Source organism: Rathayibacter sp. VKM Ac-2879 (assembly GCF_015351245.1).
Taxonomy (GTDB): domain Bacteria; phylum Actinomycetota; class Actinomycetes; order Actinomycetales; family Microbacteriaceae; genus Rathayibacter.
Genome location: NZ_JADKSO010000004.1, coordinates 1 through 54206, shown reverse-complemented (window position 1 = coordinate 54206; position 54206 = coordinate 1). Strand labels below are relative to the sequence as shown.

Here is a 54206-nt window from a genome sequence, read left to right as displayed (position 1 = left end):
TGCGTCTCGAGCGCCCACACGCCGTCGCACTCGGCGGCGAATGCGAGGCGCGTCGGCTTCTCGACGAGCGCGAGGGGACGAGGCGGGAGCCGGCTGCGCCTCAGCGCCGCAACTCCAGGGTGCAGCACTTCACGCCGCCTCCGCCGAGCAGCAGCTCCGACAGGTCGACGCCGATCGGCTCGTAGCCGCGCTCGCGCAGCTGGCGCTCGAATCCGGTCGCACGCGACGCGATGACGACGTGGAGTCCGTCCGAGAACGAGTTGAGCCCGAGCACTGCGGCGTCCTCCTCCGATACCAGGATCGCGTCGGGGTAGAGCTCACGCAGCACGCGGTTGCCCTCGTCGCTGAACGCGCTCGGGAGGTAGGCGATGTTCGTGTCGTCGAGCACCGCGATCGCCGTGTCGAGGTGGTAGAAGGACGGATTCACGAGCTCGAGGGTCACGACCTCGCGGCCGAAGAGGCGAGCGACCTCGGCGTGCGAGTCGGAGGCGGAGCGGAAGCCGGTGCCCGCGAGGATGCGCTCGCCGACGAGGAGGAAGTCGCCCTCGCCCTCGTTCACCTCCTCCGGTTCGCGCACGTCGAAGCCGGCCGAGCGGAACCACTCCATATAGGCCGGCCCTTCGGGCTGCCGCTCGGGGTAGGTGAAGGAGGCGCCGTAGGCGATGCCGTCGATGACGAAGCCGCCGTTCGCCGCGTACACCATGTCGGGCAGGCCGGCCTCGGGCTCGATCAGCTGGACGTCGAAGCCGAGTCCGACGTAGGTGTCGTACAGCGTCTGCCACTGGCGCACGGCGAGGGAGGTGTCGGTGGGGACCCGTGGATCCATCCAGGGGTTGATCCGGTAGACGACGGTGAAGTGCTCGGGGCGGCACATCAGGATCGTCTTGGCGGCGGGGGTGCGGATCGGTGCTGCGGAGAGCACGGCGGTGTCGGTCATTCGAGTCCTCCTGCGAAAGGATGCGGATGAGCGGACCGGGTCCAGTGGCTCTGTGCCCGGCGGAGGATCGCGACGGGTTGGAGCACGCTCCCCTCCAGTGTTGCACGCCGACATTGTGCGATGCCGGCCACAGGACGCACTTTTTGCGCGTCTTGAGAACCGAGACGGCGAGATTCACGCGCCCGCACCGTCGGCGACGCCGGATCGGGACCGAGGGGGCCCGGGCGTCCTCCCGTAGCCAGTGAGCGGCGCGCTCGACTCCGCCTGCCCCGACCCGGAGGATCGAGGGGTGAGCATCTCCGCCGACCCCTCCCCGAGCGCCCTGAGCGCGCGCCCCCTCCTCGTCGGGATCGAGACGGGCGGGACGAAGGTCGCCGTCGCGGTCGCCGCCCTGACCGAGCCCGAGCAGATCCTCGCGAGGACGACTCTGCCGACCCGCGCGCCCGAGCAGACGCTCGCGGCCATCGCCGACTTCGTGAGCGGCCACCCGGTCGCGGGCGAGGTCGTGGCGATCGGAGTCGCCTCCTTCGGACCGCTCGACATCGACCCCGACTCCCCCGACTATGGCCGTCTCACCTCGACGCCCAAGCCCGGCTGGTCGGGCGTCGACGTCCTCGGACCGATCTCCGCGGCGGCCCCGGGCGCGGCGACGGCCCTCGCGACCGACGTGAACGGCGCGGCTGTCGGGGAGGCGCGCTGGGGCGCCGCGAGCGGCGAGAGCGACTTCGCCTATCTCACGGTCGGCACCGGAGTCGGCGGCGGCCTGGTCTCGGGCGGCCGGCTCCTGGCGGGAAGCGGCTGGCCCGAGATCGCCCACCTGCTGCCGAGGCGCCATACGGACGACCGCTTCGCGGGCTCGTGCCCCTTTCACGGCGACTGTCTGGAGGGGCTCGTCGCGGGGCCCGCGATCGTGGCGCGCTGGGGGGTCGACGGCTCGCGGCTGCTCGCGGCGGAGGCGGAGGCGAACCTCCGCTTCAGCTCGTTCTATCTCGCTCAGCTGGTGTCGACGCTCGCCTACGTCGTGGGGGTCCGGTTGGCGATCCTCGGCGGTGGCGTCTCGAAGACGCCGGGCCTCCTGCCCGCAGTGGAGGCCGAGGTGGGGCGCCTGATGGGCGGTCCTGGCGCGACGGGAACCGGCGGAGGGCGCCTCCGCGTCGTGGCGCCGGGCCTGGGGGACGACTCGGGAGTCCTGGGCGCGCTGTCACTGGCGCAATCAGCGCTCTGATCAGCTCCTCTACCCTGGCAGGCATGAGCGAACGACCAGCAGACGCGCCGGACCTCGGGCGCGACGAGACCGCAGAGGAGCGGTCCGACCGCAACTGGAACGAGATCCTGCAAGAGCTGCGTGTGGTGCAGACCGGGACGCAACTGCTCGGAGGATTTCTGCTCACCCTCTGCTTCCAGCAGCGCTTCACGGAGCTCCATCCGGCCGGGCTCACCCTCTATCTGGTGCTCGTGCTGCTCGCCGCGTGCGTCACGGTGCTGGCGCTCGCGCCGGTGGTGGTGCATCGTCTGCTGTTCCAGCAGCGGAGGAAGGCCGAGCTCGTGCGCTTCGGCAATCGGGTGGTGGTCGTCTGCCTCGCGGCCGGCTCGCTGCTGTTCGTCGGGGTGGTGGGCTTCGTGTTCGACTTCGTGCTCGAGGCGCGCGCCGGGCTGCTCGCGGGCGGAGGCGTCCTGCTGCTGCTCGCGGTGGTCTGGATCGTGGCGCCCCGGAGTCTCCGGCGGCGGTGAAGGAGCCCGCGTGAGGGCCTGGACGCCCCTCCACAGCCGCTCGTTCTCGCGATCCTCCACAGATCCGGGGCTCACGGTCCGTGAGCCGTCACGAGCGAGCACCCTCGAGGCATGTCGTCTCTACCCCGTCCCTCCTCGTCAATGCGGTCGCGGATTCACGCGGTCGCCCAGGCTCGAGAGGTCGACGACCTCGGGCAACGGCAGCGCCTCGAGGGCGCCCTGCTCCGACAGCTCGAGCACCGCATCCACGAGGGCTCTCGAGCCCCCGATCACGGTCGAGTCGAAGTCGACCTCGGTGGCCAGGTACCACGCGCGGTCGTCAGGCCAGAGCGCGAGCGGGGTCTGCACCGTGGTCCCGGACGCGGTGGCGAAGCCGGCCTCCCGCGCCCAGCCGGGGTCGGCGAGTGTGCGCACGTCGAGCGAGAACAGCAGGCATTCGCGCCCCGGCAGCTCCAACCAGCCCGCGGCGGCGATCTCGGGATGCTCCCACCCTGTCGGTCGAGAGTCCGAGAGCCACTCAGGGTCACGGCCCCCGCGCCGCGAGAAGACGACGGTCTGCTCGCCGACGAGCGTCCCATACCCCTCCCAGAAGGCGGCGAGGCATGCCTCCGGAGTCGCGGTCGCCGCGGACAGCGGGCCGGCGAGAGCGGCGAGTTCGACGAGAGGGAGCACACCCGTCCTCGGTGCGCCGACATCGATGGGGGAGGGTCCGACCACCGAGTCCCACTGCGCGAGCGGGTGCAGCACTGTCCCCGCCCGCTCGGCGACGTCTCGCCAGCGGACCACCGGATCCTCGCTCACGGGGTGGAGCACCCGGACCGCCGCATCGAACACGGGCGGCACGATCCCGTCGAACGTGCCGAACCGCCCCAGCGCCTCGAGCACCCAGCGCCCGCGCTCCACATCGCGTTCCGCCCGAAGCGGTGCCCCTGCCCGACTGTCCATGCGCTCACAGTAGGGCGCGCCGCCCCGCCCCTGGTCTCAGCGGGGTACCGAAGCCGCCCCGGTCAGCGCGGTGTAGGCGCGCCGAGGTCCGGTCTCACCGGCGAGGGCGGCGCTCAGCGCGGTCAGGGCTGCCCGCTCCTCGCCCTCGAGCGCGAGCATCCGGCGCGCGGCGTCGGCGAGCTCCGCGGAGGTCGCGGAGTTGGGATCGAGCACGGCGGCGAATCCGGCCCGCTCGAGCGCCGCCGCGCCGGCAAACTGGTCGGTCGAGAACGGAAGGGCGACGAGCGGGACCCCCGCGGTCATCGCCTCCGTCACGCTGTTGTTGCCGCCGTGGGTGATCGCGAGCGCGGCACGGCCGAGCAGCGTCACTTGAGGGAGGAAGCCGCGCACCAACCATCCGCCGGGTATCGCTCCCAGCGTGGAGGGGTCGGTCGAGCCCGAGGCGAGGGCGACCCGCACGGGGCGTCCTCCGATCTCGACCTCGGCGAGCGCCGCGACGACCCGCGCGAGCACGTCGCCGCGCACCGAGAGAAAGCTGCCGAAGCTGACGTAGACGAGCGGGTCGGTGGAGGAGGCGAGCCAGCGCTCCACCTCGGCGTCCACCGGCTCGGCACGCACAGCGGAGCCGAGGAAGGCGTGCGGAGGCAGGAGTGCCGAGCGCGAAGGGTCGTGCAGCTCTTCGGGATAGTTGAGCAGGAGCACGTCCCCGCTCTCGGCGAACGCGTCGGTGCTGCGCGGGGCGGAGGGGTCCAGGGTCGTGAGCGCGGCGTTCCACTCGGCGGTGAACGCGTCGCGCACCTCGTCACACAGCTCGCGCAGGGCGGCGAGGTCGCCGGGTGCCGGATCGAGCGCCGCGGGCCACTCGGGCGGCACCCCGTAGACCTCGCCCGCCACCGTCAGAGCGCTCGGGTGCCCGAGGACGACATCGCCGTAGGGCACGCCGAGCGCCCGCAGGGCGACCCGCGCCGTGAACGCGAGGTGGTCGACCAGGATCGCCTCCGGCTGTACCTCGTCGAGGATCGCGCGGAGGTGTGCGGCGACTCCGGCCGGGTCCCACAGCAGGTCGGTGAGGCGTTCGCGCGCCTGATACGCGAGGGTGGGCACCATCCCTCGACGCGTCGCCTCGAAGAAGCCGCGAAGCGAGGCGCCCTCGTCGGGCGCCTGCTCCTCCGCCCTGATCGTGCCCGGGTTCGAGCCGCGGCCGAGGCGGAGCGGGACGTGCTCGAACGCGAAGGCGTCGACGATCGACCGGGTCGCGTCACCCGTCGCGACCACGACCCGCTCCCCTGCCTCGCGCCAGGCCGTTCCCAGCGTGGCGAGGGGCAGAAGGTGCGACGCGTAGTCCGGGCTGACGATCAGGAGGGTCACGACGACCCCAGGACGAGGCCCGAGAGGAGGGGCCGCTCCTGCTCGCGGGTCGCTCGCGTGTACACGGCCGAGAGGGCATGAGCCATCGCCTGGACCGTGTACCGCTCGGTGACCATAGCCCTCGCGCGTGCAGACGCGACATCTCTGAGCGTCCCGCTCGCGAGGTCGAGGGCGTCGGCCGAGGCGCGCGCGAGCGCCGTGGCATCGGAGGTGTCCACCAGAAACCCGGTCACACCCTGCTCGACATAGGTGGCCGGCCCACCCGCTCGAGGTGCGACGACGACGAGGCCCGCGGCGAGCGCCTCCAAGAGAGCGATGCCGAACTCCTCCTTGAGGCTCGCGCACACGTAGGCGCCGCCGGGGGCCGACAGCGTCGGTCGCCCGTGGCGGACGGCGCCGAGCCAGCGCGCGACCGTTCCGTTCGGACGATGGCCCGCCATGAGGAGACCGTCATGTACGACCGCCGCGATCCGGTCGAGCTGCTCGCGTTCGTCGGGTGTCGGCGCGGCCAGGTCGCCGCCCACGAGCACGAGGTTCGCCCGCGCTCGCAGGGCCGGGTCCGACGCCCAGGCCTCCGCGAGCGTCGCCATCCCCTTCACCCGGTGCAGGCGTCCGACGCTCAGCAGCACGGGCAGGTCGCGGCGCCCGTCTGGCAGCTGCGCGAGAAGACGGTCGAACGACGCCAGGTCGTCGCGTTCGTCGAGAGCCACCGGCTCGTCCGCGGCGGAGGCGCGCGCGGCCCGCTCGCCGCGCTCGACCAGGCGCACGTCGATCCCCTCCGGAACCACCGTGTGCCGCTCCGGGTGCGCCGTGATGTCGACCCCGATCAGCTCACGCATCGTCTCGGCGAGCCTCGCGCGCGGGAAGAGCACGGTGTGCGCGGCATCGGCCGCGAGGCGCTGCACGAGCCGCACCCTGAACCAGAAGTGCTCGTTCTCGTCGCGCTCGCCGAAGTCGCTCCGAGAGAGGGCGCCGGACGCGTCGAGGCCCGCGATCAGAGCATGCGGGTCGGGGGCGAGGGTGAAGACGATGGGGATCTCGAGCTCGCGCGCGACCGCCGCCGCCGCGAGCGAGCCGACGTCCGCCATGCGCAGGTGCAGCACGTCGACACGACCCGCTGCGCGAAGGACCCGGCGGATCCCGCGCTCGGCGGCGATCCTGCGCGGCCATGCCTCCGGCATCGGCGCGGGCGTTCCCACGAAGGGGACGGGAGCGAAGCCGTGGCCGGAGGCGGGGAGCTCGGAGAGGGCGCGTTCGGCCTCGTCTGCGGTCCCGCGCGAGAGAGTGAGCACGCGGTCCAGGCTCTCCTCCTCGGCCAGCGCGTCGCCGAGGCGCACGAGCAGCGTCGCGATCCCTCCGTTGTCGCCGGCACCGACGCGTGTGAGGGTGCCGTCGATGTCGGCGTGGAGGAAGAGCTGCGCGATGGTCGGTCCCGCCTCGGAGAGAGGGGCAGGACCGAGGTCGACGAGGGCGAGTCTGGCGAAGGGAGCGAGCGCGTCCCGCGCCTGGGCGAGTCGCGTGAGCAACGGCTCCGCCTCGGTGCAGGACCGCTCGCCGAGCGCCTCGACGGCCGCCGCACGAGCCGCGAGCCCCTCCGCCTCATCGGCGGCGAGCTGCAGAAGCGTCCGCTCGGCCATCGAGCCGGGAACGCGACCGAGGGTTTCGACGAAGCGGGCGCGCACCTCCCCGTCACGCTCGCCGACCAGCGCGGCCTCGAGCGCGACCGTAAGAAGGTCCGAGCTCGACGAGGCCCAGAGCAGCAGAGTCCGCTGCGCGAGCATCCCCGAGAATCCGCCCGAACGGAGCATCGCGAGCAGAGGGCCGACGGCCGCCGGCCGCGGAAGACGCCCGCCGAACGCCCACGCGGCGTGCTCGCGGAGGTAGCCGCGATCATCCGCGAGCAGCCGCAGGAGCGCGAGGTCCGCCTCCTCGTCGAAGACCTGGGCGAGCGAGTGCACCGCGGCGATCGCCGTGAGCTGGTCGGAGGCGTCGAGGGCGGCCCTCGTGAGCAGCCGCACCGCGCGCCCGCCGCCGTCGCTGACGGCAGCGATGGTCAGCTCGTCGGCCGCCCTGATGGCCTCGAGCAGGGTGGGCGCGGCGCGGACGGCGTCGAGAACGGTCTGCGTAGCCATGGTTCACCTGGTCTGTCGGAGCGGCGGGACGTGCCCAGGGCGCCGGTTCCTGCATCGAACCGTGCGGTTCGAACAGCCGCGCGCATCGGGCCGGTTTCGAGCATGCCGCGGCCGTGGCTGGGATTTCGCCTCTTGCTTGCGCGGGCGGCCCGCGGTAGAGCGGTGGGGCGCTCAGCCTCCAGTCCGGGCCGGGAGGCGTTGCACCGGTTACGCGGCCGCGATGCTCTCCTCGGACACGCCTGGAGGCCCTTGCCCTCCCTCCCAAACGCGATATATCGTGTGTTGAAGCAACTCGCGTTATATCGCGTTGAGCGTCCTCCAGACGCACCCCGCAGAGAAGGAGCAGTCCATGTCACTCGAGAAATGGCTCGTGCAGGCGGGCGAGACGAAGGTCATCGACCTCGACGTCATCCGCGCCGTGAAGATCGCCCTGGTCGGGGGTCAAGTCGACGTCATCGCCCACGACGAGCCGACCGCGCGCGTCGAGGTCCACAGCGTCGACGGACGGCCCCTGAAGGTCTCGAGGGAGGGCGACCGCCTCGAGATCGACCACATTCAACTCCGCTGGGACTCGATCATCGACGTCGTCAAGGGCCTCGGCCGCCGCGGCGATCGCGCCGATGTCAGCGTTCTCGTCCCCCGCGGCGTCGCGCTCACCTTCGACACCGTCTCGGCCGAGGGCCTCGTCTCGGGCCTGCACAGCGACGCTCGCGTCTCGACCGTCGGCGGCGACGTCGTCCTCGACGGGGTGCACGGCGACGTCGAGGTCAACACCGTCCACGGCGAGCTCTCGGTGCGCAACCACACCGGTCGCGTCACCGCCCGCACCGTCTCGGGAGACGTCACCGCGACCGGCGCGCTCACCCGCCTCACCGTCGACGGCGTCTCGGGAGACGTGCTCGTCGACGCGGAGGGGACCCCCGACGAGATCCAGGCGAACACCGTCAGCGGCGACCTCACGATCCGCATCGACGAGGGGCTCGGTGCCCGTTACCGCATCAACACGGCGACCGGCACCCTCCAGCTCGACGGCTCGATCGTGAAGGGCACGTTCGGTCGCGGCTACACCGCGACCACCGGCTCCCTCGACTCGACCTGGGTCGACATCGCAGCCAACTCGGTCTCGGGCGACGTGACCGTCGTGCGCCGCGCCACCTCCCCCGCACCCGTGGACGATCGCGCAGGCTGGGGCTCGCCCGACTCGGGCCCCGTCGACGATCAGCGTCCCAGCGACGGAGGCGCGCTGTGACCCCCGTCTTCGCGCACGGCCGCCTGCGCCTCTATCTCCTGAACCTGCTCGCCGAGGCTCCCCGCCACGGCTACGAGCTCATCCAGGCGCTCAGCGAACGCTTCGGCGGCACCTACGCGCCCAGCGCCGGAACCGTCTACCCCCGCCTGGCGAAGCTCGAAGAGGAGGGTCTCGTCACCAAGGAGGCAGATGGCCGCAAGACCGTCTATTCGATCACCGACGAGGGCCGCGCCGAGCTGGCCAGCCGCGCGGGAGACCTCGGCGACCTCGAGCAGGAACTCTCCGACTCCGTCCGCCGGCTCGCCGACGAAGTACGCCTGGGCGTGACAGCGGCGATGAAGAGCCTCCGCGCCGATCTCGCGAGCGCCGCCCGCGACTCCCGAGAACCCTCTCGTCGACCCGGCCCTTCGCCCGAGGAGACCACGGCGAACGCACAGGACGAGCCCGGCGCCGCCAGCCGTAGCGCCTCCCGCCTGGCCCTGCGCGAGGCAGAGGTGCTGCTCACCGAGTTCCGCGACGAGCTGCGGGCCGAGCTGCGCACCGCCTCCGCCCACGGAGCCGTCACCGCCGAGAGCGTGTCCGCTCTGCGCGTCGCGCTCGACCAGGCCAGAACGGCGGTCCGGTCCACCCTGGGCTGACGCCGCGGTGGCGGGGTCCCACAGGATCCCGTCACCGCCCACCGTCGCCTACTGCCGGCCGACGGCCAACGCCTCCTCCTCGACGTCGAGGAACGCCAACGCGCTCACCACCGCGGGCTCCTGATAGCGCCCCTCGGCGCGCGCCCGCAGCACAGCCTCGCGCTCGGCTTCGATCATCACCCGCCGCAGACGGTTGTAGGAGCGAGCGAGCGGCTCCACGGTCTCGTCCTCCGGAGGGTTCTCCAACGCGTCGGCGAGGAACCGCGCGTTACGCCGCAGCCGCTCGATCACCCGGTCCTCCACTCCGTCGAGCGACTCCCGATCGAGCCGCGCCAGACCAGCGGTCTGCGCCTCCGCGAGCAGCATCTGCTTCTCGACGTGCTCCTGCATCTCGTTCGGCGCGGGCAGCTTGAGCGCCCGCACCAGCCGCGGCAGAGCGAGGCCCTCGACCAGCGTCCCCGCCACGACCACGAACGCGAGGAACTGAAGGAAGGCACGTTGCGGCGTCTCCTCCGGCAGGAGGAACGCGGCCGCGAGGGTGACCACCCCGCGAATGCCGGCGAACGACACTCCGATCGCCGTCGGCCAGGTCCAGCCACGCTGCTGCAGCCGCCGCGGACCGTGCCGGAAGAGGACGGTCGTCATGCACATCCACAGCACCCGGCTGCCGATGAGCGCCGCGAGGATCGCCGCGCCGATGCCGACCGTCTGCCAGACGCCGACCCCCGAGTCTGCGGTCGCCCCGACCACCGACGACAGGCTCAGCCCGATGAAGAGGAACACCGCGTTCTCGAGGAGGAACTGGATCGTCCGCCAGTTGAGCGACTCCGCGATGCGCGCTTGCGCCGACTGGATCACGGGCGCACGGAAGCCCAGGAAGAGCCCCGCGACGACCACCGCGAGCACCCCCGAGCCGTGCAGGAGCTGCGCGGGGATGAACGCGACGTAGGGCGTGACGAGGGAGAGGCTCGTGTCGAGCACCGACGACGACACCTGCTTACGGACGATTCCGAGGACGACCGCCACGACGATCCCGACCCCTCCGCCGACAACGACCGCGAGGACGAAGTCGAGCGCGACGCGCCCGGGTGTCACCGTGCTCACGATCGCGAGCAGGGAGGCGTTGAGCGCGACGAGCGCAGTCGCGTCGTTGAGCAGGCTCTCGCCCTCGAGCACCGTGAGCATGCGGCGCGGCAGCCGGAGGCGTCCTGCGATCGCCGTGACGGCCACGGCATCCGTGGGCGCCACGATCGCGCCGAACGCTAGCGCCGCGGCGACCGTGATCGCCGGAACCACGAGCCAGGCCACCGCGCCGACGGCGAGGACGGTGAAGACCACCAGTCCGACCGAGAGCAGCAGAATGCTGTCGCCGCGGGCCCGAACGTCGAGGACGGAGGTGCGGATCGCTGCGGCGTAGAGCAGGGGCGGCAGGATGCCGAAGAGCACGACGTCGGGCTCGACCGTCACCGCGGGGATCCCCGGTACGAACGAGGCCAGCGCACCCACGGCGACCAGCGCGACGGGAGCCGACCAGCCGACCCGGCCGGACAGCCCGGTCACGAGCACGGTGACGAGAACGAACGAGACGATCCAGACGATCGCGACGACCGGTTCCTCCATCGCGCGCCTCCTCCCCGGCGCATCGCGCCTCCGGCCACCATTCTGGTGGCGTGTCGAGCCGTCGGCTCGCGAGGAACGGACGGGAGTGGGCGGAGCCTAGGGCCGCGCCTCGTGGATGTCGCGCGCCTTCGTCACCCGTGCCGGATCGACGGGATGCATCCCGAGCACGATCTTGCCTCGCGAGTGCCGCTTTTCGAGATCATCGAAGGCGTCCCGGACCTGGTCGAACGGGTAGAAACCCGAGATGAGGACCCTCAGGCGCTGCTCTCCGACGAGTCTCACGAGCTCCGCGAGGATCTCGGTGTCGCGGCGGGCGGTCTCTGCGTCCGGCCAGACGGCGCGCAACTCGATCTCCTTGCGGTCGGCGCTGGAGTGGAAGCGGCCGTCGATGATGCCCAGCTCCTCGGCGAGCCCGGGGTTCGTGCCGCCGAAGTTGTCGAGGAACACCGTCGCTCCCCGGGGCGCTGCGGCGCGGATCCGCTCGGCGAGGCCGTCCCCGTAGACGATCGGTGTGACTCCGATCTGCCGCAGATAGTCGAAGTTGCGCTCTCCGCAGGTCCCGATCACAGTCGCGCCGCGCATCATCGCGAGCTGAGTCTCGAGACCGCCGACGCCTCCCGCCGCCGCCGACACGACGACGGTGTCGCCGGGGCCGACGCGGGTGGCTTCGAGAGCGCGCCAGGCCGTCACCCCGGCGAGGAACAGTGCGCCGCCGACCTCCCAGCTCACCGAGGGCGGCTTGGGGACGAGGTTCTCGCGCGGCACGACGATGTGGGTCGCGTGCGAGCCGACGAGCGCGTGGCCCACGACCTCGCTGCGCACCGCGAGATCGTGGACCCCCTCGCCCCGCCCGACGACGAGGCCGGAGAAGTCGGTCCCCTGGCGCATCGGGAAGGTGGCTGAGTGCGCGGAGTCGAACAGGCCCTGGCGGATGAACGCCTCCATATGGTTGACCGCCGCCGCGAGAACCTCGACGAGGACCTCGCCGGGGCCCGGGCTGGGCCGGTCGATCTCGACGATCTCGAGGACCTCCGCGCCTCCGAAACGGGAGTACTGGACGGCGCGGCTGGTGTGTGGGCTCAGGCGGGACATGCCCCATCCTCCGCCCGCATGCGCGAGAACCCGTGACCCTCGAAGGGGGGCGTGCGGAGTCAGTCGGCCCGCTCGGGGCAATACAGCTGAGTACGAGGGCCGGAGCGGTCGATCACGTGCTCGGACATCGCACGGGAGCACAGGGGGCAGGCCTGCCCGGCGGGTGCCTCCGGTTCGGGTTGGTCGTACGGCCCGAGAGGAGGCGGTCCGATCCACGGGAACAAGCGCGCGTTGAAGCGCTGGTAGAGCGAGTCGGTCTTTTTCCGCGTCATATCCTTAGTGTACTAACGATCAGCGCACGATGAGAGGATGCCACCGTGGAACCCGACCCGCTCGCCCTGCAGAACCAGGTCTGCTTCTCGCTCGCGGTCGCCGCACGCACGGTCATCGGCCTCTACCGTCCCGTGCTCGAGCCGCTCGGTCTCACCCACCCGCAGTACCTCGTGATGCTCGCGCTCTGGGAGCGCAGCCCGCGCTCGCTCGCGGACCTCGGCTCCGCCCTCCGCCTCGAGCCCGCCACCCTCAGCCCGCTCGTCAAGCGCCTGGAGGCGAGCGGCCACGTCACCCGCGCTCGGAGCGTCGACGACGAGCGCCGCCTCGACGTCGACCTGACCCCGTCGGGCGCCGCGCTGCGCGAGCAGGCGTTGCTCGTGCCCGCACAGATCGTGGAGCGCCTCGACGTGCCGCTCGAGGAGCTGAGCGCCCTCCGCGACAGTCTCACGAGACTGATCGGGGCCGCGGCACGGCCCTGATCCTGCGCTCGGCGTGCACCGCGGAGGTCACGGACCGCATGCGGGGCCTCGCCATCGGAGACGTTCACGGCCTCCCCCACGACCCCACTCCAAGGGGTTTCCGCTCTGATCCCGCGCCTCGCCCCCTCCGACGCCCATCCTCGGCCTCCGGGGAAATCCCCGGTCACAGCGCGGGTCCAGCGGCCGTTCGGGCGACGCTCGGACGGTTGGCCCCTCCCCGCCCACGGAGTAGTGTCGTCGCTCGTGACACACGAGGCCGGTCCGACCGACGCGGAGGAATTGCCCAGCGACCCCACCGAGCTGCGCACCGCAAAGCACTTCTTCATCGGCGAGCCGCTGCCCAGCGACAAGCTCGAGGGGCAGCTCCTGCAGAAGCGCCTCGCTCTGCCGATCTTCGCGAGCGACCCGCTCTCCTCCGTCGCGTACGCGCCGCAGGAGCTGCTGATGATCCTCCTGCTCGGCGGCCTGTCGTTCCTCACCTTCGCGCCCTGGGTCGCCGCGTGCGTGGTCATCCTTCTCGTGGTGGTGGTTCTCAGCTACCGCCAGCTCATCCGCGCCTACCCCTCGGGCGGCGGCGACTACGAGGTCGCGCGCACGAACCTGGGCGAGACCGCGGGCCTCACCGTCGCCTCCGCCCTGCTCGTCGACTACGTGCTGACGGTCGCCGTGTCGGTCGCCTCGGGAGTCGACAACATCATCTCCGCGCTGCCCGAGCTGGCACCGCTCCGGGTCGAACTCGCGATCCTCTTCGTCGTCCTCCTCGCCGCGGTGAACCTCCGCGGGGTCTCGGAGTCGAGCAGGGCGTTCGCCGTGCCGACCTACCTCTTCGTGGCGAGCGTGTTCGTCATGGTCGTGGTGGGCCTCGCGCGCACCGCCTTCGGCGACACACCCGTCGCGGAGTCGGCCGGCTTCACAGTGCAGGGCGAGCAGCTCACGCAGGCGGCCGTGGTGCTCCTCCTGCTGCGTTCCTTCGCGAGCGGCTGCGCGGCGCTCACCGGAGTGGAGGCGATCTCGAACGGCGTCCCCGCCTTCCGAGTGCCCAAGGTGAAGAACGCGCAGCGCACCCTCGTGGCAATGGGCGCGATCGCGATCACACTCTTCGTCGGCCTCGTCGCACTCGCTCTGCTCTCGAACGTGCACTATGCCGAGAACGCCTGCCACCTGGTCGGCTTCGCGAACTGCGAGACGACTCCGCAGCGCTCGGTGATCGCGCAGGTGGCCGCTGCGACCTTCGGCAACAACTCCGTCCTGTTCTTCATCATCCAGGCGGCGACTGCGGCGGTGCTGCTCCTCGCCGCGAACACCGCGTTCAACGGCTTCCCGTTGCTGGGCTCCGTGCTCGCCCGCGACGGCTACGCGCCGAAGTCGCTCAACACCCGCGGCGACCGCCTGATCTACTCCAACGGCGTGATCATCCTCGCGCTCGTCGCCGCGATCATCCTGCTCGTCTACCAGGCCTCGCTGACGAGCCTCGTGCAGCTCTACATCATCGGCGTCTTCGTCTCGTTCACCCTCGGTCAGTCGGGGATGGTCAAGCACTGGGTGCGGATGATCCGCAACGGCGAGGGCTCGCGCACCGTCTACACGAGCCTCGGGATCAATCTCTTCGGCGCAACCCTGACCTTCGCGGTGCTCGTGGTCGTGACGATCACCAAGTTCACCCACGGCGCGTGGCTCGTCTACCTGGTGATGCCGATCCTCGGGATCCTGATGGCGGGGGTGTATCGCTACTACCGCGATGTCGAGAAGGAGATCGAGGTCGACCCGACCACGACGTTCGGCGCCAACGGCGACCATGCGATCGTGCTCGTGGGTCGCATGAACAAGCCCACCCTGAAAGCGCTCGACTATGCGATCGCCGCGCGGCACGAGACGTTGGAGGCGGTGCACTCCTCCATCGACGACGCGCAGACCGCGCAGCTCAAGGCCGACTGGGCACGGATGGACATCGAGGTGCCGCTGCGCTGCGTCGCCTCTCCCTACCGCGACATCTCGTATCCGCTGATCAAGTACATCAAGGCACACCGCCTCGAGCACGGTTCCGAGATCACGACCGTCTACATGCCGCAATACATCGTGGGCCACTGGTGGGAGGCGTTCCTCCACAATCACAAGTCGCGCCGGATCCGCCAGAAGCTGCTACTGGTGCACGGCGTCACGGTCGCCCTGGTGCCGTGGCTGCTCGACTCCTCCGAGCTGATCTACGGTCGTCGCTCGCGCCCGATCCCGGGCCAGTCGCGCCGAGGAGAGCCGATCCGCCCGGTGACCCGTCGGCCGATCCCTCCTGCAGCCGTGCTGCCCAAGGGCGCCGCCGGCGAGGGAGCCCCGCGCGTGCACGGGCAGCGTCCGGTCGCTCCCGCACGCACGCGCTCGAAGCGGCGCTGACCCTCGCGGCGCCGACGGCGACGCCTTCGCGTGCTCGACGGAGCGGCGGACGGCGGACACGGGTAGAGGGCCCGCGGCCAGAGCCGCGAGCCCTCGATTTCCCCTTGTGCCTTTCCCCAAAGGCGGCCCGCCCCAACGGGCCTCCTCGACAGTAGAGCCGGGCTCTGCATCGGCACATCCTCCTCGCGACGGATGCCACTCACTCTTCCGGCGGGGCCGGCCGGGAGCCGCGGGAGGCCGACGGCGCTTCCTGCTCCGCCGAGGGCATCCCCGAGAGCCGCCAGAGCACGGCGACAGCCACGATCGCCCCCGCGGTCGATTCGACGGCCACTCCGGCCGCCGCGACCAGGTGCGGGTGGTACGCGGTGTCGAGATGCTCCGGCTCCGATCCTGCGAGGATCACTCCGGCTGGCACGACCATCGCGAGCAGGATCGTGGTCCACGCCGCGACGCGCATCCGCCCCCGCCGATCGGCCGTCACGGGCCGGGGTCGCCGCGAGACATACCAGACGAGCGCGGCGATTCCCAGGCCGAGGAGGCCTACGAGCGCGCTCCCGTACTGGAGCCACAGGTAGCCCGGCAGCGAGCCGACCTCGCGCCGCAGGAACGGGATCGCCGCGACGAACGGTCCCCGCGAGTAGGTGAAGCCGTCCCACAGCACGTGGGTCGCCGCACCGATCATCACGCCGACGGAGGCGCGGAGCGTCGTCACGGTGACCGCGCGCCAGCCGCTCGGCGGGGTGGGGGCCGGACGGAGGCGTGCCCGCACGAACGCCGGCGCGAAGTCGCGCCAGGCCGGTGCCACCAGTGCCCGCCAGAGCAAGAATCCACCGAGGCCCAGCAGCAGGTCGATTGTCACGATGCCCAGCAGGCTGTGGGTCAGGGAGGCGACCGCGCCGAGCGACACGGCGACCGCATCGGGGACCACGGCGCCCAGAGCGACGGCGGAGGCGGGGATGCGTCCGTTCCGGAACGCCAGCGCAACGACAGCGTGGCTCGGCATGAACGGCATAAGTGCACGGTATCCCGCGCATCGCGCTCGGAACGTGGAGACGGAAAACAGCGGCGCAATCTGTCGGGTCGCTCACCGAGCACTCTCCGTGAGTGCTGCCGCGGCGGAGCGCAAGGCCGCGCGCAGCCGGGGCGCGAATGGTAGGACTGGGGCATGAGCAACGACATCCGAGACCTCGCCGAGGGCGAGAGCTACCTCGCCTTCTTCCAGGGCGGCCCGTTCGACGGCCAGACCGAGAACCGCGTCAGCACCGAGGGAGGGTACGAGAAGGAGGTGGACGTCTACGCCGCCGTCGACGGCCAGGAGACGCACCTCGTCTATGCCGCGGTGGCCGCGAAGGAGGTCGGCGAGGCGGTCCACGTGACCTACTCGATCGACACGCCCGACTCCGACCCGATCGACGACCCGGAGGACCGTGGCGGCGGGTTCCAGTAGCCGACGCTTCGTCGACGCCGTCCTCGGCACGCTCGATCCTCGATCGGAGCATGTCGGGGGCGGCGTCTCCGTCTGAGGGCGCCATCTCTACGCGCCAGACGCGCCAGTCCACGGTAATCAGGTATAACGAGTTTAATCTGATGCTTCCTCAAATGGCCGCGGAGCTCGCTCCGCCCTCCTCCGCCGGGAGCGTCAGTGTCCTCTCCGTCCCACCCCACCTCGTTCCGACTCGCGCCGCCTCGACTCACCGCCACCCGACCGGAGCGCTCATGCCTCCGGTGACGCTGCTGCGCGATGCCCCCGCCCTCGGCTGGCTCCGGGCCAGAGGCATCGGCGTCGACTCCGGTCCGCACTTCGATCTCGTGGGCCAGGAGGCGCTGCTGCCCGGCGCGAGAGTCCGCCGGCTCTGGCATACCCCTGCGACGCTGCAGCATCCCGCCACGAGCGAGCACGCGCCGGGCGCGCTCGTCGCGCTCGTGCCGCTCGAGGGGGCCTTCACGATCGCGAGCGGAGGCGATGCCGCGATCGTCGGTCGCGGTCGCGTCGCAGTCCTCCCAGGAGGCGCGCCCGTCGCGATCACCACCGGCGCGCCCGCCTCCCGACTCGAGCTGCTCGTCCGACCGGCCGGGCTCGACTCCGCGCTCCCGAGCAGGCTCCTCGTGTGCTCGTCCGCGGCGGTACCGGTCCTCTCCGCGACCCTCAACGCTCTCCTCGAGGCGAAGATCGAGCCCGGCGACCCGGCGCGCGTGGGCCTGTCCGCGGCCCTCGGGGGGCTGCTCCGTGCCGTGCTCGGCGAGGCTGTCCGGGGCTGAGCCGGCGAGGAGGCGACGGCCGGCCGCAACCCCGATCCGCTCCCGGGCCCCGGCGTCGTGCCGTCAGGAGAGCCTCGTGAGCACTGCCCGCGCGATCCGGCGCCCCGAGCGGTTGGCGCCGATCGTCGAGGCGGTCGGCCCGTACCCCGCGAAGAACACCCGCGGATCCGAGACCGAGGCGCCGTCGACGACCGCGACGCCTCCTTCGCGCTCACGCAACCCGAGGGGCGCGAGGTGGCGAAGCTCGGGCCGGAACCCCGTCGCCCAGATGATCGTGTCGGCGCGGGTGAAGGAGCCGTCGGGCCAGCGCACCCCATGCTCCTCGATCGACGAGAACATCCCCCTCTCGCGCAGCACCCCTCGCTCGATCCCCGCGACGACCCTTCGCGTGCGCTGCACGCCGGTGCCGCCCACGATGCTCGGGAGGGCACGGCCGGCGCGAGCCGCGCGATCCTGCTCGGCCACCGCCTCCGCCGCCGACTCGAGGGCGAGCTGCTCGCCATCGTGGTAGACGACGGGACGCCGCGTCGCCCAGGTCACCGTGCGCGCGACCTTCTCGAGCTCGAGGAGGAACCCGATCGCCGAGGTGCCGCCTCCCACCACGACCACGTGCTGATCGGCCAGATCGGCCGCCCGCACATACTCGGTGGTGTCGAGGTGCCGCCCCGCGAACCGGTCTCGGCCGGGAGAGGAGGGCACGAACGGCGAGCCCCAGGTCCCGGTCGCGTTCACGAGGATCCGCGCGTGTTCCGTGCCCCGCTCGGTCTCGACGACGAGAGGCGCCGAGAGGTCGCCCGGAGTCGCGCTCGTGACCCGCTTGACCGCCTCGGGGCGCCGCACAGCGAGACCGAACGCCTCCTCGTAGCGGCCGTAGTACTCCGAGACCACGTCGCGTGCGGGGCGGGCACGGTCCGCGGAGGCGAAGGAGAGGCCGATCCTGTCCATACCCGGAAGGTCGTGGACGCGGTGGGCGGAGCCCAGCCGCAGCGCCTCCCAGCGGAACTGCCACGCGCCTCCCGGTCGCGGCGAGCGATCGAGGACGATCACGTCGGAACCCGGCTCGAGACCGAGACGGCGCAGATAGTAGGCGACGGAGAGCCCCGCCTGACCGGCGCCGACGACCACGACCGGACGCAGTTCGAGCGCACTGTTCACGGTGCTCCTGACACGGTCGCGGAACGGCGGTCTCCCGCCTCGGTGAGGCCAGGGGTGGCGGGTGCCCCGTCTGCTAAACTACCGGCTAGATTTCATCTTTCCCTGTCTGCTCTTTATCCCCAGCCGGCTCACCGCCCGTCTGGCCTGTCATCGTGAGGGGGTCACCCATGGGGCGCGGCCGTCAGAAGGCAAAGAACACCAAAATCGCTCGTGAGCTGAAGTCATTCAGCCCGGCGGTCGATTACAGTGCGCTCGAGCGCGAGCTCAGCCACCCGGACGAGCCGGACTACTCGAAGTGGATCGACGCCGACGACGAGGGCGACGACACCGACCTCCTCGAGGAGCCGCACCAAAAGCGTGCGTGACTCGCCGTCGCCAGCGGGGTCGCTCGGTTCGAGCGACCCCGCTGCGCGTGCCGAGACGGGCGACCCGTCGGCCGTCCGGCAGCTCTCGACCAGGGTCGCCTACGAGACGCCGTGGATCCGGGTGCACGAAGACGAGGTGCTCTGGCCGGGCGGCGTCACCGACGTCTACTCCTTCGTCGAGCGTGACGACTACGCGCTTGTGCTCCCCCGGGAGGGCGAGGGGTTCTGGCTCGTCGAGCAGTACCGCTACCCCGTGCGTCGTCGCGCCTGGGAGTTCCCGGCCGGCAGCTGGCCCCACGGCGCGGCCGGCGGAGACGCCGTCGCCCTCGCGCGCGCCGAACTGCGCGAGGAGACGGGTGTGCGAGCAGGACGCCTCCAGCACCTCGGCCGCCTGGACGAGGCATACGGCTTCGTCGCGCAGGCGGTCGACGTGTTCCTCGCCGAGGATCTCGAGCACGGCGAGCATGAGCGGGAGGAGACCGAGCGGGACATGGTGCAACGCTGGTTCTCGGACCGCGAGGTGACCGAGCTCGTGCGCACCGGCGCGATGGTCGGGACCTCCTCCGTCGCGGCGCTCGCGCTGTTCTGGATGCATCGCGGAGTGCGCTGACCTCGCGCCGATCACGTGCGCGGGGAGACGCGCGCCCGACCGCTCAGCCCGCGTACGACCCGACCAGACGCACCGCGCCTCCGTCGACGCCCTTGGCGCCCTGCTCGAAGCCCTCGAACGAGCGCTCGCCCGTCGACACTCGCCCGGCACGCCACGAGGGCACCCCGGAGCGTTCCAGGCGCGCGATCACCCCGTCGGCTGCGTCGGCCGCCACGACCGCGAACATCCCGATGCCGAGGTTCCAGGTGCCTTCGGTGCTCTCCAGTGACGCTCCCGACATCGCGGCGAGGGCGCGGAACACCTCCGACGGGCTCCAGCTCGAACGCTCGACCTCGACCCAGGAGCCGCGGGGGAGGACGCGCGCGAGGTTCGCCGCGATACCGCCTCCGGTGACATGGCTGATCGAGTGGACGGCGGGGCCGAGCTCGGGGTCGCCGAGCACGTCGAGCACCGGTCGGGTGTAGAGCCGGGTGGGCTCGAGCAGCACTTCGCCGACGACCCCGCCCAGCTCGACGGAATGCTCGGTGAAGCCGATCCTCTGCTCGGCCAGGATGTGGCGCACGAGCGAGTAGCCGTTCGAGTGCAGCCCGGAGGAGGCCATCGCGACCACGGCGTCTCCGTCGCGCACGCGGTCGGCCCCGCGCACCTCGTCGGCCTCGACGGCCCCCACGGCGGCTCCTGCGACGTCGTAGTCGTCGGCCCCGAGCAGGCCGGGATGCTCGGCGGTCTCGCCGCCGACGAGCGCGGTGCCGGTCGCGGAGCACGCCCGCGCGATACCGGCGACGATGTCGGCGATGCGCGCGGGCACGACCTTGCCGCACGCGATGTAGTCGGTCATGAAGAGGGGGCGGGCGCCGACCACGACGATGTCGTCGACGACCATGCCGACGAGGTCCTGGCCGATGGTGTCGTGCTTGTCGATCGCCTGAGCGAGGGCGACCTTGGTGCCGACACCGTCGGTCGAGGTCGCGAGCAGCGGAGCACGGAAGCCGTGGAGGAACGAAACGTCGTAGAGGCCAGCGAACCCCCCGACTCCGCCGAGCACATGGCGGTCGTGCGTCGCCGACACCGCCGACTTCATCAGCTCGACCGCGAGATCCCCCGCCGCCGTGTCGACTCCTGCGCGGGCATAGCTGCTCGTCTCATCATTCACGCGACGACCCTACCGACTGCCCACGCCCCCCGTCTCGCGACAGCTCGCGAGAGGCGCCTCAGCAGGCAGATCGGAGGCGGCGCCCGATCTCGACCGCCTCACGGCATCTCCTGAGCCCCCTGCGGCATCGTCGATGCATGACCCTCACGCCGGCGCGCGCCGCCGACTCCGACGAGCTGCGCCGTTTCCTCCGGGCGGCCGACCTCACGCTCGCCGGCCTCGACGACCCGTCGGTGCGCCTCTGGATCGAGCGCGACCCCGCCGGCGAGATCGTGGGCAGCACCGGCTACGAAAGCAGCGGTCGCCACGTGCTGATCCGCAGCGTCGCGGTGGCGGCAGGCCGACGAGCCTCCGGTGCCGGCTCACGCCTCGCCCGGTTCGCGATACAGGACGCGTCAGCGCGCGGAGCCGAGCGCGCCTGGCTGTTCTCGAGACGCTCCGGCCCTTTCTGGCGCACGCTGGGCTTCGCCCCCGCCGACCGCGAAGCGCTCGCCGCCGCGCTCCCGGAGGCGCACCAGGTGCGGCTGTTCCTCGCGACCGGCCAGTTCGAGCGAGAGGTCGCCTGGTCGCGCCCGCTCGGCGACGACGATCACCGTCCGCCCAGCGCCTCGGCCGCGAGCTCCGCGAGGAGGTGATCGCGCTCCTCCTCGTGCGCGGTGATCGTGACCACGGCGTCGCCCGCGATCAGCACGTACTGGCCGTAGAGCCCGTCGAGGCGCCGACATGACCCCGGGCCCTTCCAGAGCGCCAGGCCGTAGTGCTCGAACGGCGCCGGCGCTCCCGTCTCTCGCCACGGCTCGCTCATCCGGTCGATCCAGCGGCCGTCGACGAGGCGCTGCCCGCGCCAGAGTCCGCGGTCGCGGAGCAGCCGGCCGATCCGAGCGAGTCCCCCCGTCCGCAGCTCCAGCCCGCTTCCGCCGACGATCCAGCCCGCGGGGCAGCGCTGCCATCGCAGATCCTCGATGCCGAGCGGGGCGAACAGCCGCGGCTCGAGCCAGTGGGCGACATCGCCCACCACGGCTCCGAGCATGCGCATCGCGGCATACGTGCTGGCGTCGCTGTAGTGGAAGACGTCGCCCCTCCCCACCGAGTCGCGACCGAGCATCTCCTGCGCCAGATCCGGCCCTCCGACGGGCTGATCGGCGAACCACGCGAAGTCGATCCCGCTGCGCATCGCGAGCAGATCGACGACCGTCACCTCGCCGACCCCGGTGCCCAGTCGCAGCGCGGGAAGCAGCTCGGCGACAGTCGACTCCGCCGCGAGCACGCCTTCGTCGATCGCGATGCCCACGGCGAGCGCGCACACTCCTTTGGAGGCGGAGTAGACGTTCGCCCGCTCTTCACCTCGCCAACGGTGCTCCGTCTCCTCCTCGCCGACGGCCACATGCACGCCGTGCGCGGCGAGCCCCTCGGCGTCGATCCGTGCGACGAGGTGGGCGAGGACGGAGGAGGCGGACATCCGAGCAGTCTCGCAGCCGAGCCATCCGGCTCCGAGTCGGCTCCGGCGATTCCGCCGACCGGCGCGGCTCGGCGCTGTGCCGCACGGGCGAATCCGCCCGGGGCGGCCATTAGGGGATGCGTCCCGAGCGTGTCAGGATGGACCGTCATCCCCCCTGCTATCCCCTTGGGAGCCCCTCCGGCATGTGCGGAATCGTTGGAATCGTCTCCTCTGGACCCGTCAACCAGTCCATCTACGACAGCCTCTCCCTCCTGCAGCACCGCGGCCAGGACTCGACGGGCATCGCGACCGCCGACGGCAGCACGCTGCACATCAAGAAGGCGGCCGGCCAGGTCCGGGAGGCGTTCCGCACCCGCGACATGCGCTCGCTGCTGGGCACGATGGGCCTCGGCCACGTCCGGTATGCCACGAAGGGCAACGCCGAGCGCGAGGAGGAGGCGCAGCCGTTCTACGTGAACGCGCCATACGGCATCATCCTCGTCCACAACGGCAACCTGACGAACACGCGCGAGCTCACCGAAGAGCTCTTCCGCGTCGACCGCCGCCACCTCAACACCACCTCCGACACGGAGCTGCTGGTCAACGTCCTCGCCAACGAGCTCCAGGCGTCGATGTCGGGCCGCGACCTCGACGCCGACGAGGTGTTCGACGCGGTCGCGCGCGTGCACGAGCGCGTCGAGGGCTCCTACGCGACGATCGCGCTCATCGCGGGAGTCGGCCTGCTCGCCTTCCGCGACCCTTTCGGCATCCGCCCGCTCATCGTCGGCCGCCGCTACACCGTGAACGGACCTGACGACTGGGTGGTCGCCTCCGAGTCGCTCGTGCTCGAGGCGCAGGGCTTCGAGATCGTGCGCGATGTGGCTCCGGGCGAAGCGGTCTTCATCACGCCCGACGGGCAGATGGCCAGCCGCCAGTGCGCGAAGGACCCGCGTCTCATCCCGTGCTCGTTCGAGTACGTCTACCTCGCGCGACCGGACTCCGTGATGTCGGGCATCTCGGTGTACGAGGCTCGGCTCCGCCTCGGCGACCGCCTCGCCGACACCATCGCGCAGTACACCCCAGGAGGCGCGATCGACGTGGTCATGCCGATCCCCGACTCCTCACGCCCCGCGGCCATGCAGGTGGCGCAGAAGCTCGGGATCGAGTACCGCGAAGGCTTCTACAAGAACCGCTACGTCGGCCGGACCTTCATCATGCCGGGCCAGGCGGTGCGCAAGAAGTCGGTGCGACAGAAGCTGAACGCGATGTCGAGCGAGTTCAAGGGCAAGAACGTGCTGATCGTCGACGACTCGATAGTGCGCGGCACGACCTCGAAGGAGATCGTGGACATGGCCCGGGCGGCCGGCGCGAACACGGTGACGTTCGCCTCCGCCGCCCCGCCCGTGCGCTACCCGCACGTCTACGGCATCAACATGCCCTCCCGGCAAGAGCTTGTCGCCCACAATCGGCGCATCCCCGAGATCTCGGCGGCGATCGGTGCCGACTACCTGATCTATCAGGAGGTCGCCGACATGAAGGCGGCGATCCTCGAGGGCTCCGAGGTCACGGACCTCGAGATGAGCTGCTTCACGGGCGAGTACGTCACCGGCACGGTCACCCCGGAGTACCTGGACTGGGTGGAGCGCACACAGCTCAGCTGACGGCCGCGACCCTCCTCGGGAGGACACGGCGCGTGGGTCTGTCGCGACCCTGCACAGCCGGCCGCGCGACGCAACGGGTGCCGGAGACCGAGCGACGCCTCCAGGATCGACGAGTGCGCACGCCAGGCGTACCCGACGAGGAGACTCCCGTGATCTACCGCATCCTGCCTTTCCTGCTCACGTTCATCGCGAAGCGGATCTCGACGTCACGGAAGACGAAGCGCGCCACCGCCGAGCGGGGGACCACCACGAATCGTCGACCGGCGCGCGGCCGTCGCCACTGAGGCAGCGTCCGCGCGGTCAGCGGCCGACGAAGCCAGACGGCTCCTCGGGGTCAGCCGCGGGGTCACCGGGCGGGTCTTCGCCCGCGAGCGACTCGGCCTCGTCCTCCGCGAGCGGCTCATGCTCGACGACCCGCTCGGCGGTCACCCGCACGACCCGCCGACCGACGAGGCGATCGAGCACCACGACGACGAGCGCCGCGAGGGCTCCGAAGAGGGTCACGAACAGCAGCAGATTGAAGCCGAAGACCTGCCCGCGCGAGAATCCCTCCGTCTCGGGCAGCGCGAAGGTCAGCACGAAGGCGGCGATCGCGCCGACGCCCGCGCCGAGGGCCAGGATCCGCCACACCCGAGGGGATCGACGCACGTCGACCTCCTCGCGGGTGACCTCGGAGCGCGGCGAAGAGTCGAGCGGATCGGTCATGCCTTCATTCTCCCTCGCCCTGAGGACGTCCACGAACCTCCTCAGGCCGCGTGGACCAGGCGCCCCGCCTCCGCCCGCAGCTCGCGCACCACGGTGCGCACGGAGAGACGCTCGGCTCGGTCGGGCCGCATCAACGCGACGATGTGCCGCACCGAGTGCACACCCCGGAGCGGCTTGACCACGACCCCCGCGCCTCCCGCCGTGTAGCGCGGAAGCACCGCGATGCCGAGACCGGCCGCGACGAACGCCTCCGTCACGCGAGTGGAGGCGAAGCGCTGCTCGACGCGCACTGCCTCGCCCGAGGCGGTCTCGATCTCTTGCATGATGCGCTCGAAGGGAAAGCCGTCGGGCACGCCGATCCAGGTCTCGCCCACGAGGTCGGCCGCCGACACCGTCGAGCGCTGAGCGAGTCGGTGCCCGACCGGGAGACCGATGTCGAGCGGCTCGACCATCAGCTCGGCCATGGCGAGCCCGCGCCCGGCCCACGCACTGCGACCGGTGGGCGAGTGCGCCAGGACGATGTCGAAGTCGGCCGTGAGATCGGCGAACTCGTCCGTGCCCGGATCGGCGTCCTCGCACTGCACCACGAGCCCCTCGACGCTCCGCAGTGCGACGAGGGCGTTCGGGAGGAGCATCTGGCCCGCGGTCGGGAACGTCGCGATCGTCACCTCACCGATCGGGTTGTTCTTGAAGGTCTGCCACACGGCGTCGGCGCGCTCGAGAGCGATGGCGATCTCCGTGGCGCTGCGCGCAAGCTCACGCCCCGCAGCGGTGAGGACGACCCCGCGGCCGGAGCGCTCGATGAGCGGCACCCCCGCCTCCCGCTCGAGCACCTTGAGCTGCTGCGAGACCGCGGAGGCGGTGCGGTGCGTGGCCTCCGCCACCGCCGTGATCGAGCGGCGCATGGAGAGTTCTCTGAGCAGTTCGAGCCGACGGACATCCATGAAGGAAAACTACACGTCAGGGCAAGAACAGTTCGATTGTCCTAAGGAACAGACCGCCTCAGAGTAGACGTTGTACCCAGTATCACGGCGGAGGAATCGAACCCCGCCACAACGAAAGGCAGAACACTCATGAGCATCGCAATCCTCGTCGTCCTCGGTGGGATCGCCGCGTGGGGCACGGTGTCGACGGTGCTGATCGCCCGCCGCGACGGCTACCGCCAGGTTCCCGCCCAGCACTGAGCCGGCCCTCCCGCGCCCGCGCCGTCCCCCCGCCTTCGGGGAGACGGCGTTCTCGCGTTCACGGAGGGAATCGTTCCGCGCCCGCGCGCACGAGGAACGCCGAAGGGCCCCCGACCGGAGTCGAGGGCCCCTGCGACGAGTCGCCTACTTCGATGCGGCCCGACGACGCACTCGCGCGACCGTCATGCCGACTCCGAGCAGGAGCGCGGCGATGCCGGCGACGAGCGCGGGCGTGGCGTCCACCCCGGTCGAGGCGAGCTGCGCGGTGTGACCGCCGGACACACCCGGGAGCACAGGGGGCTGCGTCGACGGGGTCGTCGGGATCACGGTCTCCGTCGGAGTCGGAGTCGGAGTCGGTCCGGCGGCCACCGTGAGGGTCGAGAGGACCGAGACCTTGGTCGTCGGCAGCACGAAGGAGAGCTCGTGCTCACCCGGCGCCACCCCGGCCACGGAGAAGCTCACCGAGGCACGGCCCTGCTCATCCGTCGTGTCCACGATGCCGTGATCGATGGGCGCGCTCGCGACCCGCTGACCGTCGACGAACACCTGCACCTCGTCGTCCCGCACCGCCGAGTTGTTGACGTCGAGCGAGGACAGCTCGTACGAGAGGGTGTCCGAGCCCTCGACACTCGTGTCGACGATGCCGATGGAGCGGGAGGCGGGATCGGGCGTCACCGGCGAGAACGCGGCCATGTACTCCGTGAAGGCGGTGAGGTCGACGCGGCCGGAATCGGCCTTGTCTGTGCCCGTCCCGAGCGCGGTGAAGTTGTCGCCTCCCGCACCGAGGAACGAGTTGGTGACGACCTTGAAGCTCTGCTCGTCGGTGATCCGCTCCCCCTTGAAGAAGACGCCCGTGATGTGCGCGCCCACCTCCGCGGTCGGGTCATAGGTGTACGAGAGGTCAGCCGAGATGCCCAGGTGCAGCTCCGGGCGCGACTTGCCCGGCTGCCACTGCTGCTCGAGCACGGCCTTGATCTGCGCACCGGTCAGCGTCTCAGTGACGAGGGTGTTGGCGAACGGCTGGACGATCGCCGCCTCCTTGTAGGTCACGTTGCCGTCGGGGTCGCCCTCGCCAGAGGAGACGTAGCTCAGGTCCTGCCTGATTCCGCCGGGGTTCATGAAGGCGATCTGCGTGCCCAGGTCGGCCTGCGTCGCCCACAGCTGCGCGTCGGCGACGAGATTGCCGATCGTCGACTCAGCGCCCCGGTTCTCGCTGCCGTTCGACTGGACTCCGCGACGCACGTCGGCGGTGATGGAGCCGATCGAGACGGCGCCCTTGACGTTCGCGATGTCGACCGCCTTCTGCACGAGGGCGGCCACCTTCTGGCCCTCGGGGGTCGAGTCGGCCGCGTAGATCGGCGAGTAGACGGTCGAGACGACTCCCGTCTTGGGGTCGGTGACCGAGACGGGCTGGAGAAGGTCGACCAGGTTCGAGGTGATCGAGGCGAGCGACTTGGTGGCGGGGTCCACGCTCAGCTGGAGGTGGCCGAGGTAGGTGCCGTAGCTGCCGGTCTGGAGGACGGGCAGCGTGTTCCCGCCGACGGTCACCTCCTTGTCGTACGCCTGATGGGTGTGACCCGAGACGATGGCGTCGACGTTCGCACCCACTCCGTCGACGATCTTTCCGAACACCGACGCGGGATCCGTGAAGTCGACGTCGGGAGACGCGGCGCCCTCGTGCATCACGACGATGACGACATCGGCCTCGAGGTTCTTCTGCTTCTGCGGCACCGCGGCATCGTCGCTCTGGTCGATCCCGTCGTGCAGACGGGCCGTCTCCTCGTTGACCGACTCGACGATCGGCGCGACGTCGAGGGTCGCGATGCCGTCGGGGCTCACCAGGTACGGGAGGTCCTCGGTGGTCGCGCCGACGAAACCGACCTTCACGCCGTCGAAGTCCCGCACATAGGACGGGGCGTACGCGTGCTCGTGCGTGTCCTTCTCGAGGAGATTGGAGGAGATGTACTCGTAGTCGGAGCGCGGCACGATCCGGTCGTCGAGGTCGTCGCGGCCCTTGTCGAGCTCGTGGTTGCCGACCGCGCTCGCGCTGAGACCGATCTCGTTGAGGGCGTCGATCGTCGGCTCGTCGTTCTGCACGAGCGAGGTGAAGGTCGACGCGCCGACGTTGTCCCCCGCCGAGACCAGGATCGACTCCGGGTTCTGCGCCGTGAAGGTCGAGAAGGCCGAGGCGATGGAGGCGGCGCCGGCGGTGCTCTGCGAGACGGACGAGCCGGCGGTTGCCTCGAGACGCCCGTGGAAGTCGTTCATCGTGTAGACGTCGATGACCTTCTCGTCGGCCGCCACCGCGGGAGCCGCGCCGAGCAGCGCTGCGCCGGCGATCGCGCCGACCGCTGTCACGGAGAGGATTCGAGAGAGGCCGTGTCGGCCTGAGGAGGTGCTGCGCATCGTGTGGAGGCTCCAAGCATCGAGCGGCATCCGGAGGAATCTCCTGGCCGCGTGAGGGGGATATTCCCAGACAACCCGACGGCATCCCGGAGGTCAATGTCGTACGAGGGCCCCAGCCGGACCGTTTACGAGAAGTTAACTCGCCCACACTCAGCCAGCATCCAGACGTTCGCGGAGGCGCCCGGGCTCGCCCTCAGAGCACGCGGAAAAGGGGAAGGAAAGGACCGAGGTCGGCCCGTGTCCCCGACGCGTGGACACGACCACTCGCGAGCCCCTCGCTCCACGACGACGACCCCGTCGCGAGAGAGATCCACGTTGCCGCATCCATCTCGACCACGTTCGGAGGAGTGCCTCGCGTGTGCCCCGGGCCCTCGACGCACTGCGCCGCACCGAACGGAGGAACCCGCACCTCGACGCTCCTGCCGGGCACGTTCGTCTCGATGATCTGCAGGAGGAATCTCACGGCCGTCGCCGTCACCGCTCGATCCGCGCCCCCCGCGAGCGCCGCGCGCACCGCCTCCTGACCGCTCGCCTCGTCGATGCGTCCCTTCGCCATCCCCCCATCCTCCCCCCGCCCACGACCGGGCGACGCACGAGCCGGTCGGCGGCGAGCCGGGCCTATCCTGTCAAGGTGAAGATCCTCGTCCTCGGTTCGGGTGCCCGTGAGCACGCCATCATCACCGCTCTCCTCGCGGAGGACGAGCGCCACGACATCATCGCCGCTCCCGGCAACGCCGGCATCGCGCGCGACGTCGAGGTCATCCACTTCGACACGAACAGCCCCCGCCTCGTCACCGACTTCGCGGTCGAGCAGGGCATCGAGCTCGTCGTCATCGGCCCGGAGGCACCCCTCGTCGCGGGCGTCGCCGACGCTCTCCGACAGCGCCGCATCCCTACCTTCGGACCGGACCGGGCCGCCGCCGCCCTCGAAGGCTCCAAGACCTTCGCCAAGCGCGTGATGGACATGGCGCGCGTACCCACCGGCCGCGCCACCCGGGTCTCCACCCTCGTCGATGCGACGCGCGTGATCGACGAATACGGCCTCCCCTCGGTCGTCAAGGCCGACGGGCTCGCCGCGGGCAAGGGCGTCCTGGTGACGGGGTCGCGCAGCGCCGCCCTCGCGCACGCCGAGTTCTGGCTGCAGTCGGGCGACGTCCTCATCGAGGAGTTCCTCGACGGGCAGGAGGTCTCGCTCTTCCTCCTCTCGGACGGCCACGATGTCGTCCCCCTGTCCCCCGCGCAGGACTTCAAGCGCCTCGGCGACGGCGACGAGGGACCGAACACGGGCGGCATGGGCGCCTACTCTCCGCTTCCCTGGCTCGCCGAACGCTGGCCGAGCGAGCGCGCCTTCGTCGACGAGGTCATCGACACCGTCGCGATCCCCACGATCCGCCAGCTCGAGCGCGAGCGCACGCCGTTCGTCGGGCTGCTGTACTGCGGGCTCATCGTGACGGAGGCGGGACTGCGCGTCATCGAGTTCAACGCCCGCTTCGGCGACCCCGAGACCCAGGTCGTCCTGCCGCGCCTCTCCTCGCCGCTCTCGGCGCTGCTGCTCGCCGCGGCCACCGGATCCCTCGCCTCCGTGCCGTGGCCGGCCTTCACCGACGAGGTCGCCGTCACCGTCGTCCTCGCGAGCGAGGGCTACCCCGAGAACGCGGTCACCGGTCGCGCTCTCACGGGCCTCGAGGCGGCGGCCGAGGTGCCCGGCGTCACCCTCGCCCACGCCGCTACCCAGCTCGTCGACGGGCGCTTCGTGGCGACGGGGGGCCGGGTTCTCAACGTCGTGGCCCGCGGTGCCGACTTCACTCAGGCCCGCGAGCGGGCCTACCGCGCGCTCGACCTGATCCACCTCGACGGTGGCGTCTACCGCCGCGACATCGCGCTTCGCGTGGCGGAGCACGACGCTCGTGGACGGCGGACGTCCTCCTGATCGGCGCTCCTGAGGCGTCAGCGCGGCGCGCCCACAATATCGCCGAGCGCCTCGGCGAGACGCGGGTGGGCGAACGCGAAGCCCGCCTCCTCCAGGCGCCCCGGCACGACCCAGCGACTCTTCAGAAGCAGCTCGGTCTCGGTGCGGAGCAGGAAGGTCGCGGGCTCCAGCACGAAGCGCGGCGCCGGAACGCCCAACCGCCGTCCGACGGCGGCGCGTAGCAGCCGCGACAGCTCGGCGTTGTCGCTCGGATTCGGCGAGGCAAGGTTCACCGGGCCCTCCAGACGCGACTCCTCCAGGAACCGGATCGACCGGTAGACGTCCTCCACGTGGATCCAGCTGAAGTGCTGCCGGCCGTGAGTGCGCCGGTATTCGTGATGCACCCCCGCCTTGCGCCGCCCCCGCGTCGACGGCCAGTGCCCGTCGTACTGCGGGCCGCCGAGCCCCCACCGGGCCAGGCGCAGGAGGATCCCCGTCGCGGGCCCGTCGCCGAGGACGATCGCCATCCTGAGCGCGAGCCGTCGCACCCCTGGCGTTTCGCCCGCGAAGAACGTTCCCTCCCATGCGCGAGCCACGTCGACCGAGAAGCCCTCGCCGAGCACTCCGTCCTCGGTGTTCGCCCGCTCCTCCTCATGCCGGTAGATGGTGGCTGTGCTCGCGTTCATCCACGCCGGTGGAGGCGTGACGGCCGCGGCGAGCGCGCGGTGCAGCTCGGCCGTGGTCTCGACGCGCGAGCGCAGGATCTCGGCGCGGTTCGCCGGCGTGTACCGGCAGTCGACGCTCTTGCCGGCAAGGTTGACCAGGAGGCGTGACCCCTCGAGCGCGCGCGTGATCGCGGGGGTATCGCCCCAACGCGCGTCGGGGCCTGAGCGGCCGACGCGACGGACGGTCCAGCCGTCGGCCGCGAATCGTCGGCGGAGATCGGTGCCGAGGAAGCCGCTGGCTCCGGCGAGAACGACGATGGGAGGGTCGGAAAGGGTCACCCGCCCATCGTGCCGCAGGAAACGGTGCCTCTACCGTTCACAATTCAGGATGAAGCCTGTTCACTCCCACGGAAATCCGCGGATTTCCCGCCGCAGATCTGCATCGATCCTGAATTGTGAACAAAACCCGGCCTCATAGCGCGGCCCGAACACCCGCGACGCGTTCGGCGAAGCCCGGGGGCACGTCCGCAGGCAGCGCATCGACCGGCCACCACGCCACATCGCCGCTCTCCTGACTGACGACCAGCGGCTCCGACGGATCAGCCACTGCCGCGTACCCCACGTCCCAGTGCCGCAGGCAGCGTCCGAAGCCGGTCCCGAGCGCGTGCCGGTCGATGTCGACGGCGGCCACCGCGAGAAGCCGCAGTGCGACGATGCCGCTCTCCTCTCGCGCCTCCCGCACTGCCGCCTCCGCTACGGACGCGTCGGCCGGCTCGATGTGCCCGCCGAGCTGTACCCAGAAGCGCCCTTTGCCGTGGAAGCAGAGCAGCACGCGCGAGAGATCGGGCGAGAACACGAAACAGCTTGCCGTGAGGTGCTCGGGACCGAGGTCGCGATCGAGGGCCTGGGCGCCGTACTCGCGAAGGAACGCGAGGTAGTCGTCACGGAGCGGCGAGTCCGGCAGCCCCCGCAGCTCGTCGGCCAGACGGTCACTCCGCTCGATGCCCATCCCGGAAGCGTAGGACCCTTCGCCGGAGTGCTCCGTCCGTCAACCCCCTGCATCGACCGCTGGTCTGGGATTTGCATGGGATGACGGACCGAACGAGAGGACAGCCATGACTCCCGACTCCCCCCAGCAGACTCCACCCGGCACCGAAGCCGGGCTGACCCCGAAGGCCGACCACGGCGAGACGAGCTACCGAGGTTCCGGCCGTCTGGCCGGCAAGGTCGCCTTGGTGACCGGATCCGACAGCGGCATCGGAAAGGCCGTGGCAATCGCTTTCGCGCGCGAGGGGGCCGACGTGGCGATCTCCTATCTGGACGAGCATGAGGACGCCGAGGACACGGCCACCTGGGTCGAGGAGGCGGGTCGCGAGGCGCTGCTCCTTCCCGGCGACCTGCAGGATCCGGAGCACTGTCGCGCGCTCGTCGCCGAGACCGTCGAGCGCTTCGGACACCTCGAGGTCCTCGTCAGCAACGCAGCGTTCCAGATGAGCCGCGACGACGTCACCGACATCCCCGACCGGGAGTGGGACCGCACGATCACGACGAACGTGAGCGCGTACTTCCACCTGGTCAAGACCGCACTGCCGCATCTGCGCGCCGGCGCCTCGATCATCGCGACGAGCTCGGTCCAGTCCGATCAGCCGTCGTACCAGCTGCTGCCGTACGCGGCGACGAAGTCGGCGATCCTCAGCATGAGCGCCTCCTTCGCGCAAGCGCTCGGCGAGAAGGGCATCCGCGTCAATGCGGTCGCGCCAGGCCCGATCTGGACGCCTCTCATCCCCTCGACCATGCCACCGGAGGCGGTGGAGTCGTTCGGCGAGCAGGTCCCGCTGGGTCGCCCGGGGCAGCCGGCCGAGGTCGCACCGGCCTACGTCCTCCTCGCCTCGGACGAGGCGAGCTACATCAGCGGGTCGACGATCGCCGTCACCGGCGGGAAGCCGATCCTCTGACCTCCGTGTGCGGCTCCGCTCATCCGCAGGAACCTGCGATAGGTTCCGGCGGGTGAGCGTCCACCTGCGCAGCATCGAGACCGCGGTCCCCCGCACTGTCCTGCGGCAGTCGGACGTACGCGATCTCTTCGCCGCCCAACCGCGCGTCAACCGTCTGGGCTCGCGCTTGATCGGAGCCGCGTTCGACGCCTCCGGCATCGACACCCGCTTCACCGTCGTCGACGAGCTCGACCGCGCCGAGCGTGAAGGAGCGAGCGTCTTCTACGACGCGGCGAGCGGCCTCGTGCTCGATCCTGGGACGGCCACCCGCAATGCCCTGTACGCCGAACGCGCTCCCGAGCTCTTCACCGGGGCCGCACGCCGCGCCCTCGCCGCCGCCGCGGTGGAACCCGCTGACGTCACGCACGTCGTCACCGTCTCGTGCACCGGCTTCTACGCCCCCGGCCCCGACTACCAGCTCGTCCGGAGGCTCGGGCTCGCCCCGTCGACGCAGCGCTTCCACCTCGGGTTCATGGGCTGCTACGGAGCGTTCCCCGCGTTGCGGGCCGCCCGGCAGTTCTGCGAAGCCGACCCGGAGGCTGTCGTGCTCGTGGTCGCGGTGGAGCTCTGCACGATCCATCTGACCAGTTCGAACGATCCCGAGCAGATCGTGGCCAGCTCCGTCTTCGCCGACGGCGGCGCGGCGGCCGTCGTGACTGCGCGGGAGGCGCCTCCTGGCGTCCCGCTCCTCGTGCTCGATGCCCTCGCGACAACCCTCGCCGACGAGAGCGAGTCCGAGATGGCGTGGACGATCGGCGACCACGGCTTCACGATGCGACTCAGCAGCTATGTGCCCTCGATCATCGGGGCGAACATCGAGGGCGCGGTCGCCCCGCTCCTCGAGGGGGCGGCGCTCGGCGTGGGCGACGTCGCACGCTGGGCGATCCACCCGGGCGGGCGGAGCATCCTCGACAAGGTGCAGGGCGCTCTCGGCCTCGACGAGGAGCAGCTGCGGCCGTCGCGCGAGGTGCTGCGCACGAACGGCAACATGTCGAGCGCGACGGTCCTCTTCATCCTGCGGCGCCTTCTGCACGGCGAGGCGGCCGACGGCGAGCGGATCGGCGCGATGGCGTTCGGCCCGGGGCTGACCGTCGAGCTGGCGCTGCTGACCAAGCGGAGCGGGCCGTGATCCCTCGCGCCCCGCTCGCTCCGGATCTCCGCCACCGCGAGGTGTCCGAGCAGGAGCTGATGGACGATCCCGACTGCGACCGCGCCCTCCTCGACGCCACGTACGCGCGCTTCGGCCTCGTGAACCGGCTCGTGGCGGGCTGGCGCGGCCTCTACCGCTCGCGGGTGCGGCCTCTTCTGCGCGTGGACGAGCCGTTCCGTCTGCTCGACGTCGGCTCGGGAGGCGGCGACGTCGCCCGTGCGCTCGCGGGCTGGGCGCACGAGGACGGACTGCGTCTCACGATCACCGCGGTCGATCCCGACGAGCGCGCCTCCGTCTTCGCCACGTCGCAGCCCGCGACGGCCGGCGTCGAGTTCCGCCGGGCGAGCAGCGCCGAGCTGGTGGCCGAAGGCGAGCACTTCGACCTGGTGACGTCCAACCATGTGCTGCACCATTTGGGCCCGGAGGCGCTCTCCGCCCTGCTCGCGGACAGTGAGCGGCTCTCTCCGCGCTCGCTGCACAACGACATCGAGCGGTCACGACTGGCCTACACCGCCTATCTCCTGGCGACCCGCCCGATCGCGGCGGGCTCGTTCCTGCACTATGACGGTTCGCTGTCGGTGCGGCGCAGTTTCACGGCGCCGGAGCTGAGGGCCGTCGCGCCCCGGGGCTGGCGGGTCGAGCGGGCGGCGCCCTCGCGGTTGCTGCTCACGCGGGGGCTGTGATGGGCCGCGGCTGGCTGCGCGCGGCGGCCGTGAGCTACTCGGCGAACTGCGCCCTCGGCGTCGCGGTGGCGGCGGGGGTCGTCCGCACGGGCCGCTGGCACTGGATCCATCACGCGCTCTACATCTGCACGTCGATGCTGACCGCGGCGGCCTTCGTCACCCTGCGGCGCTCGGATCCGGGGGCCGCGTGGGCGCTCGCTCCGGCCGCCGTCCCCCTCGCGGTCATCCCCTTCGCCGGCACGCGCGGGAGGCGTCACCCGGCGATCGCGCTCGCCGCGGCTCCGTTCGTGGTCGCGGCGCTGCTGCGCTCCCAGCGCTGAGGCGTGGGCCACCGTGCGGCCGTCCGCCGCGCGCTCCTAGCGGGGAGGGTCGAGGTCGCGGTCTGAGGAGCCGGCGCGCCACGAGCGCAGCGCCTGGCCTCCGGCAATCGCGAGGATGAGCGCTCCGCAGGCCATGGTCACGAGGCTCGGCACCGAGACGCCGTGCGCCGCGACCGCCGTGTTGATGCCCGCGCCGAGCACGAACACGCCTCCCAGGAGGTACAGGATGGACCGGGTCTTCATCGTTCCACCGCTTCCGTCGGCTGGGACAGGACCCTGCGATGGTACCGTCCGTCCGCGGACGAGGCAGGATCGAGGCATGGAGTTCCTCGATGTCGTCCGCCGCCGGAAGACCACTAACGGCGCGTTCTTGCCCGACCCGGTCTCGGAGGAACACCAGCGCCTCCTCATGGAGGTCGCGGGCCGAGCGCCCTCGCAGCTCAACAGCCAGCCCTGGCGGTTCGTGCTGGTGGAGGAGCGCGAGACGATCGAGCGGATCGCGGCGATCAGCGGCGAGAGCATGACGACGGCGATGTCCAACGGCACGTTCTTCGAGCGCTACAAGCCGTACTTCCGCTTCAGCGCCGACGAGATGGAGCGCCGACGCGACGGGATGCTCTTCGACAGGCTGCCCGCCCCCCTCCGGCCGTTCACGAAGCAGGTGTTCACCAAGCGCGGGCAGTTCCTGATGAACTCGCTGCGGGTGCCGCAGGCGCTCGGCGAGGAGAACCGCAGGCTCGTCGCGGGCTCCCCTCTGCTGCTCGGCGTGATGCTCGACCGCTCCGAATACCGGCCGGGCGAGCTCTCCTCCTTCTACTCGGTGTTCAGCATGGGCGCCGCGATGGAGAACGTCTGGCTGACCACGGTCGAGGTCGGGATGGGCATCCAGTTCGTGTCCTTCCCGATGGAGGTGCCCGGCGCGTGGGCGCGGATCGAATCGCTGCTCGCGGTCCCGGCGGAGCTGGAGCTGATGGCGGTGTATCGGCTCGGCTATCTGCCTCCCGAGCAGCGGCGCCCGGCTATCGACTGGTCCTCCCATCAGCGCAAGCTGCCTTCGCAGTACGTGTTCCGCGGCACGTGCGCGACACCGCAGACCGGATGGGATGAGCCAGGGCGGGGGTGAGGCGAGACGCGCCTCTACGGTCGGGCGGACAGGCTGTCAATGGGGTGTCGGCGTGTCTCCGACCCGATTGCGCAGGGCGGGACCCGAGCGGATACCGTCCCCGAGGAGCCGTCCGTCTGGGACCGCCCGACGAACGAAAGGGCCCCGTGGCCACGCTCATCTACGGACCGCAGAACCTCGAGATCGAGTTCGAGGAGCGTGTCCTCGCGCACCTCAAGGTCGCCGTCCTCTCGAAGTTGCGTCGCAACGAAGCCTTCTCGCTCTCGTGGCTCGAGGACAGTTCGAGCGGTCATGGCCGCAGCTCGGTCTGGCTGCACCCGTCGGTGCCGCTGCACTTCCGTTTCACGGAGGCCCATCAGCCCAAGCTCAACCGGCAGTGGATCGAGCAGATGCTCAGCGTCGCGAGCATGCACGGCGAACTGTCGGTCCTGCCCGAACCGCAGGAGCCGCAGCAGGGCTCCTGAGGCCTGATGCGCACGGAAGGGCGGCCCGTCAACCCCGCCCCCTTTCGCGGGCCGCGGGCTAGCGTCGTGGGACAGCGTCCCGCAGAACCTCGGCGGGACGTCGACGGACGGAGACGACGATGACGAACACCGCACGAGCGACGAGCCTTCCCACGCTCACCCCGGTCGCGACTCCCCGCAAGGATCAGCAGGCGGAGCCCCGGCGTGTGCCCGACTCGGTGTCGGTCGCGTCGCAGCCCGTGATCGGCTGTCGGATCGACGTCAGCGGCAGGTCTTTCGTCGTCGAACTCGAGATGGCCGGCATCTTTTTGCGTCAGGTGCGCCGGAGCCTCCGCGAGGGCGAGGGCGGACTCGTGCTGCTGCGTCATGTGGAGGGCATCGAGATGATCCCGTTCTCGCGGGCCACGCCGTTCGAGGTCTCGGACATCGTGTGCCCCGAGGGGATCGAGCCCGCGGAGGCCCGTGCGGCGGTGGGCCTGCGCGCCCGTTGATCGCGTTCGGCCCTCGTCGCGGGCTTCGCTCTCGGTGTCCATGGAGGAGCCCCCTCGGGCGGCGGCGCTCCGGCACAGGGCGGCTGGGAGCGTCGCTGCCGGCCGCTCCGAGACTCAGCTCGGGAGCGAGGACTCGATCGCCGCGATGATCCGCGGATCGTCGGGCTCGACCGTCGGGCGGAAGCGGTGCACCGTGCCGTCCGCGGTGATCAGGAACTTCTCGAAGTTCCATTTCACCCGCCCGGCCTTGCCGTTCTCGTCCTTCGTTGTCGTGAGCGCGGCGTAGAGAGGGTGCGCGGAGCGGCCGTTCACCCGCACCTTCTCGAACATCGGGAAGGTGACGCCCCAGGTCGTCGAGCAGTACTCCTTGATGCGATCCTCGTCGCTCAGCTCCTGCAAGAACTGGTTGCTCGGAAACCCGAGCACCGTGAACCCGCGATCGCCGTAGCTCTTCTGGAGCGCCTCGAGCTTCTCGTACTGGGGTGCGAGGCCGCACCGGGAGGCGACGTTGACGATCAGCTGCACCGGCGGGTAGTCGGCGAGGGTCGACGAGGCGCCGTCGATCGTTGTGAGCGGGATGTCGGTGAGCGGAACGGACACGGGAGCTCCTTCGAGGCGGGGAGCGCCAGGCTATCGATCTCAGCCGTGCGTGGGCCGCGAGCCCTCTCTCTGCCTCGTTTCGACGGAGCCATCCCCCCGATCGACGCGAGCCCCTCCCCCGGCGGGCCCCTGTCGGCCACTCTGGAGACATGTCGTCCTCGTCGCCCCAGCTCGTCGTGGTCGGTGGGCGTCGCCTCCGGCTCACGAACCTCGAGCGGGTCGTCTATCCCGAAGCGGGGTTCACCAAGGCCGATGTCCTCTCCTATTACGCCGCCGTCGCCTCCGCGATGCTGCCGCACCTCGCCCGGCGGCCCGTGACACGCAAGCGGTGGGTCGACGGAGTCGGGACGGCCGAGCACCCGGGCGACGTCTTCTTCGAGAAGAACCTCCCCGCCTCCGCGCCGCACTGGCTGAGCCGCATCACCATCGAGCACTCGTCCCGCGCGGTCGACTACCCCCTGATCGACGAGGTCGCAGGACTCACCTGGCTCGCGCAGCAGGCGGCGCTCGAACTGCATGTCCCGCAATGGCGGGTCGACTCCGGCGGAACGCACCGCCCGCCGGACCGTCTCGTGCTCGACCTCGATCCGGGTGACGGCGCGGGCCTGGCCGAGTGCGCCGAAGTCGCGTTCTTCGCTCGCGAGCTGCTCGAGGGGATGGGACTGGCACCGCTGCCGGTCACCAGCGGGAGCAAGGGTGTCCACCTCTACTGCCCGCTCGACGCCTCCGCCTCGAGCGAGCAGGTCTCGGCCGTCGCGCACGAACTCGCCACAGCCCTCGAGGCCGATCATCGCGAGCTCGTCGTCTCGGACAGGAAGAAGACCCTCCGCGAGGGCAAGGTCCTCGTCGACTGGAGCCAGAACAGCGCCGCCGCGACCACCATCTCGCCGTATTCGCTCCGCGGGCGCCTGCTGCCCCGGGTCGCAGCGCCGCGCACGTGGGAGGAGCTGGGGGCGAGCGGCCTCCGCCACCTCGGGCCGGAGGAGGTGATCGAACGACTCCGCGCCTCCGGAGACCTGCTGCGTCCCCTGCTGGCCGCTCGTGGCGCAGGCCTCGAGCCGACTCCCGAGCGCCTCGCCGGCTTCGCGGCGACCGCCACCTCCGCCGATCGGCTCGCCACCTACCGCAGCATGCGCGACGCCGCGAAGACGCCCGAGCCGGTTCCCGCAGGGGAGTCGGCGAGGTCGGGCTCTGGCGACACCTTCGTCATTCAGGAGCATCGCGCGCGGCGCCTGCACTACGACTTCCGGCTCGAGCACGACGGCGTGCTAGTGAGCTGGGCCGTGCCGAAGGGACCGCCGCTCGACGGCGACCCCGACCGGCTCGCCGTGCAGACCGAAGATCACCCGCTCGAGTACGCGACCTTCGAGGGCACCATCCCCGCGGGCGAGTACGGAGGCGGTGAGGCGCGCATCTGGGACGAGGGCAGCTACACCCTTGAGAAGTGGCGGGAGGGCGACGAGGTGATCGCCGTGTTGACCGGGCGGAACGACGGCGGGCTCGGCGGCCGGCCTCGGCGATACGCGCTGCTGCACACGGGAGCCACGGGCGGGCGCGGCGATGCACAGAACTGGCTGCTGCACCTCATGGCGCCGGACTCCTCCTCGCGCGCGCGATCCGGGCGCGGAGCCGCCGCGCGCGGGACAGCGGGCGCCTCCGCGCGTCTCGGCGTGCCCGCGGCCGACGTCCGGCCCATGCTCGCGACCGCCGGCCGCCCCTCGGATGTCCACCCCGACTCCGCCATCGAGATGAAGTGGGACGGCTACCGCGCGCTCGTGCAGAGACGCGGAGAAGCGATCACCCTCACGAGTCGCAACGGCAACGACCTGACGGCGACCTTTCCCGACCTCCTCGCGCCGCTCGCGCAGGCGGTTCCGGTCGACGCGGTTCTCGACGGCGAGATCGTCGCACTCGATGCGCGAGGCCGTCCCGACTTCGGTCTGCTCCAGACGCGCGGCGGGCTGACGACGCCGCGCGAGATCGAGGCGGCGGCGCGAGAGACGCCGGTGCACCTCATGGTGTTCGACCTGCTGACGCTCGACGGCACGGACGCGACTGCGCAGGGCTATGACGCCCGTCGCGCCGCACTCGAACGGCTCGTCGCCGAGAACGAGCAGGTGCACGTGCCAGCGGCCTTCGACGGCGACCTCGACGAGGCGATGGCGACGAGCCTGGCGCTCGGCCTGGAGGGGGTCGTGGCCAAGCGTCGCGACGCGCGCTACCGCCCAGGCGTCCGCTCGAGCGAGTGGGTCAAGCTCACCCACCATCGCGTGCAAGAGGTCGTCATCGTCGGCTGGCGCGACGGCGAGGGAGGCTTGCGGGGCTCGGTCGGCTCCCTGCTCACGGCGATCCCCGACGATGATGGCCGGCTCGTCTATTCCGGTCGGGTGGGCACCGGCTTCAGCGATCGCGAGCGTCGCGGGCTCGTCGATCGCTTGGCCAGGCTCACGAGCGACGAGCCGGCGGTGTCGGTCCCTCCGCTCGAGTCCCGCGGAGTGCACTGGGTCAGGCCGGTGCTCGTCGGCGAGGTCCGTTACCGCGAGCGCACCGCCTCCGGAACGTTGCGGCAGCCCGTGTGGCGCGGCTGGCGCGCCGACAAGGCGGCGTCAGAGGTGCGCAGCGAGGAGCCGCGACGCTGACGACCCCCGCGCAGGCTGGCGAGATCCTCCGCCCTGGTGTCTCGCCGGAGCACGGCGAGCACGGGTCAGCCTCGGGCGGCCCGGCGAGCGGCGACCGCCGTGACCCGCGTGGGCACCAGGATCTCGAGCAGGTCCTCCACCCCGTCAACACGTCGCGGCGGAGTCTCGGCCCGCTGCGAACAGGCGCGGTACGTCGGCGGATGCGTCGGAAGCACGTGCCCGATCACGCGCCCCTTCTCCCACACCGTGAGCAGGACGGCGCCGTCGCTCTCATCGGGAGCGCCGATCTCGAAGACGCGACCACGCACGATGGCACGTTGAGGCTCCTTGCGAGCTAATCGCACCCAGAACGGGATCTCGCAGGTCATGCCGCACCGCCCTCTCCGACCGGGGACAGCAGCGTCCCCGAGCCCGACCCTCCGGCTCTCCACCGGTTTGTCGGTCGGGCCCTACGGTATGGCGGGTGCCGGCCCGTGGATCAGGGGCTTTACGTCTCCCCCCAGGGGTGTTAGCGATGCCCGCAGCCCCGCCCGGGGCCTCAGAACTCCAACCCGCTCTCGACGTCGAAGTCCGAGGTGATCGGATGAACGGCGGGCTGGACAGGGTGAGTCCCGGTGAGAGCGTCAATGCGAGAGCGGATGCGCCTAATCTCGTCCGTGTTGTCCGGTTCGGGTAGATCGGAGGGAGTCGTCTCCACCACCAACGCGGACGCCGCATTCACCAGGAAGGTGACCCGGACCGTCGCACCGTCCGCCCCGATCCCGAGGTACTCGACGTCGTCGGCCTGGCTTCGCGCGGCGAGCGCGACGGCGTACTCGACCAACGCGTCGGCCGCGTCGTCGCCCACCACAATCGTCTTGTCCGCGAAGAGGATGTGCTTCATAGGGCCTATCCTCGACGCCCGTCCCCGGGAGGAGTGAGACGGTTGACAGCTCCGACATCTGGGCGCATGCGCCTGCCGAAACACCTCCTACCAGAAGAGCGCCCGTCTGGCAGCCCCGCTTGTCCCCCGCACCCCGGTGCGAGACAGTGGAAGAAGGCCGCCCGCGGCCTCGAGGGAGCCTGGAGACGCCGAGATGGGAAAACTTCACTACGACGGCACTATCGAGATCGACTTTGAGGACAGGGTCCTCGCGCACCTCCAGATCGTGATCACGGCGAAACTGAGACGGAACGAATCGTTCCTCCTCAGCTGGAGGGATGACCACAGCATGGGCGACGGCCGGAGCGCGATCTGGCTGCACCCCTCGCACTCGCTGCGCTATAAGTACTTCGGTGGGCGGATGCCACGCATCAACCCCGCGTGGATCGCTGCGCTCACCGATCTCGCGAACTCTTCGGGCGGCCTGTACATCATCTCGGAGCCGCCCGAGCCCGTACGGCCGCCCGAGCGAGAGCCGCACCCGTGAAACGTCTCGACATCGTCTATAACGGCATGCCTTATACGGTCGGCGACCGCACTGTCGACGAGTTCCGGGCCGAAGTCGACGCCGCCCTGGCCTCTTCTGCCCCCCAGTGGCTCAGGGTCAATTACGGAGAGGGGCGCACGAACTCCGCTCTGATCCTGATCACTTCGCACACCGCGCTGACCATCGTCACCAATGACTTCGATGCTGAGAGCGCGCTCTGATCTCCGTGGACTCCTCACTATCCGACTCCGCGCACCCCTCATCCCGGGAGAGGTGGCGGCTAGGGTGAACGCGATGACCGACTCCGACGCCCTCTACGGACCGTATCTGCGCGGCTATCCCGTCGACGGCGTTGCGATCTCAACCCTCGGCGGCCCGTTCGGAGGCGAGACCGTCGCGGCCAGCGACGACACGGCTACGCGACTCGACGAGATCCAGCTCGACCTGGGCGAGGGCCCCTGCTGGGACGCGGTGCGGGACACGGCACCCGTCTCAGTGCCCGACACCGCCTCCGAAGCCCGCTGGCCGCTCTTCAGCGACGCCGTCGCCGCGATCGACATCCGCTCGGTCTTCGCGTTCCCGCTCTCGATCGCCGGGCTCTCAATCGGGGCTATCGACCTCTACTCGCGCCGGCCGCGCAGCCTCAGTCGCGCCGAGCTGAACGGCATCACCGCCTCCTCCGCGGCAACCGCACTCCTCGTCCTCGCGGCCGTCCTGCGGGATGGCGAGGAGGCGGAGAACGACGAGAGCAGCAACCCGCGCTCGCGACGAGAGGTGCACCAGGCGACGGGCATGATCATCGCCCGATACCGCACGTCTCCTGAGGAGGCACACCTCCTGCTCCGAGCGCATGCCTTCGCCCAGCGTCGTGCGGTCATCGACGTCGCGAAAGACATCGTGAGCCAACACGACGGATTCCCCGACCGACCCCTCACGACCGAGGACGAAGAATGGTGACGAACGCCCGCGAGAGCCGCGTCATCCAGACGTTCGTCGCTCTCTCCGACACGCTCGTCGACGACTACGACGTCGTCGACTTCACACAGACGCTGGTCGAGAGCAGTGCGACTCTGTTCGATGCCGTGTCGGCCGGGCTGGTGCTCGCCGATCCCAGCGGCGCCCTCGAGGTGCTCGCCTCGACCGATGAGGATGCCCGGCTGATCGAGCTCCTGCAGCTCGACCGGGGCTCTGGCCCCTGCATCCGCTGCTACGAGACCGGTGCCCCCGTTGTCGTGCCCGACACCCGGAGGGTCGACGACAGCTGGGCCGAGTTCCGCGAGCTCTCGATCGAGCTCGACATCCGCTCCGCGCACTGTGTCCCGATGCGGTCCCGCGGCACGACGATCGGTTCGCTGAACCTGTTCCAGGCCGCCACCGGGGCTCTCGACGGTGACGACATCGCTCTCGTTCAGGCGTTCGCCGATGTGGCCACCGTGGGGATCCTGCACCAGCGCGCGCTACGCGAGAGCGTCGTCACGCAAGAACAGTTGCAGCACGCGCTCGACAGCCGGATCCTCATCGAGCAGGCCAAGGGCATCCTCGCCTACGCGCACCACATCACGGTCGAGCGGGCATTCGAGGTGCTGCGGTCGCGGTCGCGGTCGACGTCGACGCCCATCACGACGCTCGCACAGGAGATCATCCGCGACTACCGCCGCCCGCCTCAGTAGTCCTCTCTGCCGTCCCAGTCGGCCCGCGGGTCGGCATCGGAGGCGCCCACGCCGTTCAGCGTGCCCTCCAGTTCCGCGATGCGGCGCAGGAGGTCCTCGCTCGACTCGGGAGCGCCTGAGCTGCCGATGATGGCCAACGGCATGCCGAACCCGAGGGTCAGCACCACCGTGGAGTCCGGCGCCGAGTCATCGGAGAGTGTCACCGCTTCCGCTCTGAACCGTTCGGCGAGGGCCAGCGAGTAGCGGAGCACCGCATCGGCGATTGCATCGTCGAGCGTTAGGGAGCCTCCGATGTGGAGAAGTGTCTTCATGCGTGGTCCTCGTTCGTAGACAGACAGGAGTCGACATCGGGGACCGGGACGCCGTGGGTACACGCTATGCCACGACGGCACGCCCGCGCAGGTCCTCGCCGAGCCAGTACGGCTTCGGAGCGCCCAGAATGATGATCGTCCGGGAGGCCGCACATGTTAACGTGAACACATGCGCCGCCTCTCAGGAGGCTCGCACCACCCCTTGATCGGAAAGGTCTCGACGATGAGACGACGCTCCTTGGAGCCCACCCGGCCCGCACCCCGCCGCCGCGCCCGCTCCCTGCTCCTCTCCGCACTCGCCTGCACGAGCGTCGCCCTGACCGGCGCGCTGGTGCCCGTCTCCGCCTCCGCGGCCGCTCTCCCCGCCCCCACGGCCCACTACGACATGTCGCACGCCGGATCGAGCCTGCTCGACATCTCCGTGAACGGTCGCAACGCGACCCTGACCGGTCTCACCGATGCCTCCTTCGTCGATGCCGGCGGCGACGCTGTCGCGCGGTTCAAGAACGACGGCTACGCCTCCCTCCCGCAGGGACTCGTCACCGGTACCGACAACAACTTCTCGGTCGAGTACACGGTCAAGACGCAGACGGCGGCCAACCAGTTCGGTTGGGTGATCGGCGACGGCGTCGGCCCGTGGAACACCACGCAGCTCGGCAACCACGTCTTCGTGAACCCGCTCTCGCCCGACGGCGGCAATCAGGTCCTCGCGGGCATCCGGGTCAAGGACTCGGGCAACGGCGAGACCCGCCTCCCCTTCGGCGGCGGGCTCAACCCCGGCTTCACCACCCTGACGCTCGTCGGCTCGGGCCAGACGCTGACGCTCTACCGCGATGGCACGCAGATCTCGACGACGACCCACACCGCGTCGATGGCGAACATCGTCCCGACCGGATCCACACTCGGCTACCTCGGCCGGTCGCTGTACACCGGAGACGCCCTGCTCACGGCCGACGTCACCGACGTCAAGTTCTGGGACACCTCGCTCACCGCGGACCAGGTGACCGCGAGCATGCCCACGGCCGCGTCCAAGGCGGCCTCGACCTCGGCGCTGCTGCGCTCCGACGTCCTGCCTGTGCTGCTGGCGGGCAACCCCGCCCTCGACCGCGTGTCCAGTTCCCTGACGCTCCCCGCCTCCAGCAGCGGCGTCGCTCTGAGCTGGGCGTCGTCCGCGCCCTCCGTCGTGTCGAACACCGGAGTCGTCTCGCGCACGATCACCAAGGACACCCCGGTCACGCTCACGGCAACAACCAGCCTCGGCACCACGCTCACCTTCGACGTCGTCGTGCTCGCACCACGCATCAACGACGACCTCGACGCACTGCAGCTCACTCCTCGCACCACCGAGAACCTCCCCCTCGTAGTGACCGGGCCCAAGAACGGCACCGCCATCACGTGGACCTCCTCGGACCCTGCGCTGGTCACCGGCACGAACACCTCCTACACGCCCCCGGCGGTCGGGTCGGCCGACCCGTACCGCGGCGGAGGAGTCGTGACGCGGCCGGCCTACGGCGCGGGCGACAAGACGGTCACCCTGACCGCGAACGCGACGCTCAACGGCGCCTCGGAGTCGCGCTCCTTCACCGTCTCCGTGGCGGAGCTGGGCCGCAAAGCGCCCGATGCTGGCTACGCCTCGGCGTACTTCAAGTCGGACGGTGACGAGAAGATCTACCAGGCGGCCACGTCCGGCAACGACTTCTTCACCTTCTCGCCGGTGAACAACGGCCAGGCGGTCATCACGTCGACGACCGACACCCGGGGATTGCGCGACCCGTTCATCCTCCGATCGCACAACGGCGACAAGTACTACATGGTCGCGACCGATCTGTGCATCTCCTGCGGCACCGGCTGGGGCCCCGCCCAGTCCAACGGCAGCCTCAAGATCGAGGTCTGGGAGTCGACCGACCTGGTCACGTGGACGCGCACCAACGGCGCCGACACGGGCATCACGGTCAATCAGCCCGCCGCGGGCATGACCTGGGCGCCCGAGGCGTACTGGGACGACGCACTCCAGTCGTACGTCGTCTTCTTCTCCTCGCGCCTCTACTCCGACGCGACGCACAGCAACACCGACAAGCTCTACTCCCGCGTCTTCTCGGTGATCACTCGCGACTTCCGCACCTTCACCTCCCCGCCGACCACGTGGCAGGACACCGGTTTCGCGCGGATCGACTCGACGGTCACCAAGATCGGCGACACCTACTACCGCTTCACCAAGAACGAGGAGGGCGGCGCGGCCGACGGCCTCGAGGCGGGCAAGGACATCTTCCTCGAGAAGTCGAAGGTGCTGACCGCGCCGACGACCTCGTCGAACTGGAACGCCGACCCGTCGAAGACGTGGCAGCTGACCGACACGAACATGACGTCGCTCGAGACCGGCCAGGCGGGTGAGGGGCCCGAGATCATCAAGCTGAACGCGGGCGACCCGAACGACACGACGGGCACGGGCGACGGCTACGCGTTCCTCGTCGACAACTACGGCAGCGGCGGCTATCGCGCCTTCGTCACCAGCGGCGCCGCCATCGCCGGCAGCTCGCAGGCCTCGCGCCTCTCGAAGTCGGCCGACTGGAACGTCTCGACGAAGGGCGGCCTGCCGGCGAGCCCGCGGCACGGAGCGTTCGTGAGCGTCCCGCAGACCGTCCTCACCGCGATGAGGAGCTGGACGTCTGTCGCCGCCGTCGACTCGACGACCACCCTCGCCGTCAGCGGCGGCACGGCGACGGCCACCGTCGCGGCGGCGGACAAGGGGCAGGTCGTCGGCACGGTCACGTTCGCCGGAGGCTCGTGGACGAGCACCGTCCCGCTCTCGGGCGGCACCGCGCGCGCCACGGTCCCGGCGGGAGTGGGCAGCGTCACCGCCTCCTACAACGGCTATGCGGACAAGCTCGTGAAGACCTCGACCTCGGCCCCGGTCTCGCTCGACACCCTCGAGCTGGCCCCGGCCGCCTCGACGCGGTGCATCGCGGGCAAGGTCGTGCTGACGGTGACGGTCAAGAACAACGACACCGCCGCGGCCGACATCACGGTCACGACCGGCTACGGCACGAAGACCTTCGCCTCGGTCGCTCCCGGGTCCTCGGCGTCGGCCGCGTACAGCACGCGCCTGAAGTCGACTCCGGCCGGCTCGGCCACGGTGACCGGCTCGGCGAGCGGGCAGCCTCCGTTCTCGGCGGCCGTCCCCTTCGCCTCCGCGAGCTGCTGACACCCTGAGACGTACAGAGGGGCCTTTTCTCCCGCCACTGGCGGAGAAAAGGCCCCTCTGTACGTCTCCGCTCTCGTTCAGCGCGTCCGAGCCAGGAGGTCGGCATGGTGCAGCTCGGCGACGTTGGGGTGCGCGCGGAGGCGGTACCGCAACGCGTTCTCGCCGTACGTCTCCAGGATGGGCGCGTTCGTCGGGTCGACCGAGAGGCCTGATTTCAGGTCCTCGGGCAGCGGCAGCGAGGGCATCGTCGCCGACAGCGCCGGGTTGAAGAAGTACGGGATCGAAATGCGGTCGGTGCCGACGAGCGGCGAGATCACTCGGTGCAGCGTGGCCTTGAGGTAGCCGCCGGTGGCCAGCTCGAGCATCTCGCCGATGTTCACGACGAAGGCGCCGGGGAGGGCCGGTGCCTCGATCCACTCGCCGCCGTGCTCGACCTGCAATCCGCCCTTGCCCGGTTCGACCAGCAGGAGCGTCAGCACGCCGCCATCGCGATGCGCGCCGACTCCCTGCTGGGGCTCGGGGTCGGAGGTGCCCGGGTACCGGACGACCTTCACCAGCGAGAACGGCTTCTCGGCGAAAGCCTCGTCGAAGACGTCGGCCGGCGCATCGAGGGCAACGGCCCACGTGCGGAGCAAGCGGATCGCCACCGCGGCCAACTCCGCGTGCCAGCGCTCGAAGAGCACGCGGAACTCGGGCAGTGCCTCCGGCCACAGGTTCGGACCCTCGAGTCGCTCGTAGTCGGGCACGCCCGGCCCCGCCTCGACGACCGGGCGCTCGATTCCGATGTCGACCTGCTCGCGGTAGTCGACGTCTCCGTTGGTGAGCTCGGCACCGAAGCGGGTGTAGCCCCGGAACTGCGGGCTCGCCGTGTTCTCAATGGCGAGCTTCTCCTCCTCAGGGAGATCGAAGAAGCGACGGGAGACCGCGAGGACCTCGTCCAGCAGCTCGTGCGGCACGCCGTGGCCGGTGAGGTAGAAGAAGCCCACGTCGTGCGTGGTCTCACGGAGGTCGCGGCGGAAGGCGGCGGCCTCCGCCTCCCCGTGGTCGAGGCGGGACAGGTCGAGGATGGGCAGCGCGTCGGTCATGACCCGAGCCTCGCGCAGGACGCTGGGCGGCGGTCGATTGTTACGACAACCAAAACGGCGGGTCCCGCCGATGCCGGGCGAGCACGCTCCCCTGCACCGGCCGGACCCGCCGGTCGTCGCCGAGTGTTACGGCGTAGGCATGCCGCCGTTGACGTGCAGAGTCTCGCCGATGACATAGCTCGACTCGGGCGATGCCAGGAACACGTAGGCGGGGGCGAGCTCGGCCGGCTGACCCCAGCGTCCGAGCGGCGTCTGCGAGCCGACCTCCGGAAGCTTCTCGGGCGGCTGGCCGCCCGCGGTTTGCAGCGGAGTCCAGATCGGACCAGGAGCGACGACGTTCACGCGGATCCCCTTCGGAGCGAGCTGCTGCGCGAGCGCCTTCGAGAAGGTGTTGATCGACGCCTTGGTCGTGGCATAGTCGACGAGCGTCGGCGACGGCTGGTAGGCCTGGATCGACGAGGTGCTGATGATCGTCGAGCCGGGCGCGAGGTGCGGCACGGCCGCCTTGGTCATCCAGAACATCGCGTAGACATTGGTCTTGAAGGTCTCGTCGAACTGCTCGTCCGAGAGCTCGAGGAAGTCCTCGACCGACTGCTGCTTGCCGGCATTGTTCACGAGGATGTCGAGACCGCCGAGACCCTCGACCGCCGTCGCCACGGCCCCGACCGCGAAGTCGTGGTCGGTGATGTCGCCCGGGATCGCGACCGCGGTGCGTCCCGCCTCCTCGATGAGCGCCACGACCCTCTGCGCGTCGGACTCCTCCTCGGGGAGGTAGACGATCGCCACGTCGGCGCCCTCGCGCGCGTAGGCGATGGCGACGGCCGCACCGATACCGGAGTCGCCGCCGGTGACGAGGGCTCGACGTCCGGCGAGGCGGCCCGAGCCCCGGTAACGGGACTCACCGCGGTCGGCGCGGTCCTCCATCTTCGAGTCGAGTCCCGAGCCCTCTTGGTACTGCTCCTCGGTGTCGATGTCCGCGTACATCGAGGCAGGATCGCGGAAGGTGTACTGGTCGTCGGTGCTGCTCTCTGAGGTCATCCTTCGACGCTAGGCGCGCCAGCACCGAGAGCGCGGGTGGTTGACAGCCTCGGGCACAGCGCGCACGCGAGCCGGCGATCGGCGAGAATAGGGAGGTGACCCGCGACGATTCCCTGGCCTTCGACACCACGACGCTGCCGGGCTGGCGGCATGCCTACTCCGGCAAGGTCCGCGATCTGTACACCCCCGACGACACCGACCCGGTGCTCGGAGCCGAGCGGATGCTCGTCGTCGCGAGCGATCGGGTCAGCGCCTTCGACACGGTCCTCGAACCGGGCATCCCCGGCAAGGGCGAACTGCTGACGACCCTCTCGCTGTGGTGGTTCGGGCAGCTCTCGAACATCCCCCACCACCTCGTCGAGGGCGACATCCCGACGCCCGTCCGCGGCCGGGCGATGCTCGTGAAGACGCTGGACATGTTCCCGATCGAATGCGTCGTGCGCGGCTACCTCTCGGGCAGCGGCTGGAAGGAGTACCAGGCCACCGGCTCCGTCTGCGGCATCGCGCTCCCCGAAGGGCTCGAGGACGGCGACCGCCTGCCCGAGCCGCTCTACACGCCCGCGTGGAAGGCCCCGCAGGGCGAGCATGACGAGAACATCTCGTTCGAGCGCTCGGTCGAGATCGTCGGCGCCGACGCGGCGGAGGCGTTGCGCACCCTGTCGCTCCGTATCTACGACGAGGCGGCCGTGATCGCCCTTGCGCGCGGCGTGCTGCTCGCCGACACCAAGTTCGAGTTCGGCGTCGACCGCGCGAGCGGCGTCGTCACGCTCGGCGACGAGGTGCTCACGAGCGACTCCTCCCGCTACTGGGATGCGGACGCCTACGCGGCCGGTCGACGCGGCCTGTCGTTCGACAAGCAGATCGTCCGCGACTGGATGGCCGCGAACTGGGACGGCAGGGGAGTCCCGCCGACCCTCCCCTCCGAGATCGTGGAACGCACGGCCGCGCGCTACCGCGAGCTGATCGAGCGCTTGATCCGCTGAAGCTCCGGGACGACCCATGGACGACGACCGACCCCGCGTCCGGCTCGAGGCCGGCGGCGAGGATCCCGACGAGGCCCGCCACAGGCTCGCGCGGCTGTACAACGGCGACGACTGGCTCGCGGCCACCACCGACTCCGACTTCGCCTACCGCTACGCGGCGCTCGGCGACACGGGGATGACCCTCCGCACCTCGCGCATGTCCGGCCGGCTGGCCGGGGGCGTCGGCGTCTCGAACGACCTCGTCGTGCAGTGGATCGTCGCCGGTTCCGGCCGCATCGACGTCGACCGCACGTCGATCGTGATGCAGCCGCACCGACCCGTGCTGTTCCCGGTCGGTCGACCGTTCGCTTTCGACTACGTCGACTTCGACCAGCGGCTCCTCCACCTCGACCGGGGAGTCGTCGATCGCGTAGCGGCCGAGCGCGGCCTGCTCGGCCCGCTGAGCTTCGACTCGGCGCATCAGGCCGACGATCTTGCGCTGCAACGCTGGCGCCGGGCCGTCGCCGACTCCGCGCGTGCCCTCCGCAGCGAGCGCGTCGATCCGCTGCTCTGGGACGAGCTGACTCGGGCGACCGCCTCCGCTCTCCTCGGACTCGTGCCCCCGCGCTCCGCGCCGGTCCCACCCGAGCTGCTCGTCCCGCGCAACGCCCGGGTGCGCCTCGCGGTCGAGTTCATCCACGCCCACTGCGCCGAGCCCATCGGCCCGACCGAGGTCGCCGCGGCGGCGGGCCTCACGGTGCGCGGCCTCCAGTCGGCGTTCCACAGGGTGCTCGGGATGCGCCCGCTCGCCTACCTGAGGCTGGTGCGGCTCGACCGGGTCCGCGCTGAGCTGCTCGCCGCGGACCCGCATGAGACGACGGTGCTCGAGCTGGCGCAACGCTGGGGGTTCGGCAATCCCGGCCGGTTCAGCGTGGCGTTCGCGGCTCGTTTCGGGGAGCCGCCGAGCACGACCCTGCATCGTTGACGGCGGGGCCTCAGGAGGCGGCGGGCTGCGATTCGAGGATGCCGCTCAGCTCGCGGAGCAGCGTGGCGGCATTCGCCGCCTGCGCTGCCGGGATGCCGTCGGTGAAGCGCCGGATCGCACCGTAGGCCGGGCCGTCGGTGACCCCGAGGCCCTGCTGCGCCGCTTCGGTGAGACAGAGGATGCGCCCGCGCCCGTCCGAGGGGTCGAGGACTCGGTCGACGTAGCCGGCGCGGACGAGACGGTCGACGAGGAGCGAGACCGCGGCGGTCGTGATGCCGAGGCCGCTGGCGAGGCCGACCGCACGGACGATCTCGCCGCCGCGCTCGCCGACTCCGATGATGCGCAGGGCCGCGAGATCGGTGGTGCCGATGCGCAGGCGCCGCTCCACACGGGAGTCGTAGTCGCGCTCGGCGGTGCGCAGTCGCGTGAGTAAAGCGAAGAGATCAGGTCGTGCGGCCATGGCATGGCACCTTCCGAGCGGCAGGCGCCCCGAGCGGGAACTCGCTGCGCCCATCGAACCACTTCTGCGCGCGGTGCGCGTGCCTGTACCGAAAGCGCACTCGACTCCCCCTTCGTTAGCTAACCGACTTAGCAAGTACGTAAGGTCGTCTCGACGGCATGCCCTCTGGCGCGCCGAGGGAAGAGGTGCAGGATGGGACGACTGCTGTACGGCGCGCCCGCCAGTGCCCATCCTTTCGACGACCGCGCGCTTGCTCACCTGCAGACCGTCATCACCTCCCGGTTCCGTCGTGGTGAGGGCTTCCTCCTGACCGTCGAGGACGAGGACGGTCGACGTTCCGAGCTGTGGCTGCATCCCAGCATTCCCACGCGCTACGAGTACGACGACACCAGCGCTGTCGAGCTGAACCCGTACTGGCTGCGGGAGCTCTCCCACGCCTCCCATGGCCGGCTCGGCCTGCACCTGCTGCCCGAGCCCGATGTCGGCCCCGATCCGCGAGCGAAGAAGATTCCTGCATGAGCGATCACAACGGCACCCTGTTCCGTCGAGGCGGAACCGTGCGCTTCGTACGCTGGATCTCGTCGCGCGACGGCGGCTGGGCTCCTGAGATCGTGCAGGGACGCTACCTCGAGCGTGACGACGCCGGCTGGCTGGTCGATATCGGGGGCACTCCGACGGTGCTCGCGAAGGACGACTGGGCCGTCTACCGCTGATCCTGCGGGCGGAGCTGCGGCAGGGCACGTTCCCGCGGAGGGAGACCGCCGTCATCCGCGAGGCGCCCGTCGCGCACGATCAGCTGTAGAGCGACTCCGGGACCTGGAGTCCGTAGATGGCGCGGCCGGAGGACCAGATCGCCGAGCACGCGGCGCGGAGGAGGTCGGTCGTATCGTCTCCGGCCGCCACGATCACGACGGAGTCGCCCTCTATCCGCACCTTCGCTCCGCGGACCGCATGCGTTCCGTTGCGAGACACCGTGGTCGCGGGATAGGGCAGATGCAGCTCCCGCAGGTCGCCGAGGATGTACTGCGGGCGTGACGTCGCGTCGGCGGCGAGGAGCTGCTTGGCCCGGTCGATCCCGGTGAGCACGTGGGCGCTGTCCATGCCTGCTGCGTGCGCACCGGCGATGTCGGTATCGAGGCGGTCGCCGAGGAACAGCGGATTCGTGGATCCGAATCTGGCCGTGGCGGCGTCGAAGATCGCCCGCTCCGGTTTACCGGCGACGACGGGGAGGCGCCCGACGGCGGTGTGCACGGCGGAGACGAGTGTGCCGTTGCCTGGAGCGATCCCCCGCGCGACCGGGATCGTCCAGTCCGTGTTGGTCGCGACCCACGGGATTCCGGTGTGCAGCGCGAACGCCGCCTCGGCGAGGTGTTCCCAGCCGACGGCGGGGGCGAAGCCCTGGACGACCGCGGCGGGGGACTCCTCTGCGCTGCGCGTGACCACGAAGCCGGCCCGCTCGACCTCGGACGTGAGACCTTCGCCGCCGACGACCAGCACGGTCGAGCCGACGGGCACCAGTCCAGCGAGCAGCACGACGGCGGCTTGAGGAGACGTGACGACGTCCTCAGGCCGCACACTCAATCCGAGATCGGACAGGTGCCCGGCCACGGAGGCGTCGGTGCGCGACGCGTTGTTGGTGATGTACCCGACGCGGAGGGACTCGCTCGCGCGGTTGAGGCTCTCGACGGCGAACGGGATCGCGTCGGCCCCCTTGTAGACGACACCGTCGAGGTCGGCCAGCACGGCATCGCGGCCGTCGAGGGGGGAGGGGTCAGTCGTCCTGCTGCGGAACATCGGCGCCCTCCTCCTCGACGACCTCGATGGTCTCGTCGTCTCCTCCACCCTCCGCGGCGGATACAGCGCGCTCGGCGATGTCGGCGCGACGCTGCCACTCCGCCGCCTCCTCCGTGCGCCCGAGCTCCTCGAGCACGACGGCGTAGGCGGCGAACAGACCGGGACTGTACGAGAATGCACGGTCGGGATCGAGCTGAGGGATCTCGAGCTCCATCAGCGCGAGCTCCACCTGACCGAGGTCGAGGCGTGCACCCGACATCGCGATGGCGAGCGAGACCTGGGCGCCGGGGCTGAGCGTCGTCCGGTCCAGGGATCGGCCGAGCTCGAGTGCCTTGTCCGGCCGGCCGACGCCGCGCTCGGAGTCGACCATCAGGGGCACCTGCTCGTCGGATCCCGAGATACGTCGGAAGGTGCGGAGCTCGCGCAGCGCGAGGGCGAAGTCGCCGGTCGCGTAGGCAGAGATGGCGAGCGACTCCCGCACGACCGCAATGCGGCCTGCGCGGCGCGCTGCCGAGAGCACGTGTCGATGGGCGAGCTCCGGGTCTTCGTCGAGGAGGCGCCCTGCCATCACCAGGTGTCGCGCGACCCACTCGGCGTTGTCTTTCGAGAGGGTACGCAGCTCGTTGCGGGCGACCTTGTCGAGGTCTTTGGCCTGCACATCGTCCGGTAACTCCGGGTCGTCGTGCCGGGGGCGGACCGACTGGAGGGAGCGCCGCTCACGCTCCTCCTCGGAGAGCTCGGGCTCCTCGCGCGGCCCACCACGTCCGGCGAAGCCGTCGCGACCGCGGGTGCCACGGTCTCCCCCGCCCCGGCGATCGTCCGACCAGGGGCGCGATCCTCCGTCTCGGCTACCGCCCTCGCGGCGCGCACGGGAGTCTCCGCCGCCAGACGACCGGACGCCTCCCTCGCGATTCGGACGCGCATCACCCTCGCGACGGGGGCGCGCGTCACCCTCACGCCGAGGACGGGCGTCACCGTCGCGTCGGGGACGGGAGTCGCCCTCACGTCGGGGACGGGAGTCACCCTCTCTGCGGGGACGGGCGTCGCCGTCTCTGCGGGGACGGGCGTCGCCGCCGGCCGGAGACCGGAAGCTACCCTCGCGATTCGGACGCGCATCACCCTCACGCCGAGGGCGGGAGTCTCCGCCGCGATCGGCACGTGAGCCACCGGCACCGCCGCGACCCGAGGGCCGGTCAGAGCCCGCCGAACGCGGAGGCCGCTCGTCGCGCCGTCCGGATCCCCGGTCGTTGCGGTCGGATGCTGCGTCGTCCATGCGTTCCTCGCCTGTCGTGATGGTGCTCTGTGGAGTTGGCCCGCCGTCCGGCGGATGAGACGGCCGCAACCGTCGCACCACCCTACTCGCACCGCGTTCGATGGAGCCGAAGGGGCGAGGTGGTGGTTAAACAGCGATGGCCACCCGTGTGGGTGGCCATCGTGAATGGTGTCCGGCGGTGTCCTACTCTCCCA

Annotated in this window: 59 protein-coding genes; 32 read left to right on the top strand and 27 right to left on the bottom strand. The window is 70.7% G+C overall.

The genetic code is table 11. The annotated features are described in order from the left end of the window. Positions 1-100 precede the first annotated feature (100 nt). Positions 101-937, bottom strand: coding sequence for a dimethylargininase (gene ddaH / locus ITJ45_RS11100; protein ID WP_194610364.1), 837 nt, complete (start codon positions 935-937; stop codon positions 101-103). Between the two features lie 289 nt (positions 938-1226). Between ddaH and ITJ45_RS11095 the strand changes: the two genes are divergently transcribed. Together ITJ45_RS11095 and ITJ45_RS11090 are read left to right on the top strand one after the other, a co-directional pair. Then, the gene (locus tag ITJ45_RS11095) at positions 1227-2162 is read left to right on the top strand and encodes an ROK family protein (protein ID WP_323743021.1); all 936 of its coding nucleotides are present in this window, start codon (positions 1227-1229) and stop codon (positions 2160-2162) included. Positions 2163-2185: 23 nt separating this feature from the next. Then, positions 2186-2668 (top strand): DUF6328 family protein, encoded by a 483-nt coding sequence (locus ITJ45_RS11090; RefSeq protein ID WP_194610366.1) that lies wholly within the window; start codon positions 2186-2188, stop codon positions 2666-2668. Between the two features lie 138 nt (positions 2669-2806). Here ITJ45_RS11090 and ITJ45_RS11085 read toward each other — a convergent pair whose 3' ends face one another. The 3 genes from ITJ45_RS11085 to ITJ45_RS11075 are packed head-to-tail and all read right to left on the bottom strand — an operon-like array spanning position 2807 to position 7113. Further along, the gene (locus ITJ45_RS11085) at positions 2807-3613 is read right to left on the bottom strand and encodes a hypothetical protein (protein WP_194610368.1); all 807 of its coding nucleotides are present in this window, start codon (positions 3611-3613) and stop codon (positions 2807-2809) included. Between the two features lie 36 nt (positions 3614-3649). Continuing rightward, positions 3650-4981 carry a nucleotide disphospho-sugar-binding domain-containing protein gene (locus ITJ45_RS11080; RefSeq protein WP_194610369.1) on the bottom strand — a complete coding sequence of 444 codons (1332 nt, stop codon included), beginning with the start codon at positions 4979-4981 and terminating at the stop codon, positions 3650-3652. Continuing rightward, on the bottom strand, positions 4978-7113 hold the full coding sequence (locus ITJ45_RS11075; protein WP_194610370.1) for a glycosyltransferase: 2136 nt from the start codon (positions 7111-7113) through the stop codon (positions 4978-4980). Before ITJ45_RS11075 ends, ITJ45_RS11080 begins: the two co-directional genes overlap by 4 nt. Positions 7114-7462: 349 nt before the next feature. Between ITJ45_RS11075 and ITJ45_RS11070 the strand changes: the two genes are divergently transcribed. Then, positions 7463-8362 (top strand): DUF4097 family beta strand repeat-containing protein, encoded by a 900-nt coding sequence (locus ITJ45_RS11070; protein ID WP_194610371.1) that lies wholly within the window; start codon positions 7463-7465, stop codon positions 8360-8362. Continuing rightward, on the top strand, positions 8359-9000 hold the full coding sequence (locus tag ITJ45_RS11065; protein ID WP_194610372.1) for a PadR family transcriptional regulator: 642 nt from the start codon (positions 8359-8361) through the stop codon (positions 8998-9000). The genes ITJ45_RS11070 and ITJ45_RS11065 overlap by 4 nt, the downstream gene beginning before the upstream one ends. A gap of 48 nt (positions 9001-9048) precedes the next feature. Here the strand turns inward: ITJ45_RS11065 and ITJ45_RS11060 are convergent, their stop codons facing one another. The 3 genes from ITJ45_RS11060 to ITJ45_RS11050 form a co-directional block, all read right to left on the bottom strand. Further along, on the bottom strand, positions 9049-10620 hold the full coding sequence (locus ITJ45_RS11060) for a cation:proton antiporter (RefSeq protein WP_194610373.1): 1572 nt from the start codon (positions 10618-10620) through the stop codon (positions 9049-9051). 96 nt (positions 10621-10716) lie between these two features. Next, positions 10717-11712, bottom strand: a complete 996-nt coding sequence (locus tag ITJ45_RS11055) for an NADP-dependent oxidoreductase (RefSeq protein ID WP_194610374.1) — start codon at positions 11710-11712, stop codon at positions 10717-10719. 59 nt (positions 11713-11771) lie between these two features. Then, complete coding sequence (locus tag ITJ45_RS11050; RefSeq protein WP_194610375.1) at positions 11772-11984, bottom strand: hypothetical protein; 213 nt, start codon at positions 11982-11984, stop codon at positions 11772-11774. A 45-nt stretch (positions 11985-12029) separates the two neighbouring features. Here ITJ45_RS11050 and ITJ45_RS11045 point away from each other — a divergent pair, with 45 nt between their 5' ends. Both ITJ45_RS11045 and ITJ45_RS11040 read left to right on the top strand, forming a co-directional pair. Beyond that, on the top strand, positions 12030-12464 hold the full coding sequence (locus tag ITJ45_RS11045) for a MarR family winged helix-turn-helix transcriptional regulator (protein ID WP_194610377.1): 435 nt from the start codon (positions 12030-12032) through the stop codon (positions 12462-12464). 279 nt (positions 12465-12743) lie between these two features. After that, complete coding sequence (locus tag ITJ45_RS11040; protein ID WP_194610511.1) at positions 12744-14849, top strand: APC family permease; 2106 nt, start codon at positions 12744-12746, stop codon at positions 14847-14849. A 199-nt stretch (positions 14850-15048) separates the two neighbouring features. Here ITJ45_RS11040 and ITJ45_RS11035 read toward each other — a convergent pair whose 3' ends face one another. Beyond that, on the bottom strand, positions 15049-15861 hold the full coding sequence (locus ITJ45_RS11035; RefSeq protein WP_194610379.1) for a DUF4184 family protein: 813 nt from the start codon (positions 15859-15861) through the stop codon (positions 15049-15051). A gap of 153 nt (positions 15862-16014) precedes the next feature. On the opposite strand from ITJ45_RS11035, the gene ITJ45_RS11030 reads away from it, so the two are divergent. After that, complete coding sequence (locus tag ITJ45_RS11030) at positions 16015-16296, top strand: oligoribonuclease (protein ID WP_194610381.1); 282 nt, start codon at positions 16015-16017, stop codon at positions 16294-16296. Between the two features lie 152 nt (positions 16297-16448). After that, positions 16449-17108, top strand: a complete 660-nt coding sequence (locus ITJ45_RS11025) for a hypothetical protein (RefSeq protein WP_194610383.1) — start codon at positions 16449-16451, stop codon at positions 17106-17108. A gap of 63 nt (positions 17109-17171) precedes the next feature. On the opposite strand, the gene ITJ45_RS11020 is transcribed toward ITJ45_RS11025, so the two are convergent. Further along, a complete protein-coding gene (locus ITJ45_RS11020; RefSeq protein WP_194610385.1) occupies positions 17172-18263 on the bottom strand; it encodes an FAD-dependent oxidoreductase in 1092 nt (363 codons plus the stop codon). A gap of 167 nt (positions 18264-18430) precedes the next feature. On the opposite strand from ITJ45_RS11020, the gene ITJ45_RS11015 reads away from it, so the two are divergent. Both ITJ45_RS11015 and ITJ45_RS11010 read left to right on the top strand, forming a co-directional pair. Next, positions 18431-18628, top strand: a complete 198-nt coding sequence (locus ITJ45_RS11015) for a DUF3073 domain-containing protein (protein ID WP_194610387.1) — start codon at positions 18431-18433, stop codon at positions 18626-18628. Further along, the gene (locus ITJ45_RS11010; protein ID WP_194610390.1) at positions 18621-19238 is read left to right on the top strand and encodes an NUDIX domain-containing protein; all 618 of its coding nucleotides are present in this window, start codon (positions 18621-18623) and stop codon (positions 19236-19238) included. The genes ITJ45_RS11015 and ITJ45_RS11010 overlap by 8 nt, the downstream gene beginning before the upstream one ends. A 43-nt stretch (positions 19239-19281) precedes the next feature. On the opposite strand, the gene purM is transcribed toward ITJ45_RS11010, so the two are convergent. Continuing rightward, the gene (purM, locus tag ITJ45_RS11005) at positions 19282-20391 is read right to left on the bottom strand and encodes a phosphoribosylformylglycinamidine cyclo-ligase (RefSeq protein ID WP_194610391.1); all 1110 of its coding nucleotides are present in this window, start codon (positions 20389-20391) and stop codon (positions 19282-19284) included. 137 nt (positions 20392-20528) lie between these two features. On the opposite strand from purM, the gene ITJ45_RS11000 reads away from it, so the two are divergent. Next, the gene (locus ITJ45_RS11000; RefSeq protein WP_194610393.1) at positions 20529-21026 is read left to right on the top strand and encodes a GNAT family N-acetyltransferase; all 498 of its coding nucleotides are present in this window, start codon (positions 20529-20531) and stop codon (positions 21024-21026) included. Here the strand turns inward: ITJ45_RS11000 and ITJ45_RS10995 are convergent. Then, positions 20981-21850, bottom strand: coding sequence for a serine hydrolase domain-containing protein (locus ITJ45_RS10995; RefSeq protein ID WP_194610395.1), 870 nt, complete (start codon positions 21848-21850; stop codon positions 20981-20983). The genes ITJ45_RS11000 and ITJ45_RS10995 overlap by 46 nt on opposite strands. 182 nt (positions 21851-22032) lie before the next feature. Here ITJ45_RS10995 and purF point away from each other — a divergent pair, with 182 nt between their 5' ends. Together purF and ITJ45_RS10985 are read left to right on the top strand one after the other, a co-directional pair. Continuing rightward, complete coding sequence (gene purF / locus ITJ45_RS10990) at positions 22033-23490, top strand: amidophosphoribosyltransferase (protein ID WP_194610396.1); 1458 nt, start codon at positions 22033-22035, stop codon at positions 23488-23490. A gap of 113 nt (positions 23491-23603) precedes the next feature. Continuing rightward, positions 23604-23774, top strand: a complete 171-nt coding sequence (locus tag ITJ45_RS10985; protein ID WP_194610398.1) for a hypothetical protein — start codon at positions 23604-23606, stop codon at positions 23772-23774. 16 nt (positions 23775-23790) lie between these two features. Here ITJ45_RS10985 and ITJ45_RS10980 read toward each other — a convergent pair whose 3' ends face one another. The 4 genes from ITJ45_RS10980 to ITJ45_RS10965 all read right to left on the bottom strand — a co-directional run bounded on the left by ITJ45_RS10980 (position 23791) and on the right by ITJ45_RS10965 (position 28341). Continuing rightward, complete coding sequence (locus ITJ45_RS10980) at positions 23791-24195, bottom strand: hypothetical protein (RefSeq protein ID WP_194610400.1); 405 nt, start codon at positions 24193-24195, stop codon at positions 23791-23793. A gap of 41 nt (positions 24196-24236) precedes the next feature. Further along, positions 24237-25139 carry a LysR family transcriptional regulator gene (locus ITJ45_RS10975; RefSeq protein ID WP_194610401.1) on the bottom strand — a complete coding sequence of 301 codons (903 nt, stop codon included), beginning with the start codon at positions 25137-25139 and terminating at the stop codon, positions 24237-24239. Between the two features lie 384 nt (positions 25140-25523). After that, the gene (locus ITJ45_RS10970; protein ID WP_323743022.1) at positions 25524-27737 is read right to left on the bottom strand and encodes a bifunctional UDP-sugar hydrolase/5'-nucleotidase; all 2214 of its coding nucleotides are present in this window, start codon (positions 27735-27737) and stop codon (positions 25524-25526) included. 241 nt (positions 27738-27978) lie between these two features. Continuing rightward, complete coding sequence (locus ITJ45_RS10965; RefSeq protein WP_194610405.1) at positions 27979-28341, bottom strand: sterol carrier family protein; 363 nt, start codon at positions 28339-28341, stop codon at positions 27979-27981. 75 nt (positions 28342-28416) lie between these two features. On the opposite strand from ITJ45_RS10965, the gene purD reads away from it, so the two are divergent. Beyond that, the gene (purD, locus tag ITJ45_RS10960; protein WP_194610407.1) at positions 28417-29715 is read left to right on the top strand and encodes a phosphoribosylamine--glycine ligase; all 1299 of its coding nucleotides are present in this window, start codon (positions 28417-28419) and stop codon (positions 29713-29715) included. Positions 29716-29732: 17 nt separating this feature from the next. Here the strand turns inward: purD and ITJ45_RS10955 are convergent, their stop codons facing one another. Further along, a complete protein-coding gene (locus ITJ45_RS10955; protein WP_194610409.1) occupies positions 29733-30698 on the bottom strand; it encodes an epimerase in 966 nt (321 codons plus the stop codon). A 133-nt stretch (positions 30699-30831) separates the two neighbouring features. Continuing rightward, positions 30832-31368: an NUDIX hydrolase gene (locus tag ITJ45_RS10950; RefSeq protein ID WP_194610411.1), complete on the bottom strand. Its 537-nt coding sequence runs from the start codon at positions 31366-31368 to the stop codon at positions 30832-30834. 106 nt (positions 31369-31474) lie between these two features. Between ITJ45_RS10950 and ITJ45_RS10945 the strand changes: the two genes are divergently transcribed. The 4 genes from ITJ45_RS10945 to ITJ45_RS10930 are packed head-to-tail and all read left to right on the top strand — an operon-like array spanning position 31475 to position 34506. Beyond that, entirely contained in the window at positions 31475-32314 is an 840-nt protein-coding gene (locus ITJ45_RS10945) for an SDR family oxidoreductase (protein ID WP_194610413.1), read from the top strand. 52 nt (positions 32315-32366) lie between these two features. Continuing rightward, positions 32367-33482: a type III polyketide synthase gene (locus ITJ45_RS10940; RefSeq protein ID WP_194610415.1), complete on the top strand. Its 1116-nt coding sequence runs from the start codon at positions 32367-32369 to the stop codon at positions 33480-33482. After that, entirely contained in the window at positions 33479-34186 is a 708-nt protein-coding gene (locus ITJ45_RS10935) for a class I SAM-dependent methyltransferase (RefSeq protein WP_323743024.1), read from the top strand. Before ITJ45_RS10940 ends, ITJ45_RS10935 begins: the two co-directional genes overlap by 4 nt. Beyond that, positions 34186-34506, top strand: coding sequence for a hypothetical protein (locus ITJ45_RS10930; protein ID WP_194610417.1), 321 nt, complete (start codon positions 34186-34188; stop codon positions 34504-34506). The genes ITJ45_RS10935 and ITJ45_RS10930 overlap by 1 nt, the downstream gene beginning before the upstream one ends. Before the next feature lie 36 nt (positions 34507-34542). Here ITJ45_RS10930 and ITJ45_RS10925 read toward each other — a convergent pair whose 3' ends face one another. After that, entirely contained in the window at positions 34543-34749 is a 207-nt protein-coding gene (locus tag ITJ45_RS10925; protein WP_194610419.1) for a hypothetical protein, read from the bottom strand. Between the two features lie 76 nt (positions 34750-34825). Between ITJ45_RS10925 and ITJ45_RS10920 the strand changes: the two genes are divergently transcribed. The 3 genes from ITJ45_RS10920 (at position 34826) to ITJ45_RS10910 (ending at position 36584) form a co-directional block, all read left to right on the top strand. Further along, positions 34826-35629: a nitroreductase family protein gene (locus ITJ45_RS10920; protein WP_194610421.1), complete on the top strand. Its 804-nt coding sequence runs from the start codon at positions 34826-34828 to the stop codon at positions 35627-35629. A gap of 146 nt (positions 35630-35775) precedes the next feature. After that, positions 35776-36093 (top strand): hypothetical protein, encoded by a 318-nt coding sequence (locus ITJ45_RS10915; protein ID WP_228493884.1) that lies wholly within the window; start codon positions 35776-35778, stop codon positions 36091-36093. A gap of 119 nt (positions 36094-36212) precedes the next feature. Beyond that, complete coding sequence (locus tag ITJ45_RS10910; protein WP_194610423.1) at positions 36213-36584, top strand: hypothetical protein; 372 nt, start codon at positions 36213-36215, stop codon at positions 36582-36584. Between the two features lie 114 nt (positions 36585-36698). Here the strand turns inward: ITJ45_RS10910 and ITJ45_RS10905 are convergent, their stop codons facing one another. Next, positions 36699-37184 carry a glutathione peroxidase gene (locus ITJ45_RS10905; RefSeq protein ID WP_194610425.1) on the bottom strand — a complete coding sequence of 162 codons (486 nt, stop codon included), beginning with the start codon at positions 37182-37184 and terminating at the stop codon, positions 36699-36701. Positions 37185-37333: 149 nt separating this feature from the next. Here ITJ45_RS10905 and ITJ45_RS10900 point away from each other — a divergent pair, with 149 nt between their 5' ends. Beyond that, the gene (locus ITJ45_RS10900; protein ID WP_194610427.1) at positions 37334-39823 is read left to right on the top strand and encodes an ATP-dependent DNA ligase; all 2490 of its coding nucleotides are present in this window, start codon (positions 37334-37336) and stop codon (positions 39821-39823) included. A 65-nt stretch (positions 39824-39888) separates the two neighbouring features. Here the strand turns inward: ITJ45_RS10900 and ITJ45_RS10895 are convergent, their stop codons facing one another. Together ITJ45_RS10895 and ITJ45_RS10890 are read right to left on the bottom strand one after the other, a co-directional pair. Then, entirely contained in the window at positions 39889-40191 is a 303-nt protein-coding gene (locus tag ITJ45_RS10895) for a hypothetical protein (RefSeq protein WP_194610429.1), read from the bottom strand. Between the two features lie 170 nt (positions 40192-40361). Then, on the bottom strand, positions 40362-40706 hold the full coding sequence (locus ITJ45_RS10890; RefSeq protein WP_194610431.1) for a hypothetical protein: 345 nt from the start codon (positions 40704-40706) through the stop codon (positions 40362-40364). 193 nt (positions 40707-40899) lie between these two features. On the opposite strand from ITJ45_RS10890, the gene ITJ45_RS10885 reads away from it, so the two are divergent. The 4 genes from ITJ45_RS10885 (at position 40900) to ITJ45_RS10870 (ending at position 42902) form a co-directional block, all read left to right on the top strand. Further along, positions 40900-41232 carry an ATP-dependent DNA ligase gene (locus ITJ45_RS10885; RefSeq protein ID WP_194610433.1) on the top strand — a complete coding sequence of 111 codons (333 nt, stop codon included), beginning with the start codon at positions 40900-40902 and terminating at the stop codon, positions 41230-41232. After that, positions 41229-41453 (top strand): hypothetical protein, encoded by a 225-nt coding sequence (locus ITJ45_RS10880; RefSeq protein ID WP_194610435.1) that lies wholly within the window; start codon positions 41229-41231, stop codon positions 41451-41453. The genes ITJ45_RS10885 and ITJ45_RS10880 overlap by 4 nt, the downstream gene beginning before the upstream one ends. A 73-nt stretch (positions 41454-41526) precedes the next feature. Then, a complete protein-coding gene (locus ITJ45_RS10875) occupies positions 41527-42189 on the top strand; it encodes a GAF and ANTAR domain-containing protein (protein ID WP_194610437.1) in 663 nt (220 codons plus the stop codon). Beyond that, complete coding sequence (locus ITJ45_RS10870) at positions 42183-42902, top strand: GAF and ANTAR domain-containing protein (protein WP_194610439.1); 720 nt, start codon at positions 42183-42185, stop codon at positions 42900-42902. The genes ITJ45_RS10875 and ITJ45_RS10870 overlap by 7 nt, the downstream gene beginning before the upstream one ends. Here ITJ45_RS10870 and ITJ45_RS10865 read toward each other — a convergent pair. Next, complete coding sequence (locus ITJ45_RS10865; RefSeq protein WP_194610441.1) at positions 42896-43213, bottom strand: hypothetical protein; 318 nt, start codon at positions 43211-43213, stop codon at positions 42896-42898. The genes ITJ45_RS10870 and ITJ45_RS10865 overlap by 7 nt on opposite strands. Positions 43214-43436: 223 nt before the next feature. Between ITJ45_RS10865 and ITJ45_RS10860 the strand changes: the two genes are divergently transcribed. Further along, entirely contained in the window at positions 43437-46415 is a 2979-nt protein-coding gene (locus ITJ45_RS10860) for an immunoglobulin-like domain-containing protein (RefSeq protein WP_194610443.1), read from the top strand. 77 nt (positions 46416-46492) lie between these two features. Here ITJ45_RS10860 and ITJ45_RS10855 read toward each other — a convergent pair whose 3' ends face one another. Further along, complete coding sequence (locus ITJ45_RS10855) at positions 46493-47500, bottom strand: isopenicillin N synthase family dioxygenase (protein ID WP_194610445.1); 1008 nt, start codon at positions 47498-47500, stop codon at positions 46493-46495. Positions 47501-47626: 126 nt separating this feature from the next. Next, the gene (locus tag ITJ45_RS10850) at positions 47627-48538 is read right to left on the bottom strand and encodes a glucose 1-dehydrogenase (RefSeq protein ID WP_194610447.1); all 912 of its coding nucleotides are present in this window, start codon (positions 48536-48538) and stop codon (positions 47627-47629) included. 95 nt (positions 48539-48633) lie between these two features. On the opposite strand from ITJ45_RS10850, the gene ITJ45_RS10845 reads away from it, so the two are divergent. Then, complete coding sequence (locus ITJ45_RS10845; RefSeq protein WP_323743025.1) at positions 48634-49521, top strand: phosphoribosylaminoimidazolesuccinocarboxamide synthase; 888 nt, start codon at positions 48634-48636, stop codon at positions 49519-49521. Positions 49522-49537: 16 nt separating this feature from the next. Beyond that, positions 49538-50485: an AraC family transcriptional regulator gene (locus ITJ45_RS10840; protein ID WP_194610449.1), complete on the top strand. Its 948-nt coding sequence runs from the start codon at positions 49538-49540 to the stop codon at positions 50483-50485. Positions 50486-50495: 10 nt separating this feature from the next. Here the strand turns inward: ITJ45_RS10840 and ITJ45_RS10835 are convergent, their stop codons facing one another. Further along, positions 50496-50945: a MarR family winged helix-turn-helix transcriptional regulator gene (locus ITJ45_RS10835; RefSeq protein ID WP_194610451.1), complete on the bottom strand. Its 450-nt coding sequence runs from the start codon at positions 50943-50945 to the stop codon at positions 50496-50498. Between the two features lie 192 nt (positions 50946-51137). Between ITJ45_RS10835 and ITJ45_RS10830 the strand changes: the two genes are divergently transcribed. Beyond that, positions 51138-51464 carry a hypothetical protein gene (locus tag ITJ45_RS10830; RefSeq protein WP_194610453.1) on the top strand — a complete coding sequence of 109 codons (327 nt, stop codon included), beginning with the start codon at positions 51138-51140 and terminating at the stop codon, positions 51462-51464. Next, the gene (locus tag ITJ45_RS10825) at positions 51461-51658 is read left to right on the top strand and encodes a hypothetical protein (protein ID WP_194610455.1); all 198 of its coding nucleotides are present in this window, start codon (positions 51461-51463) and stop codon (positions 51656-51658) included. The genes ITJ45_RS10830 and ITJ45_RS10825 overlap by 4 nt, the downstream gene beginning before the upstream one ends. A gap of 79 nt (positions 51659-51737) precedes the next feature. On the opposite strand, the gene ITJ45_RS10820 is transcribed toward ITJ45_RS10825, so the two are convergent. After that, the gene (locus ITJ45_RS10820) at positions 51738-52739 is read right to left on the bottom strand and encodes an HAD-IIA family hydrolase (protein ID WP_194610457.1); all 1002 of its coding nucleotides are present in this window, start codon (positions 52737-52739) and stop codon (positions 51738-51740) included. Next, positions 52717-53397 (bottom strand): hypothetical protein, encoded by a 681-nt coding sequence (locus tag ITJ45_RS10815; protein ID WP_194610459.1) that lies wholly within the window; start codon positions 53395-53397, stop codon positions 52717-52719. The genes ITJ45_RS10820 and ITJ45_RS10815 overlap by 23 nt, the downstream gene beginning before the upstream one ends. Positions 53398-53421: 24 nt before the next feature. On the opposite strand from ITJ45_RS10815, the gene ITJ45_RS10810 reads away from it, so the two are divergent. Further along, entirely contained in the window at positions 53422-53901 is a 480-nt protein-coding gene (locus tag ITJ45_RS10810; RefSeq protein ID WP_194610461.1) for a hypothetical protein, read from the top strand. The last annotated feature ends 305 nt before the right edge of the window (positions 53902-54206 follow it).

Excerpts from the sequence above, each read along its gene's own strand:
- ITJ45_RS11030 (WP_194610381.1), top strand. The coding sequence starts at position 16,015 with ATGAGCAACGACATCCGAGACCTCGCCGAGGGCGAGAGCTACCTCGCC.
- ITJ45_RS11015 (WP_194610387.1), top strand. The coding sequence starts at position 18,431 with ATGGGGCGCGGCCGTCAGAAGGCAAAGAACACCAAAATCGCTCGTGAG.
- ITJ45_RS10965 (WP_194610405.1), bottom strand. The coding sequence starts at position 28,341 with ATGGCGAAGGGACGCATCGACGAGGCGAGCGGTCAGGAGGCGGTGCGC.
- ITJ45_RS10885 (WP_194610433.1), top strand. The coding sequence starts at position 40,900 with ATGGGAAAACTTCACTACGACGGCACTATCGAGATCGACTTTGAGGAC.
- ITJ45_RS10945 (WP_194610413.1), top strand. The coding sequence starts at position 31,475 with ATGACTCCCGACTCCCCCCAGCAGACTCCACCCGGCACCGAAGCCGGG.
- ITJ45_RS10820 (WP_194610457.1), bottom strand. The coding sequence starts at position 52,739 with ATGTTCCGCAGCAGGACGACTGACCCCTCCCCCCTCGACGGCCGCGAT.
- ITJ45_RS11050 (WP_194610375.1), bottom strand. The coding sequence starts at position 11,984 with ATGACGCGGAAAAAGACCGACTCGCTCTACCAGCGCTTCAACGCGCGC.
- ITJ45_RS10975 (WP_194610401.1), bottom strand. The coding sequence starts at position 25,139 with ATGGATGTCCGTCGGCTCGAACTGCTCAGAGAACTCTCCATGCGCCGC.
- ITJ45_RS10910 (WP_194610423.1), top strand. The coding sequence starts at position 36,213 with ATGACGAACACCGCACGAGCGACGAGCCTTCCCACGCTCACCCCGGTC.
- ITJ45_RS11085 (WP_194610368.1), bottom strand. The coding sequence starts at position 3,613 with ATGGACAGTCGGGCAGGGGCACCGCTTCGGGCGGAACGCGATGTGGAG.
- ITJ45_RS10920 (WP_194610421.1), top strand. The coding sequence starts at position 34,826 with ATGGAGTTCCTCGATGTCGTCCGCCGCCGGAAGACCACTAACGGCGCG.
- ITJ45_RS10870 (WP_194610439.1), top strand. The coding sequence starts at position 42,183 with ATGGTGACGAACGCCCGCGAGAGCCGCGTCATCCAGACGTTCGTCGCT.
- ITJ45_RS10855 (WP_194610445.1), bottom strand. The coding sequence starts at position 47,500 with ATGACCGACGCGCTGCCCATCCTCGACCTGTCCCGCCTCGACCACGGG.
- ITJ45_RS10875 (WP_194610437.1), top strand. The coding sequence starts at position 41,527 with ATGACCGACTCCGACGCCCTCTACGGACCGTATCTGCGCGGCTATCCC.
- ITJ45_RS11000 (WP_194610393.1), top strand. The coding sequence starts at position 20,529 with ATGACCCTCACGCCGGCGCGCGCCGCCGACTCCGACGAGCTGCGCCGT.
- ITJ45_RS11035 (WP_194610379.1), bottom strand. The coding sequence starts at position 15,861 with ATGCCGTTCATGCCGAGCCACGCTGTCGTTGCGCTGGCGTTCCGGAAC.
- ITJ45_RS10925 (WP_194610419.1), bottom strand. The coding sequence starts at position 34,749 with ATGAAGACCCGGTCCATCCTGTACCTCCTGGGAGGCGTGTTCGTGCTC.
- purF (WP_194610396.1), top strand. The coding sequence starts at position 22,033 with ATGTGCGGAATCGTTGGAATCGTCTCCTCTGGACCCGTCAACCAGTCC.
- ITJ45_RS10860 (WP_194610443.1), top strand. The coding sequence starts at position 43,437 with ATGAGACGACGCTCCTTGGAGCCCACCCGGCCCGCACCCCGCCGCCGC.
- ITJ45_RS10890 (WP_194610431.1), bottom strand. The coding sequence starts at position 40,706 with ATGAAGCACATCCTCTTCGCGGACAAGACGATTGTGGTGGGCGACGAC.
- ITJ45_RS10995 (WP_194610395.1), bottom strand. The coding sequence starts at position 21,850 with ATGTCCGCCTCCTCCGTCCTCGCCCACCTCGTCGCACGGATCGACGCC.
- ITJ45_RS10895 (WP_194610429.1), bottom strand. The coding sequence starts at position 40,191 with ATGACCTGCGAGATCCCGTTCTGGGTGCGATTAGCTCGCAAGGAGCCT.
- ddaH (WP_194610364.1), bottom strand. The coding sequence starts at position 937 with ATGACCGACACCGCCGTGCTCTCCGCAGCACCGATCCGCACCCCCGCC.
- ITJ45_RS11090 (WP_194610366.1), top strand. The coding sequence starts at position 2,186 with ATGAGCGAACGACCAGCAGACGCGCCGGACCTCGGGCGCGACGAGACC.
- ITJ45_RS11055 (WP_194610374.1), bottom strand. The coding sequence starts at position 11,712 with ATGTCCCGCCTGAGCCCACACACCAGCCGCGCCGTCCAGTACTCCCGT.
- ITJ45_RS11070 (WP_194610371.1), top strand. The coding sequence starts at position 7,463 with ATGTCACTCGAGAAATGGCTCGTGCAGGCGGGCGAGACGAAGGTCATC.
- ITJ45_RS11075 (WP_194610370.1), bottom strand. The coding sequence starts at position 7,113 with ATGGCTACGCAGACCGTTCTCGACGCCGTCCGCGCCGCGCCCACCCTG.
- ITJ45_RS10865 (WP_194610441.1), bottom strand. The coding sequence starts at position 43,213 with ATGAAGACACTTCTCCACATCGGAGGCTCCCTAACGCTCGACGATGCA.
- ITJ45_RS10930 (WP_194610417.1), top strand. The coding sequence starts at position 34,186 with ATGGGCCGCGGCTGGCTGCGCGCGGCGGCCGTGAGCTACTCGGCGAAC.
- ITJ45_RS10830 (WP_194610453.1), top strand. The coding sequence starts at position 51,138 with ATGGGACGACTGCTGTACGGCGCGCCCGCCAGTGCCCATCCTTTCGAC.
- ITJ45_RS11060 (WP_194610373.1), bottom strand. The coding sequence starts at position 10,620 with ATGGAGGAACCGGTCGTCGCGATCGTCTGGATCGTCTCGTTCGTTCTC.
- ITJ45_RS10900 (WP_194610427.1), top strand. The coding sequence starts at position 37,334 with ATGTCGTCCTCGTCGCCCCAGCTCGTCGTGGTCGGTGGGCGTCGCCTC.
- ITJ45_RS10840 (WP_194610449.1), top strand. The coding sequence starts at position 49,538 with ATGGACGACGACCGACCCCGCGTCCGGCTCGAGGCCGGCGGCGAGGAT.
- ITJ45_RS10835 (WP_194610451.1), bottom strand. The coding sequence starts at position 50,945 with ATGGCCGCACGACCTGATCTCTTCGCTTTACTCACGCGACTGCGCACC.
- ITJ45_RS10980 (WP_194610400.1), bottom strand. The coding sequence starts at position 24,195 with ATGACCGATCCGCTCGACTCTTCGCCGCGCTCCGAGGTCACCCGCGAG.
- ITJ45_RS10825 (WP_194610455.1), top strand. The coding sequence starts at position 51,461 with ATGAGCGATCACAACGGCACCCTGTTCCGTCGAGGCGGAACCGTGCGC.
- ITJ45_RS10850 (WP_194610447.1), bottom strand. The coding sequence starts at position 48,538 with ATGACCTCAGAGAGCAGCACCGACGACCAGTACACCTTCCGCGATCCT.
- ITJ45_RS10950 (WP_194610411.1), bottom strand. The coding sequence starts at position 31,368 with ATGGGCATCGAGCGGAGTGACCGTCTGGCCGACGAGCTGCGGGGGCTG.
- ITJ45_RS11025 (WP_194610383.1), top strand. The coding sequence starts at position 16,449 with ATGGCCGCGGAGCTCGCTCCGCCCTCCTCCGCCGGGAGCGTCAGTGTC.